The following is a 57671-nucleotide window of genomic DNA, read 5'->3' as shown; positions in this document are numbered from 1 at the left end:
GGCGTACGGAAGTCCGAGGGCCGCGGCGAGCTGCGCGCCGAACAGCGACGAGCCGAGGATGTAGAGCGGCACGTGGGTGCCCGCGCCCGGGGTCGCGCGAACGCCTTCGACACGCGACTCGTCGCCGAGGAAGGCCTGCAGCTCCAGGACGTCGTGCGGGAACCGCTCCGCGGAGGCGTGGGTGCGGCGCAGGGCCGCGAAGGTCTGCTGATCGCTGCCGGGCGCGCGCCCGAGCCCGAGGTCGATGCGCCCGGGATGGAGTTCGGCGAGGGTGCCGAACTGCTCGGCGATGGTCAGCGGGGAATGATTCGGCAGCATCACGCCGCCGGCGCCGAGACGGATGGTCGAGGTGTGCGCGGCGATGTGTGCGATGAGCACCGCCGGCGCCGACGACGCGATGGCCGACATGTTGTGGTGCTCGGCGTACCAGATCCGGCGGTAGCCCCACTTCTCCGCGTTCTGTGCGAGATCGACACTGGCGGACAGGCTTTGCGCGGCAGTCTCGTCACGACCGATCTGCGCGAGATCCAGGATCGACAAGGGGAGGTTCGAAGGGGTCACGACGATGTTCAATGCGGCCGACGCCCCGGACTATTCCCGCCGTCCGGTCTGCCGTGAGTCGAACGGGTCGACCATTCCCTCGTGGTGCAGGATGGGGGAGTGACCGAATCCGATCCCGACCTCTTGATCGATTTTCGCGACGTCGCCGTCGTTCGAGGCGGCAAGACTCTCGTCGGCCCGCTGTCGTGGCAGGTGGAACTGGACGAACGCTGGGTGATCATCGGACCCAACGGCGCGGGCAAGACGACACTGATCCGACTGGCCGGGGCGGAGATCCACCCGACGTCGGGCACCGCCTTCGTGCTCAACGAGAAGCTCGGCCGGGTCGAGATCCGCGAGCTGTCGACCCGGATCGGGGTCTCGAGCCCGTCGCTGGTCGATCGAGTGCCGCCGGAGGAGATCGTCAGCGACGTCGTCATCTCGGCGGGATATGCGGTCCTGGGGCGGTGGCGCGAGAGCTACGACGCCATGGACCGTGCGCAGGCCGTCGAATCGCTGGAATCGATGGGCGCCGAGCACCTCGCGGACCGTCGCTTCGGCACGCTGTCCGAGGGCGAGCGCAAGCGTGTCGTGATCTCGCGCGCGCTGATGACCGACCCCGAACTGCTCTTGCTCGACGAACCGGCCGCCGGGCTCGACCTGGGTGGCCGCGAAGAACTCGTCGATCGTCTCGCGCGTCTGGCCGCCGACCCCGACGCCCCGGCCATCGTGCTGATCACCCACCACGTCGAGGAGATCCCCGAAGGTTTCACACATGCGATGATCCTGTCCGAGGGTGGCGTGGTGGCCCAGGGGCTGCTCGAGGAGGTACTCACGAGTGAGAACCTCACCGCCGCCTTCCGCCAGCAGATCGTTCTGGACAAAGTCGACGGCCGGTACTTCGCGCGGCGCCGGCGCCGCGCGGGTGGCCACCGTCGAGCAGCAGGAGGTAACTGAATGACGTCGACACAGGAACAGGGCCCGGACATCGTGTCCGCACCGTTGCGGGATGCGGCGACCGTCGTACTCGTCCGCGACGCCGCGGACGGCATCGAGGTCTTCCTGCAACGCCGCGTCAAGCAGATGGCCTTCGCGGGGGGAATGACGGTGTTCCCGGGCGGCGGCGTCGACAAGCGGGACGCCGACGCCGACCTGGCGTGGACGGGTCCCGAGGCCACCTGGTGGGCCGGGCAATTCGGCAGCGACGCCGAGATCGCCCAGGCCCTGGTGTGCGCGGCCGTCCGCGAGACGTTCGAAGAGTGCGGCGTCCTGCTCGCGACCGATGCCGACGGCGCCTTCGCCGACCCGGAGGGACTGGCCGAGGATCGGCAACGCCTCGTCGAGAAGTCGTTGTCGTTCGCGCAGTTCCTCACCGCGCGCGGACTGACGCTGCGTGCCGATCTGCTGCGTCCGCTCGCGCACTGGATCACCCCGGTGAACGAGAAGCGACGCTACGACACCCGGTTCTTCCTGGCCGCGATGCCCGACGGACAGCACGCCGACGCCGAGACCACCGAAGCCGAGGTCGCCCGGTGGGTGAACGCCCGGGTCGCGATCGATTCCTGGGCCGCGGGCCAGCACTTCCTCATGCCGCCCACGTGGTCGCAGCTCAACTACGTCTCGCAGTTCTCGACCATCGACGAACTGCTCGACGCCGAGCGTGTCATCGAACCGATCCTGCCGAACGTGACACCCGGCGCCGGGCTGGCCGGCCTCGGTTTCCCCGGCTCCGACGAGTACTTCCGGACTCTCGGCGACCAACAGCCGCCCGAGATCACGCTCTGACCGGACGCGCTGTCAGGTTGAGGGCGCCAGAGCCCCGGCGGCGTTCGTCCGTCCGCCGAACAGCATGACGATGTCGCGGATCGGCGCCTCGACGACCTCACCCGTCCCGGCCGCGAAGTCGCTGTCGGTGGCCACATAGCGTCGTCCCTCGTTTCGGCGACGTGCATGGAACGGGAAACCCGTCGACCACAGGTAGTCGGCGCACGCCGTCGCGGCGTCGGTCGGCATCGGCCGGTCGAGTCCGAGCGGGACCGCGATGTCCTGCCCGTGCAGGAGCGAATCCAGCAGCGGCGCCATGGGAGTCGTCCCGATCGGATGCCGACGCGAACCGACCATGGCGCGCAACTTCGAGGCGGCATCGCCCGCCGTGGTGTCGTCGCGCAGCGCGAGTTCGCGGATCATCGTGTTGAACCGGAAACCGTATCGGCACGCGGCGATCATCGCTCGTGCCGGTGAGGTGTGGGAGTGGGTGAGGTGGACCGCGACGTCGCGCACCGTCCACGCGTCGCACAGCGACGGGGTGGCGAGTTGCTCGGGCGTGAGGGTCTCGATCAGTGCGGCGAGTTCGAGTCGTTGCTCGTCGATGCGCTGCCAGATGAGGTCGGTGTCCATCGGTCGCTCCCGCCACACGGATAGTCAGGTTTCCTGACTGATATTAGTCAGGTTTTCGTACTAAAGTCAACGACGTGTCCGACCCGCAGATCGCCGTCCTGATGTTCATCGCCCACCGCGCGACCGAGCGCCGGGTGTTGGCACGGATCGCCGAGGAAGGGGCCGACGACATCACTCCGGCGCAGTCCCGGGTGCTACAGCGGCTGGCACCCGAACCCATGCGGCTGACCGATCTCGCCGAGCAGGCGGGTGTCACCAAGCAGACCGCGGGCGGCATCGTCGACCAACTCGAGGCGGCGGGCTACCTGACCCGGGTGCCGGACCCGTCCGACCGTCGCGCCCGGCTGGTGACGCTGAGTGAGCGGGGCGTTCACCTGTGCGAGGTCGCCGCGCGAGAGGTCGAGGCGCAGCAGCAGGAGTGGCGCGAGCATCTCGGCGACGCCCAGTTCGCCGCCCTGGAAAAGGCATTGCGGTCGTTACGCGACGTCACCGATCCATATCGATGATCTCGGCGTCCTCGTCGGTGCCGATGTCGTCGCGGTCGGCCCAGTCGATGAGGGTGTCGAGTCGGTGCGCGACGTCGTCGATCTCCGCGTGCAGGTCTCCGAGTTCGGCGAACCGGGCCGGCACGGTGGCGATGGTGAAATCGTCGGGTTCGATGTCGTCGATCTCGGCCCAGGTGATCGGCGTCGACACGGTGGCCCGCTCGTTGCCGCGCACGGAGTAGGCCGACGCCATGGTGTGGTCGCGGGTGTTCTGGTTGTAGTCGACGAAGACCGCCGCCGGGTCGCGGTCCTTGCGCCACCAGGTCGTCGTCACGTCGTCGGGCGCCCGACGTTCGACCTCCCGAGCGAACGCGAGAGCCGCACGCCGGACCTGTGGGAAGCCCCACTCCGGCGCGATGCGGACGTAGATGTGCAGCCCGCGACCGCCCGAGGTCTTGGGGAACCCGCGCATACCCAGTTCGTCGAGAACCTCTTCGACGACGTGCGCCACCCGCCGGATCCGGGGGAACGTGCAGTCGGGCATCGGGTCGAGGTCGATACGCCACTCGTCGGGCGACTCGGGGTCGTCGCGCCGTGAGTTCCAGGGGTGGAACTCGACGGTCGACATCTGCACCGCCCAGATCACCGATGCCAGTTCGGTGACACACAGTTCGTCGGCGGTGCGGCCGTACCGCGGGAAGTAGATCTCGGTGGTCTCCAGCCAGTCCGGCGCGCCGGCGGGGACGCGCTTCTGGTGGACCTTGTTGCCGCTGACGCCCTTGGGGAACCGGTGCAGCATGCACGGACGGTCGCGCAGCGCACGGACGATCCCGTCGCCGACGGACAGGTAGTACTCGGCGAGATGGAGCTTGGTCTCACCGCGCTCGGGAAAGTAGACGCGGTCGGGACTCGACAGCCGGACGGTGCGGTCGCCGACCTCGAGTTCGATGGGATCACCTGCGGAACCCGACGTTTTCGCCATGACCGCCACTGTATGGCTCCGATGCCGGCGAGCGGCGGACTCCGGGCCGCGTCGTGCGTGCCGGGTCGTCGGCCTGGGTCGCCGGGCTGGGGCACCGACCGGACTTACCTACCGGTAGCCTTCGACCATGCCTGAGTTCGTGACCCTCGAGTGCTCCGACGCTCATCCGGGGGTCGGCACCATCCTGCTGCACCGGCCTCCGATGAACGCGTTGAGCCGGCAGGTGCAGGCCGAACTGGCCGCCGCGGCCGAGGAGGCCACGGTGCGCGCCGACATCAAGGCCGTCGTCGTCTACGGCGGCCCGAAGATCCTGGCGGCCGGCGCGGACGTCAAGGAGATGCGGGACGTCGGCTACGCCGAGATGAGCCGGGTGGCGGGTCGCCTGCAGAGCGATCTCGGCGCGATCGCCGCCATCCCGAAGCCGACCGTCGCGGCCATCACCGGGTACGCGCTCGGCGGTGGCCTCGAAGTCGCGTTGGGTGCCGACCGACGGATCGCGGGCGACAACGCGAAGCTCGGGCTGCCCGAGGTCCTGCTCGGTCTCATCCCCGGCGGCGGCGGCACGCAGCGGCTGGCACGCCTCATCGGGCCGTCGAAGGCCAAGGACCTGATGTTCACCGGCCGCTTCGTCGACGCCGCGGAGGCGCTGGCGATCGGACTCGTCGACGAGGTCGTCGCGCCGGACGAGGTCTACAACGCCGCGCTCGCCTGGGCCGGACAGTTCGACGGCGCCGCCTCGGTGGCGCTCGCCGCGATCAAGAAGGCCGTCGACCAGGGCCTCGGCGTCGACCTCGACACCGGGCTCAAGATCGAGGAGCAGCTGTTCGCCCCGCTGTTCGCGACCGAGGACCGCGCCATCGGTCTGACTTCGTTCCTCGAGAACGGCCCCGGGAAGGCGGAATTCGTCGGCCGCTGAGCCGTCGTCGCCGCGTACCCCTCGACCACAGCACCCCATCACCACGCACACAGGAAGCGATCATGACCACCGACGCCACACCGGGCACCGATCCCGCTCCCAATCCGCACGCCACCGAGGAACAGGTCAAGGCTGCCCTCATTGACACCAAACTCGCCCAGGTGCTCTACCACGACTGGGAGGCCGAGACCTACGACGAGAAGTGGTCGATCAGCTTCGACGAACGCTGCATCGACTACGCGCGTGGCCGTTTCGACGCCGCGGCCACCGAGGAGCCCCTGCCGTACGGCCGCGCGATGGAACTCGGTTGTGGCACCGGGTTCTTCCTGCTGAACCTGATGCAGTCGGGTGTTGCGTCGAAGGGGTCGGTCACCGACCTCTCGCCGGGCATGGTCAAGGTCGCCCTGCGCAACGCGGAGAACCTCGGTCTCGATGTCGACGGCCGGGTCGCCGACGCGGAGAAGATCCCGTACGACGACGACACCTTCGACCTCGTCGTCGGACATGCTGTGCTGCACCACATTCCCGATGTCGAGCAGGCGCTGCGCGAGGTGCTGCGGGTACTCAAGCCGGGCGGACGCTTCATCTTCGCGGGTGAGCCGTCGACGATCGGTGACTTCTACGCGCGCTGGATGAGTCGGGCGACGTGGTTCGCCACGACCAATGTCACGAAGCTCGGTCCGCTGCAGGGATGGCGGCGCCCGCAGGAGGAACTCGACGAGTCCTCGCGTGCGGCCGCGCTCGAGGCCGTCGTCGACATCCACACGTTCGATCCCGACGAGCTCGCCGGGATCGCCCGCGCTGCCGGCGCGCAGAAGGTGTCCACCGCCACCGAGGAACTGGCCGCCGCGATGCTCGGCTGGCCGGTCCGCACCTTCGAGGCCGCGGTCCCGCCGGAGAAGCTGGGGTGGGGCTGGGCCCGCTTTGCCTTCGGCGGATGGAAGCGCCTCACCTGGCTCGACGAGAACGTGCTGCGGAAGGTCGTGCCGCCGAAGTTCTTCTACAACGTCGTGGTGACGGGGACGAAGCCGCAGTAGGCGGTTCCGCCGTCAGGCCATGGGCTACTCCTTCGATCTCGACGACGTCGCGTTCCTGCGGTCGCGGCACGGCGAGAAGGCGCTCGACACGGTGTCCCGCCTCGAGTTCACCCCGTCGACGATGCTGGCCGACATCACCGAGGTACGCAGCCGATACGCGCCCCACGACGCCGCGCTGATCGAGACGGTGCAGTGTCGTAGGCGCGCCCGCCCGAAGCTGCGCGATGCCGAGGCGCTCCTGCTCACCGACGACGCCCTGCAGCAGGCGACCGCGTCGGTGGTCGCCGCGCACCGTGCGGCCGAAATCGCGGCGCGGTTTCCGGAATCGGTGGTGCACGACCTGACCTGTTCGATCGGGGCGGAGCTACGGGAGCTGGTGCGCGCCAACGGTATCTCGGGTGTCATCGGCAGCGACATCGACCGGGTCCGGCTCGCGATGGCGCGTTCCAACGTGCCGGAGGCGACGCTGCTGGTCGCGGACGCGCTCACCCCGACCTCGACCGCAGACGTGCTCCTCGCCGATCCCGCGCGGCGATCGGATGCGGGCCGCATCTTCCGGCTCGATCAGCTGACCCCACCGCTCTTCGAGCTGCTGACGACCTATCCCGGTCGCACGCTCATCGTGAAATGCGCTCCCGGACTGGACCATCAGATGCTGCGAAACCGCTATGGCTTCGACGGCGAGGTTCAGGTCACCTCACTCGACGGCGGCGTGCGCGAGGCGTGCCTGTGGACGGGCCCAGGTGTGGAGCCCGGCCGGCGGGCCACCGTGCTCCGCACCCGCGCCGACGGAACCATCGCCGAGGTCGAGGTCACCGACCGCGAAGACGACGACGTGCCGGCCGGTGAGGCGGGGGAGTGGATCGTCGACCCGGACGGGGCGATCGTGCGCGCCGCGCTGGTCAAGCACTACGCCCACCGGTCCGGGCTCTGGCAACTCGATCCGCAGATCGCCTATCTCACGGGTGATTCCGTCCCCGACGGCGCCCGCGGATTCCGGGTGATCGAGCGGACGGGGGTGACCGAGAAGGCGCTCCGGAAGGCGCTCTCGGCGCTCGACTGCGGCCCCCTCGAGATCCTCGTCCGCGGACTCGACGTCGACCCCGACCGGCTGCGGAAGAAGCTCAAGCTCAAGGGCTCCCGGCCGTTGTCGGTGGTGCTGACCCGGATCGGGCGCAAGGGTGTCGCGTTCATCTGTGAGCCGGGTGTCCGGTTCTGAAACGAACCCGACCACGCAGAGTGCGGGATCTGTATCGGTTTCCAGTACGAATCCCGCACTCTCCGAACACCTACTCGAGATCGGCCTTGCTGTCGAAGAAGTACACCTCGCCGAGATTGGTCGCGGTCGCGATCTGTCCGGCGTAGGACACCGAGACGCCGGTCGCGAAACCGCGCGAATTCGGCAGCGGCAGAGTCCGTTTCGTCGCGCCGTCGGTCGTGGACACCTCGACCAGGGACAGGGAGTCCTTGCCGGGATCGCGGGCGACCGTCCACGCGGTCTGCTGCTGGGTCAGCGTGGACAGGCTCACCGTCGCCAGATCGGTGCGCTGCCAGACCTGTTCGGCGCGATCGCCCCGATCACGCAGCAGGGTCAGCGGGGCGCCGAGCGAACCGGTCGGGATGATCAGACCGTCCGGGGAGACGGTCATCGTCGCGAATCCGTGGCCGCCGATGTCGTAGGTCCACCGCGTCGATCCGTCCTCGGCGTTCAGGGCGACGATCTTGCCGTCGCGCGAGAACGCATAGACGGTCGCGCCGTCGGCCGAGAGCGTCGGGGTCCCGATGACGCCGCTGGGGACGTCGGCCTGCCACGCGGTCCGGACTTCGCGGTTCCCGGCAACGGCGCCGTACTTCATCGCGCGGATCTGCGACGTCGCTGCGCCCTGGGGAAAGAAGTTGAGGAAGAAGCGTTCTCGTTCGGTGTCGACGGCAGCGGGGGCGGGGATCGCGCACTGCGGCCCGTTGCTCACGCAGTCGCCGAAGCCGCGGAGCGGTTGCGCGGGGTCGGCGTCGTCGCGCAGTCTCACCTCAGGCGCGAGGAGTTCGTTGCGCTGGGTGTCGATCAGCAGGATCTGACCCTGTGTGGTGGCGACCAGCACCTCGTTCGGGGCCGCGAACTTCGCCGACAGCGGTACCCCGATCACGCCGGCCCGCCAGCGGATGGCGCCGCCGGCATTGAAGGCGAGGAAGGTCGTCTCCTCGCCGAGATAGGGCTGGTCGTACTGATCGACGAGCATCGCGTTGATCTCGACACCGGCCCGCATGTCCTTGCAGAAGTTCTTGCGTCCGGAGCGGCTGTCGAGCACGAGCACGTTGCATCCCTGCGCCGCATTCGACGTCACGCCCACGTTCCCCTTGCCGGAGATCGTCACCGGCGCGGTGACCGGGCCGCCGGTCGGCCGTGTCCAGCTCAGCGTGAGGTCCTCCGGCACATCGGCATACGCGAAGTTGGCGTTGCCCGGGACACCCCCGTAGCTGGGCCATCCGACGCTCGGTACGGAGCGGACGTCGATGTGACCGTCCGAGCAGGCGGCGAGCGCCATCGAGCACACGGCCGTCAGCGCGACGAGCAGGCGGGTCAGCGCGGATCGGCGGCGTCGAGACACCTGCGGTCGTGCCAAAGCCATCCTGCTCCTCGTCGTCGTGCCCTGTTCTGCGTCGTGTGCAGGCGCCGGGCATGCCATCGAACGGCACCCTCCGCGCCAGCAGTGAGCCTATCGTGCGCGAAAATCGCGTCGATTAGGGTTTCTGGTCATGACCACCATGTGGAATGCGTCGTACCGGTCCCGCCGGCGCGCGGGCCGACGCCGCGACCCCGACCAGGCGCGTTTTCTCACGCTGGACTCGCTGCGATGGATCAGACGCAACCGGGCGTACACACCGTGGTACCTCGTGCGCTACTACCGCCTGGCGCGGTTCCGCCTGGCCAATCCGCACATCGTGCTGCGGGGCATGGTGTTCCTCGGGCGCAACGTCGAGATCCACGCGACGCCGGAACTCGCGCGCATGGAGATCGGTCGCTGGGTCCACATCGGCGACGGCAACTCCATCCGCTGCCACGAGGGCAGCCTCCGCATCGGCGACAAGACCGTCTTCGGCTGCAACAACGTGGTGAACTCCTACCTCGACCTCGAGATCGGCGGTTCCACCCTCATCGCCGACTGGTGCTACATCTGCGACTTCGACCACAAGATGGACGACATCACGCTGCCGATCAAAGACCAGGGCATCGTGAAGGGCCCGGTGCGCATCGGGCCGGACACGTGGGTCGCGGCCAAGGTGTCGGTGCTGCGCAACACCATCGTCGGGCGAGGATGCGTGCTGGGCTCGCACGCGGTGGTCAAGGGCGTCATCCCCGACTACGCCATCGCGGTCGGCGCCCCCGCCCGGGTGGTCAAGAACCGGATGGACGACTGGGCCTCGAACGCCGCCGAACGCGCCGAACTCGAACGCGCCCTCGCCGACATCGAACGGAAGAAGGCCGCGGCCGAGCGGGAGTGACCCTTCGTGACGCCCTCCGCAGGCTCCGGGCTCCTCAGGGAGCAGGGGTGGAGGCGTTCCGAAGGCTCCGGGCTCCTCAGGGAGCAGGAGGTGGAGGCGTTCCGCAGGCTCCGGGCTCCTCAGAGAGCAGGGGGTGGAGGCGTTCCGCAGGCTCCGGGCTCCTCAGGGAGCAGGGGCTATGCCTGCCCCGGGTCCCGTTCGGGCAGCGGGCGTTCCGGGATGTCGGGCCGTCCGATCGCGTGCCGGACTCGACGCTTCGCGGCGAGGTGCACGCTCGCGGTGCGCTCGGCGACCTCGGCCCAGGAGAACTCCGCGGTGAGCCGCGCCCGGGCCCGCAGTGCTCGCTGCGCGGCCGCGCCCGGATCGGACAGCGTGGCCCGGACCGCCGCGGCCAGTCCGGCGACATCCGCGGGCTCGAACGTCAGCCCGGTGCCCGGCTCGCGAACCGCCTCACCCAGACCCCCGGCCGTGGACACGATCAAGGGCACGCCGGTCGCCGCCGCCTCCAGCGCCACGATCCCGAACGGCTCGTATCGACTCGGTAGCACGATGGCGTCGCAGCGGTGCATCAGCGTCACCAGCTCGGTGTGGTCGACCGGGCCGACGAACCGCACCGCCTTGCCGACCCGATGCTTGCGCGCCTGCTCCATCAGCCAGTCCCGCTGGGTGCCGTCACCGGCGATCGTCAGCGTCGTACCCGGATGGCTGCGGCGGATCCGGGGGAGCGCCGCGAGCAGATCCTGCACGCCCTTCTCGTATTCGAGCCGACCGGCGAACAGCAGCTCGGCCGGACCGCTCGTCCGAGCGCGTTCGGCGAACGGCCACGTACGGATGTCGATGCCGTTGTGGATCACCGTGATGTCGGTGGCGTCGTAGCCGAACAGTCGGTTCACCTCGTCGCGCATCGACGCCGAACACGTGATGAGAGCGTCGGATTCGGACACCAGCCACCACTCGACCGAATGCACCTGCCGGTTCGTCCGACCGCTCACCCAGCCGCTGTGCCGCCCGGCCTCCGTCGCGTGGATCGTGGAAACCAGTGGCACATCGAAGAATTCGGCCAGCGCGATGGCCGGGTGGGCGACCAGCCAATCATGCGCGTGCACGACCTCCGGCACCCATCGCGACCCGCTCGTTCCGCTCCCGGCGCCGCCGTGCAGAATCCGAAGTCCCGCCCGCACGAACGCATGCCCCATGGCCAGCGTCCAGGCCATCATGTCCTGCCCGAACTCGAACTCCGGCGGGTCCTCGGCGACGGCCAGAACCCGGACACCTTCGACGACGGTGTCCGTCGTCGGATGAGTCACCGCATCGGTCCCCGACGGACGCCGGGTCAGCACCACCACGTCGTGTCCGGCGGCGGCCATCTCGGTGGCGAGGTGATGGACATGCCGGCCGAGTCCGCCCACCACCACCGGCGGGTACTCCCACGACACGAACAACACCTTCATCGGATTCCCCCCTCGACGCCGACCCGGTCGGCGGTCAGAGCCGTGTGCAGCCGGCGCGCATCGAGTGCGGGAAAGAGATTGTCGGCACGCGCCCAGGCGGCGGCGAGCGTCTCGGCTGCGTCGTCGCGGCCCCGCATCGCCGCGTCGCTGATCTCGCGGGTGGCATGCGCATGCGTGTGAGCTCGCGACACAGCGTACTGCGCCGCGGTGTCCTTCGACACCATGAACGGCCAGTCCGAGGACACGGTCAGCAGCGCCTCGCGCACGATCTGATCGGCGACCCGGCTGCGTGCACTCCCGTGTTGCCGCAGCTTGGCGACCGCGTCGAGCGCCGTCTCGGTGACCTCGGCGTTCAGGTCGACCAGGTGCTGCACGGCCGGGCCGTTCCACACCCGCCAGTCCTTACCCGACCCCCACGACGACCTGGGGAGGTCGATGGGAGCGCCGACGAGCCCGGCCTGCGTTGCGCCCGCGAGTGTCCCGACGGTGACCCCGACCTCGGGCAGACGTCGCAGCACCCGTTCCAGCCAGACCGGGCCCTCATGCCACCAGTGCCCGAACAATTCGGTGTCGAACGCGGCGACCACCAGCGCAGGCCGGCCGATCCGCGCGGACTCGTCGACCAGACGCTGCCGCACATGCGCGACGAAGTCCTCGACGTGCCGGTCGACAACCGCGTCGACGCGAGCCGGGTCGTAGGGCTTCTTGTCCTGCCCGGACACGGTCCGGCCGGTGACCCGGAATCGCTTGAGCCCGGTCTCGTGGTCGTAGGTGTGGAAATCCCGATAGGCGCCATGACCCGGATAGCCCGACTTCGGCGACCAGACGCGATAGCTCACCGTCAGGTCACGTCCGTAGGCGACGACGGCGCTGTCGCCGACGGGGCGTCCCAGCGCGGTGTCGCCGTGCAAGGCGGGCCCGTCGACCATGAAGTGGCGCACGCCCGCGCGGTCGTACTCCGTTTCCATCCCCGGCGCGAAGGCGCACTCGGGTGCCCAGATCCCGGTCGGGTCGACACCCCACCGGGCATGGGCGTCCGCGAGCCCCTCGGTCAGCGAGAACCGGCGCAGTCGCGGGTCGAGCAGCGGTGCGAACGGGTGGGCCAGGGGGCCGCCCAGGATCTCGACGACACCGCTCGAGGCCAGTCCGCGGATCAGTGGCGACGCGCCGTGACGCCATCGGGAGGCAAAGGTGTCCAGCGCGCGCTGGGCGTCGAGGTACTCACGGCGGCCCGCCGCGGCTCGGTCGGCGTCGCGGGACATCGCCGCTTGCGTGGCCCGGAGCTGCCAGTCGGCGAGCCACTCGTACATCGACGACGTACAGTGCGGATCGTCGAGCTGCGCGGCCAGCACCGGCGTGATCCCGAGGGAGAGCTGGTCGGTGAAACCGTCGGCGGCCAGCCGCTCGAGCATGTCGAACAGCGGCAGGTACGACGCGGCCCACGACTGATACAGCCATTCCTCGCCGACCGGCCAACGTCCGTGATTGGCCAGCCACGGCAGATGCGAGTGCAGGACCAGCGTGAACTGGCCCGCGACGGGTTCGGTGCGGGTGGTCACCCTCAGCCCCGCAACGCGACGGCGAACAGGTCGAGCGAGGCATCGATGTCGTACACGCCGGAATCGACGACGTCGAAATCTGCGGCGACCACGCCGGCGACATCCGCGGCCAGCTCGTCCGGCCAGGGCACGCCGGCGAGCGCACGCTCGATCTGGGCGTCGATGAGCGAACCGCCCCATCTGGTGTCCAGGGCGCGAAGTCGCGGTCCGTGCACGACTCCCCACATCGCGTCGATCACGAAGCCGCCGTCGAGAAGCAGTTCGGTGAGTTCGGCCGCGTCGAGCTCACGGGTGTGGAACGGGTTGAGCGGTGTGTCGCGACCGGGGGAGAAGGTGATGCGGTTGGGCGTCGACATGACCAGGACCCCGCCCGGACGCAGCACGCGGTGGCATTCGGCGACGAATCGCGGCTGATCCCAGAGGTGTTCGATGACCTGGAAGTTGACCACGATGTCGACCGAGGCGTCGGCGAGGGGGAGGTCGACGAGGTTGCCCTGGTGGACGACGAGCTGGGGATAGCGGCGTCGGGTGTGTTCGACCGCGGCGGCGTCGTAGTCGACGCAGACCACCGACGACGCCCCGGCGTCGGCGATCATCGCGGCGCCGTACCCCTCACCGGAGCCGGCTTCGAGGACGTCGTGGCCCGCGCACCGGTCGGCGATGTGGCGGTAGGCGATCTCGTGGCGCCGGAACCAGTAGTTCTCGGCGGGAATCCCCGGGACCGTCCGCTCGCCGGTCAGCGCCAATTGCTGGTCGGTGTCGAGCGCCTCGAGACCAGTGGTTGCCGTCCCGCGCGACGATCCGAGGTCTGCGTCAGTCATCTGACAGAGAGTAGGGCATGCCCCGGGGACCGCCGGGGCCGTCGTACCGAGCGAGCGAACGGTAGCGTGCATTGTGTGAGGTAGTCGATGTTTAGTGGAAACATAGGAGACGCTAAAGTGGTGGGGACCCATGGCCTTACCCGCCGGTAAGTTGCCGAACCCGATGCAGGAGGTCGACGTAGACCCATGACAAACATTGTCGTACTGATCAAGCAGGTTCCCGACACATGGTCCGAGCGCAAGTTGTCCGACGACGACTACACCCTGGACCGTGAGGCCGCCGACGCCGTCCTGGACGAGATCAACGAGCGCGCCGTCGAGGAAGCGCTGAAGATCAAGGAGGCCGACGGCGGTGAGGTCACCATCCTGACGGCGGGTCCCGAGCGCGCCACCGACGCCATCCGCAAGGCCCTGTCCATGGGCGCCGACAAGGCGATCCACATCAAGGACGACCTCATGCACGGCTCAGACGCGGTCCAGACCGCCTACGTGCTGGCCCGGGCGCTCGGCACGGTCGAGGGTGTCGAGCTGGTCATCGCCGGCAACGAGGCCACCGACGGTCGCGTCGGCGCCATCCCGGCCATGATCGCCGAGTACCTCGAGCTCCCGCACCTGACCCACCTGCGCAAGCTGACCCTGGAGGGCGAGACCCTCAAGGGCGAGCGGGAGACCGACGACGGCATCTTCCACGTCGAGGCCAGCCTGCCGGCCATCGTCAGCGTGAACGAGAAGATCAACGAACCGCGCTTCCCCTCCTTCAAGGGCATCATGGCCGCCAAGAAGAAGGAGGTCACCGTCCTGACCCTCGCCGAGATCGACGTCGAGGCAAGCGATGTGGGCCTGGAGAACGCCGGCTCGGTCGTGACGGCGAACACCCCGAAGCCGCCGAAGACCGCGGGCGAGCGCGTCACCGACGAAGGCGACGGCGGCACCAAGGTCGCCGAGTACCTGGTCGGCCAGAAGATCATCTGACCTTCTCCACGCAGACCACCGGCGAACCCCCAGACATTCAGGAGAAAACCACCATGGCAGAAGTACTCGTTCTCGTGGAACAGGACGCCGAAGGCGCCCTGAAGAAGGTCACCAGCGAGCTCATCACCGCCGCCCGCGCACTCGGCACCCCGTCGGCGGTCGTCGTCGGCAAGCCCGGCTCGGCCGACGGCATCCTCGACGGACTCAAGGAGGCCGGCGCGGAGAAGATCTACGTCGCCGAGTCCGACGATGCGGGTAGCTACCTCATCACCCCGCAGGTCGACGTGCTGGCCTCGATCGCCGAGACCGCCTCGCCGGCCGGCATCCTCGTCGCGGCCACCGCCGACGGCAAGGAGATCGCCGGCCGCTTGGCCGTGCGCCTCGGCTCGGGCGTCCTCGCCGACATCGTCGACGTCAAGGAAGGCGGCGTGGGCATCCACTCCATCTTCGGTGGCGCCTACACCGTCGACGCCCAGGCCAAGGGTGAGGTCCCGGTCTTCTCGATCCGCCCCGGTGGCGTCGAGGCCGCTCCGCAGGCCGGCGCCGGCGAGCGTGTCGACGTCGAGGTCCCGGCTCAGGACGAGGGCGCGGTCAAGATCACCAAGGTCGAGCCGAACGTCGGCGGCGATCGTCCCGAACTGACCGAGGCGTCGATCGTCGTCTCGGGTGGTCGCGGTGTCGGCAGCGCCGAGAAGTTCTCCGTCGTCGAAGAACTCGCCGACGTGCTCGGTGCCGCCGTGGGCGCTTCGCGCGCGGCCGTCGACTCCGGTTACTACCCCGGTCAGTTCCAGGTCGGTCAGACCGGTAAGACCGTGTCGCCGCAGCTGTACGTCGCACTGGGCATCTCGGGCGCCATCCAGCACCGCGCCGGCATGCAGACCTCGAAGACGATCGTGGCCGTCAACAAGGACGAAGAGGCCCCGATCTTCGAGATCGCCGACTACGGCGTCGTCGGCGATCTGTTCAACGTCGCGCCGCAGCTGACCGAAGAGGTCAAGAAGCGCAAGTGATCATGAGCTGATCAACTGCAGAACCCGGTGACCCCCGACTCCCCGTCGGGGGTCACCGTGCGTTCGGGGGTCGTTCACCCGCAGGTGGCCGTGGCGAGGCCTGTTCATCCGGTGGCGGCCCGAGTTCATCGAACCCGCACCGACACGACACGCTGCGGTGGTCCTGCCGATGCCCGGTCTCGTTTCCATTCGAGTCATGAACGCCATGCAGTCGCCAGTCCGCACCAGCCATGTCGCGCGCGCTCGGTTCTCGCGGGCCGTGCCGACGACCCTGCTCACCGCGGGGCCCATCCGGGTCCTCGTGTCCGACGATCCCGCCGACATCGTCGCCGCCCAGGAACTGCGGTATCGCGTCTTCGCCGACGAACCCGGCTTCTCCAACCGCATCGGTGACGCGGTCACCGGACGGGATGCCGACCGGTTCGACGCCTTCTGCGAGCACCTCATCGTCCGCCACGCCGACGACGGGGTCGTCGGGTGTGCGCGCCTGCTCTCCCCGGCGCGGGCGATCGCCGCCGGCGGCTGGTACTCGGCCACCGAGTTCGACCTCCGCGAGATGAACGACATCGTCTCCGCCACCGTCGAATTGGGTCGAGCGTGTGTCCACTCCGAGTACCGCGACGGGTCGGTGACCGCGCTGATGTGGGCGGCGCTGCTGCAGTACATGGACGACGCCGACCTGCGATACCTGATGGGTTGTGTGTCGGTGCCCCTGCACACGCCGGGTGAATGGCTGCCGGGTTCGTCGCTGCGCGCCCTGCGCGATCGTCTGCGCGACGACCACCAGGACCCCGAGCGCCGCGCCCACCCGCTGGCGCCGGCCCGCATCGGCGGACGCCTGCTCGACGACATCGTGCCGTCCGACACGGTCGCGATGCCGGCACTGATGCGTGGATACCTCCGCCTCGGCGCCCGCATCTGTGGCGAGCCGGCGGTCGACGACGTCTTCGACGTCGCGGACTTCCTGACCCTGCTCGACCGCGAAGGTGCCAACAAGCGATACCTCGACCGGCTGCGATCGAGTGCCCGACGGCTGGGTTCGGCCCGCACGGATGCCACGCCGGAGCCCGGGGGCGCGGCACGATGACCGCCCTGCTGGTCGGTCCGGTCGGACCTCGCTCCGAGCGTTTCCGACGCGAACACGCCGCCTGTCCGCCTGCCCGCCCGGCCGGCGCGCTCGCGCACCCGTGGTTCCCGATCAGCACCTGTGGTGACGGTTGCATCGGTGCACCGCGGGCCGGGCGGTTCGACGCGGTCACCGGCGCGACGATCGTCGCGTGGCGTCTGTGCCGACTCGTGGTGGTCGTGGTGTGGATCTTCTGGGCGGCGCTGACCACCGGGGCGGTGGCGCGGCTGCGTCGTCGTCCGCCGCGTCCCCTGCGTCGATCCGCGTCGGGTGCACTGCTGGCGGCCCTGGGTATCGCCGTCCGCGTCGAGGACCGGCGCTGTGGCCCGACCCGCGCCGGACTCGTGGTCGCCAATCACATCTCGTTCCTCGACGTCTTGGCGCTCGCGCTGATCAGCCCTGCTGACGTGGTGGCCAAATCCGATGTCGTCGGGATGCCGGTGGTGTCGTCCCTCGCGCGCCGGTTCGGCGTCATCGCCGTCGACCGCGGCACACTCCGCGGTCTGCCGGGGACGGTCGGCGACGTGGCCGGGCGGCTGCACTGCGACTCGTCGGTGATCGTGTTCCCCGAGGGCACCACGTACTGCGGCCGCTCGGCCGGTGCATTCCGACCTGCGTTCTTCCAGGCCGCGATCGATGCGGACGTGCCGGTCGTGCCGGTGAGGTTGCGTTTCGTCGGCAGCGACGGGACCACGGCGACGGCACCGAGTTTCATCGGCGCCGACACCCCGGCCGACACGCTGCGGCGGGTCATGCGGGCGCGTGGTCTCGTCGTGACGATGGTCATCCACCCGCCCGAGGAACCCGGCGCAGATCGTCGCGAGCTGGCGCGTCGGTGTGAGCGCGTCGTGGCGGGGCGGTTCCCGGCCGCGGAAAGTGACATCAACCGTTCCCTGATATAGGTTTTTCCGGTAGCCGTCCGCAGCTCTGCGGACGATCAACCGCGTACCTCCAGGAGGCCGACGATGACGTCCACTCAGACCCGAGAAGCCGCGCGCGCCAAGTTCTTCGAACTCCGGGACGTCGACGGCCGGGTCGACGACGCCGACCTCGACACCGTGTGGGCGGGACTGTCGCCGCTGCGGCCCGAGGAGATGCTCGGCGCATGGAAGGGCGGCGAGTTCACCACCGGGCACGCCATCAACGGCGCGCTCGCCAAGGCCAACTGGTTCGGCAAGACGTTCACCTCACGCAGCGACGTCCAACCGCTGGTGTGCCGCGACGAGAACGGCAACCTCTACTCCAACACCAAGCTCGGCAAGGGCGAGGCCAGCCTGTGGGCGATCGAGTTCCGCGGCGAGATCACCGCGTCGATGGTCTACGACGGTCAGCCGGTCATCGACCACTTCAAGCGCGTCGACGACACCACGGTGATGGGGATCATGAACGGCAAAGGCGGAGTCATCGACGGCCGTCACTTGTACTTCTACCTCGAGCGGGTCTGAGGCGGGCTGTCGTTCCGCGTCCGATCGCGGAATTTGTCGGCGACCTACGCGCGTTTATCCTTGCTAGCGATGCCCGTGCCAAGCCGACCGCCCGTGAAGGCGCCTGTCTACCTCGACCACGCCGCTTCGACGCAGATGCTGCCCGAAGCCGTCGAGGCGATGACGGCCGTCTTCGCGCAGCCGGGTAACGCCTCGTCGCTGCACGGATCCGGTCGCACCGCACGTCGTCGGCTCGAGGAGGCGCGCGAGGCCATCGCCGCGGCGGTCGGCGCCCGGCCCTCCGAGGTCGTCTTCACCGGCGGCGGCACCGAGGCCGACAACCTGGCGGTCAAGGGGATCTACTGGGCACAGCAGAACGCCGACCCCCGCCGTCGCCGGATCATCACCTCGGCGATCGAACATCACGCCGTCCTCGACCCCGCGCAGTGGCTGGCCGAGCAGGCCGGCGCCGAGCTCGTCCTGCTCCCGGTCGACGCCGACGGTGTCGTCTCGCCCGCCGACCTGCGCGCGGAGCTCGAGGAGCACGCTGCCGAGACCGCTCTCATCTCGCTGATGTGGGCCAACAACGAGGTCGGCACGATCCAGCCGATCGCCGAGCTCGCCGCGGTCGGGTCCGAATTCGGCGTCCCGGTGCATTCCGACGCGATCCAGGCCGTCGGCCATCTGCCGGTCGATTTCGCCGCGAGCGGCCTCTCGGCGCTCAGCCTGACCGCCCACAAGTTCGGCGGCCCGCAGGGCGTCGGGGCCCTGCTGCTCGGTCGGGACGTCGGATGCGTGCCGCTGCTGCACGGCGGCGGCCACGAACGCGACGTGCGCTCGGGAACGCAGGACGTCGCCGGTGCGGCCGGGATGGCCGCGGCACTGTCGTGGTGCGTCGAGCACCTCGACGAGAACACCGCGCACGTCCGCGCCCTGCAGACCCGGCTGACCGACGTCCTCCTCGGCGTCGACGGAACGGTGCGCAACGGTGCCGACGGCGATCGTCGCCTCCCGGGGAACGTGCACGTGTCGTTCGCCGGTTGCGAGGGTGACTCGCTGCTCATGCTTCTCGACGCCAAGGGCGTCGAGTGTTCCACCGGATCGGCCTGCACCGCCGGGGTCGCCCAGGCCAGCCATGTCCTCCTGGCGATGGGTCTGGACATGGCCGACGCGCGGTCGTCGCTGCGGTTCTCCCTCGGCCACACCACCACCGAGGCCGACATCGACGCGGTCGCCGCGGTCATCGACGAGGTCGTCGACCGGGCGCGGGCGGCCGGCCTGGTCTCGGTCCCCGGCGGAAGGATCTCCTGATGCGCGTACTGGCAGCGATGAGCGGCGGCGTCGACTCGGCGGTCGCCGCGGCCCGGGCGGTCGAGGCCGGTCACGAGGTGGTCGGAGTTCATCTGGCATTGTCGACGGCTCCGGGTGCGCTGCGCACCGGCTCGCGTGGATGCTGCTCGCGCGAGGACGCCTCCGACGCCCGCCGGGCCGCCGATGTCCTCGGAATCCCGTTCTACGTCTGGGATTTCGCCGACCGGTTCAAGGACGATGTGATCGACGAGTTCGTCGAGGCCTACGCGGCCGGACGCACCCCGAACCCGTGCCTTACATGCAACGAGAAGATCAAGTTCGCGGCCCTCGCCGACAAGGCGATGGCGCTCGGCTTCGACGCGCTGGCCACCGGTCACTACGCGCAGCTGACCGACGGCGAGTTACGACGAGCGGTCGACGCCGACAAGGACCAGTCGTATGTGCTGGCCGTGCTGACGCGTGATCAGTTGTCGCGGGCGATGTTCCCGATCGGTGACACCCCGAAGTCCGAGATCCGGGCCGAGGCGGCCCGGCGCGGCCTGGCCGTCGCGGACAAGCCGGACTCCCACGACATCTGCTTCATCCCGAGCGGAGACACCCGCGCGTTCCTCGGAGCCCGCATCGGTGTCCGGCCGGGCGCGATCGTGGACGCGACGTCGGGCGAGCGCCTCGCCGAGCACGACGGGGTCCACGGCTTCACCATCGGGCAGCGCAAGGGCCTGGGGGTCGAGGCGCCGGCCGCCGACGGCAAGCCCCGCTATGTCACCGAGATCGACCCGGATTCGGGAACGGTGACGGTCGGGACGGCAGCCGATCTGCAGGTCTGGGGCATCACCGCGACGCGTGCGGTGTGGACCTCCGGGGTCACTCCGGACGAGCCCTTCGACGCGATGGTGCAGGTCCGAGCCCACGGCGGGCTCGCGCCGGTGCGCGCGACCGCCACCACGATCGACGGTGAACCCGGTATCGACATCGCGCTGCAGGAGCCGCTCACCGGCGTCGCCCGCGGTCAGGCCGCGGTGCTGTACCTGCCCGATGCCCGACGCGGCGACCAGGTCGTCGGGTGCGGACGCATCGCCACCACCTCGTCGCAGCCGACCGTCGTCGCGTCTCGGTGACCGGAGCGGCACTGCCCACCGGAGTGGGCACCGGCGTGGGGTCGATGCCCGGCACCGACGCACGTGCCGCCGCCGCGGTGGTGAACGGCGAACTCGATCTCGCCCACCTCGTCGAACTGCCCGCGCGAGGTATCGGTGCGGATCTGATCGGCCGGATGGCGGCGATCCTCGTCGACCTGCCGATGGACACCGCGACATGGGGTTACCGGCTGGCGCAACGCCACTCCCGTCTGGCCCGACGCGCCGCGGACCTGCTTGCCGAGGACCTCGACGTCGTCGAGGAGCTGTGGGAGACAGCGGGTTTCATCGGTACCGGCCGCGCCTTCAAGGTGCAGGTGGCCGGTCCGTTCACCACCTCGGCATCTGTCGAGCTGACGAACGGGCAACGAGTCCTGAAAGACCACGGTGCCGTCCGCGACATCGTCGAGTCGACGGCGGAGGGTGTGCGCGAGCACGTCGCCGAGGTGGAACGCCGGCTCGGTGCGCGCGTGGTGGTCCAGCTCGACGAGCCGATGGTCGGCCAGGTCATCGACGGCACGGTGAAGCCGCTGACCCGCTTCGACCCCATCCGGGCGATACCGGCGGTCGAGGTGGCTCGCGCACTCACCGAACTCGTCGACCACGTCGGCGTCCCGGTGGTCTTGCACGATTGCGGCACACCGCGGTGGGATCTCCTCGAACATCTTCCCGGGGTTGCGTATTCGATCGACATCACCACACCGTCGGCGACCGATCTCGACGGGATCGGGATGCTCGTCGACCGCGGCGGCGTCCTGCTCGCGGGTCGTGTGCCGTCGACCGCACCCGATCGTCCGCTGGCCGCCGAACACGTGGCGACCGAACTCGCCGCGTTGACCGACCGCATCGGACTGGACCGCAAAGTGTTGTCGGACAACGTGATCGTGACGCCGACCTGTGGTCTGGCCGGCGCGTCGGCGAAGTGGGCCAAGACGGCCTTGGCGATCACCGCGGAGGCCGGTCAGCTGCTCGGCAGCGATCCCTCCGCGCTCTGAAAACCCCTGCGGGTCCGACGTCGTAGACCTATTCTCGTCGGTATGCCGCACCCGATCATGTTCGACGACGCGGATCCCTATCTGGGCCGCATACGGGAGATCGCGCTCGCGCTGCCCGACGCAACCGAGGTCGTCGCGCACGGTCGCCCGACCTTTCGCTGCGGCAAGATGTTCGGCAACTACGGCGGTGGCGTCAAGGGCAGCAAGGTGCGCCATGATCAATCGATCCTGGTCCTCGCCGACGACTCCGAACGGCCCGCGCTGCTGGACGATCCGCGGTTCTTCCTGCCCGCCTACCTCGGCCCGGCCGGCTGGGTGGGGCTGATCCTCGACGACGAGACCGACTGGGACGAGGTCGCCGAACTCCTCGACACGAGTTACCGCCAGATCGCACCGAAGCGGTCGGTGGCCAAGCTCGGTCCGTTGTGATCGTCGACGCGGAAACTCCCGCGGCCCCGTCTCCGTCCCGCTGATCGGATCCGATCAGCGGGAGGGAAGCAGTACCGCGCGAACGAGGCATCGGTTGACGAGCTGGGTCTGTCCCACCACTCCGATACCCTCGGAACGTGGCAGATACAACGGAGTCGGGTCAGCCGGTCACCGAGCAGTCGGGGCCGGAGGCGGACCTGCGTGAGGAGTGGACCGCTCTCGCCGAGGAGATCCGCGAGCACCAGTTCCGCTACTACGTGAAGGACGCGCCGGTCATCACCGACGGCGAGTTCGATCTGCTCCTCCGACGCCTGCAGGCGCTCGAGGGCGCGCATCCCGAACTCGCGGCCGCCGACTCACCCACCAAGCTCGTCGGGGGCGGCTTCTCCACGGCGTTCTCCGCAGTGGACCACCTCGAGCGAATGATGTCGCTGGACAACGTCTTCGACCACGACGAGATGCGCGCCTGGGTCGACCGCGTGGTCGCCGACGCCGGCGCCCGGGCCGACTTCCTCTGCGAGCTCAAGATCGACGGCGTGGCCCTGGCGCTGGTCTACCGGAACGGGGTTCTCGAGCGAGGTGTCACCCGTGGCGACGGACGCACCGGGGAGGACGTCTCACTGAACGCGCGCACCATCGATGACATCCCGATGCGCCTGACCGAGTCCGCGGAGTACCCGATTCCCGAGGTCCTCGAGGTGCGTGGCGAGGTCTTCTTCCGGGTGGAGGACTTCGAGGCGCTCAACGCCTCGCTCGTGGCGGAGGGCAAGCCGCCGTTCGCGAATCCGCGCAACTCGGCCGCCGGCTCGCTGCGGCAGAAGAATCCGCAGGTCACGGCCCGTCGCAAGCTGCGGATGATCTGTCACGGGATCGGGCACACGGAGGGCTGGCGACCGGAGTCGTTGCACGACGCCTACCTGGCGCTCGGGGCCTGGGGTCTGCCGGTGTCGACCCACACCACCAAGGTGTCCGGCGCCGACGAGATCATCGACAAGATCGCCTACTGGGGCGAGCACCGTCACGACGTCGAGCACGAGATCGACGGCATCGTGGTCAAGGTCGACGACGTCACCGTGCAGCGCCGCCTCGGTTCCACCTCGCGGGCGCCGCGGTGGGCGATCGCCTACAAGTACCCGCCCGAGGAGGCCACCACCAAGCTCTCCGACATCCAGGTCAACGTCGGACGCACGGGCCGGGTCACACCCTTCGCAGTTCTCGAACCCGTGCTCGTCGCCGGGTCCACGGTCTCGCGTGCGACCCTGCACAACGGTTCGGAGGTCAAGCGCAAGGGTGTGCTGATCGGTGACACCGTCACGATCCGCAAGGCGGGGGACGTGATCCCCGAAGTCCTCGGGCCGGTCGTCGATCTCCGCGACGGCACCGAGGTGGAGTTCGAGATGCCCGAACTGTGCCCGGCCTGCGAGACGCCGCTGCGGCCGGAGAAGGAGAGCGACGCCGACCTCCGCTGTCCGAACCAGGAGAGTTGTCCGGCTCAGTTGCGCGAGCGGCTCTTCCACCTGGCCGGACGGGGTTCTTTCGACATCGAGGCGCTCGGCTACGAGGCCGCGTCGGCCCTGCTGTCGGCGGGGGTGCTCACCAACGAGGGTGACCTCTTCTCGCTGACGGCCGAGGACCTGGTCCGCACGGATCTGTTCACCACCAAGGCGGGGGCGCTCTCGGCCAACGGCAAGCGGTTGCTGGCGAACCTCGACAAAGCCAAGGACGTGGCGCTGTGGCGCGTGCTGGTCGGGCTGTCGATCCGCCATGTCGGGCCCACCGCCGCCCGCGCCCTCGCCACCGAATTCGGTTCCCTCGAGGCCATCGAGGCCGCCGACATCGACCAGCTCGCCGGCGTCGAGGGGTTGGGAATGACCCTCGCCCAGTCGATCCACGACTGGTTCACCGTCGACTGGCATCGAGACATCGTCGAGAAGTGGCGCGCCGCAGGCGTTTCCATGGAAGACGAGCGCGACGAGTCGATCCCGCGGACCCTCGAGGGCAAGACGATCGTCGTGACGGGTTCGCTGGTGGACTTCTCCCGTGACGGGGCCAAGGAGGCGATCCTGCAACGCGGCGGCAAGGCGTCGGGTTCGGTGTCGAAGAAGACCGACTACGTGGTGGTGGGGGATTCGCCGGGCACCAAGGCCGACAAGGCCGAACAGCTCGGCGTGCCGGTGCTCGACGAGGACGCGTTCAAGAAGTTGCTGGAGACCGGCAGCCCCGAGTGACCGTCGATCAGTCCAGAGCGGACTCGAACGCGCGGAAGGCACGCTGGTCGAAAAGGACGAAACGGACCTCCTCGATCGAGGTCTCCGGCAGCGTGGCACGCACCGTGTCGACCGCCTTGCGGGCGCCGTCGTCCATCGGCCAGCCGTAGACGCCGGTCGAGATCGCCGGGAAGGCGATGGTGGTGGCACCGAGTTCGGTTGCGACGCGCAGTGACTCGCGGTAGCAGGAGACGAGCAGGGATGAGCGGTCCTCGTCGTAGGAGTGCACCGGTCCGACCGTGTGGATGACCCAACGTGCGTCGAGGTCTCCCGCCGTGGTGGCCACGGCCTCGCCGACAGGTAGTCCACGTTCGTAGGTGCCCGCCCGCAGCTCCTTGCACTCGGCGAGGATCGCCGGGCCGCCCCGCCGGTGGATCGCGCCGTCGACACCGCCGCCGCCCAGCAGTGTGGAGTTCGCGGCATTCACGATCGCGTCGACCGACTGTGTCGTGATGTCGCCCTGTATCAACGTGATGGACGTCATCAGACCATGATGCCTCCGGATCGACCGGCTGTGGCTAACTCTCGGCGCGCAGCACGGTACTGACGATCCCGGCGAGATAACCGAGTCGGGCGACCTCCGACGGCCGGAAGTCCGGTCCGCCGATGCGTCCGAGCAGGATCGCCCTCGACTCCGATCCCAGGGGAGCCGCCGCGAGACGGGTGTCCATGTCCTGCCAGGCACCGGGCACCCAGTCGCCGTCGGCGTCCAGCTCGACGGCTCTCTCGAGCGGTAGCCAGTCCGCCCTGGTCAGCGGGGTCTCCGGGGCGCCGGACGAGCCGAAGAGCTGCAGCACGCCGCCGCTGGCCGGTGTGACCACCATCGCCCAGGAGACGCGCAGGACGCGGGGCGCGTTGTCCACCAGGATCTGCAACCGGTCACGTCCGGCAGTGGCCACCTGATCGACCAACTCGAGTTCACGATGGGTGTCCAGCACGCCCGAGTAGGGGCGGATCGAGTCGACACGGACGCCGTTGACCTTCTCGGCCGCGGTGATCAGGCTGTCGGGCAGCGCCCCGGGCGCCACCTCGACGACGAGGTCGTCCACGGCGTAACCGTTGCCGCGCTCGACGACCTCGAGGGACAGGATGTCTGCGCCGACCGAGCCGAGCTGCACGGCGAGCACGCCGAGGCTGCCCGGCCGGTCTTCGAGATAGACCCGCAACAGGTAGGACACGTGCGACATTCTCGCACCCACGCGCGGGCGGCGCGCAGTGCACGGCTGCCAACCGGTGGCTGGGGGAAGCGGTCGTCGCGGGTTCCCATAGTCTGGAGACGTCGCCCAGACGCCGACACGACATCGGTCGACGACACGGCGGGGACGACGAGACCCGAACGAACAGTGATGGAAGGAAGGACGCTGCGGTGGCTGGCGAACCGAAGTCCATATCGCGCAACGAAGTCGCGCATCTGGCGCGTCTGTCGCGCCTGGCGTTGAGCGAGGACGAACTCGATGTCTACGCCGAGCAGCTGGACTCGATCCTGACCCACGTCGCGTCGGTGTCGGAAGTGGCCGCCGACGACGTGCCCGGCACGGCCCACCCGGCCGAACTGGCGAATGTGCTGCGCCCCGATGTCGTCGTCCCGGGTCTGACGACCGAAGCCGCGCTGTCCGGTGCACCGGCCGTCGAGCAGGACCGTTTCGCGGTTCCGCAGATCCTGGGAGAAGAGCAGTGAGTCCCGATTCCAGCGCCCCCGGATCCCATGTCGCCGCGCCGCGTCCCGACGGTGATCTGACCGGATTGTCCGCCGCCGAACTCGCCACCCGGATCGGTGCCCGCGAGGTCAGCTCGGTGGAGGTCACCCAGGCCCACCTCGACCGCATCGCCGAGATCGACGACCAACTCGGCGCGTTCCTCCACGTCAGTGGCGCCGAAGCGCTGGTCGCCGCGAAGGCCGCCGACGACGCGATCGCCGCCGGGGACGCCCCGTCGGCCCTCGCGGGTGTACCGATCGCCCTCAAGGACGTCTTCACCACCACCGACGCACCCACCACGTGCGGCTCCAAGATTCTCGAGGGTTGGGTTCCGCCCTACGACGCCACGGTCACCGCACGCCTGCGCGCCGCGGGCATCCCGATCCTGGGCAAGACCAACATGGACGAGTTCGCGATGGGCAGCTCGACCGAGAACTCCGCCTACCAGCTCACCCGGAACCCGTGGGATCCCAGCAAGATCCCGGGTGGTTCGGGGGGTGGCAGCGCCGCCGCGCTGGCCTCGTACCAGGCCCCGCTGGCGATCGGTACCGACACCGGGGGCTCGATCCGGCAGCCGGCCGCGGTCACCGCGACGGTCGGCGTCAAGCCCACGTACGGCACGGTCTCGCGCTACGGGCTCGTGGCGTGCGCCTCGTCGCTCGACCAGGGCGGCCCGTGTGGCCGTACCGTCCTCGACACCGCGATGCTGCACGAGATCATCGCCGGGCACGACCCGCGGGACTCGACCTCGATCGATGTGCCGGTGCCCGACGTCGTCTCGGCCGCCCGCGAAGGGGCCGAGCGGGATCTCGCCGGCGTCCGGATCGGTGTCGTCACCGAACTGCAGGGCGAGGGCTACCAGTCCGGCGTGCTCGACTCTTTCCACCAGGCCGTCAAGCTCCTCGAGGAGCGCGGCGCCGAGGTGGTCGAGGTCAGCTGTCCGCACTTCACCTACGCGCTGGGCGCCTACTACCTCATCCTCCCGTCGGAGGTGTCGTCGAACCTCGCGCGGTTCGACGCGATGCGCTACGGACTGCGGGTCGGCGACGACGGCTCGCATTCGGCCGATGAGGTCATGGCTCTGTCCCGGGAGCAGGGATTCGGTCCAGAGGTCAAGCGCCGCATCATGATCGGGACCTACGCGTTGTCCTCGGGCTACTACGACGCCTACTACGGTCAGGCGCAGAAGGTGCGCACCCTGATCGCGCGTGACTTCGCCACCGCCTTCGAGAAGGTCGACGTGCTCATCTCGCCGACCACGCCGACCACCGCGTTCCCGATCGGGGAGAAGGTCGACGACCCACTCGCGATGTACCTGTTCGACCTGTGCACGCTGCCGGTGAACCTCGCCGGCATCGGGTCGATGTCGGTGCCGTCGGGGCTGTCGGTCGACGACGGCATGCCCGTCGGGCTGCAGATCATGGCGCCCGCCCTGGCCGACGACCGGCTGTACCGCGTGGGAGCGTCGTACGAAGCGGCTCGGGGGCCGATCGTCTGACGACCGGGGCGGCGTGCCGTCCTCGGTGCACGCCGTCGCGGGGCTGTCAATTCCGCATCGGCTGCGGCGGTCCGGACTGTTCGGACCCGTACCGGTGGCCGACCCCGGCCGCACCGTCGAGTGCGCCGAGAAGGTCGATGCTTGTCTGTACGAAACTGACCACGGGTAGCCACGGCGCCGACGGGACCCGCGGACCGCGGATGTGGGTGTCCTCGGTCGCGCGGTGCGGCCTCCACAGTCCGGCGGGTGACCAGCGCACGACGGGGTCGCTGGAATTGGCGAGAACCGTTCGCGAGGTGCGGGAATCCGGGGCGACGGTGCCCGCCGGCGGCGCGACCAGCACGGTCTCGTCGAGCAGAGCGGGGCGCTCGTTCTCCAGCCATACCCGGGCGGCGTCGGCGCCCACGGCACCGAGACTCTGCCCGTAGAGGATCACCCGCGGACGTTCGCGGTCGGGAACACCGTCGAGGACGGCCGCCAGTGCTGACACCACCGCGATCGCCGAGTCCGCCGATCGGGAGCGGTCGGACACGAAGGCCTGCCACGACGGCACGTCGTCGTAGGGGAGTGCGAGAACCCGGACGTCGCCGGCGAACCGGCTCTCGAAACCGTCGACAGCTGCCGGGTCGATCCATCCCGATCCGGTCGGCACCGCGACCACGACCGCCCGTGTCGACAGTCCGCCCGAACGCGTCCACGTCCGCACGAGTTGTGCAGCGGCGCGGTCGAATCCATCGGTGTTCAGCTCCCCGCGGGCCAGGACGTCCGAATGCGTCGCCACCGTCGTCGACGACGCCGGCACCGGCTGTTCGTCGGCGCCGGCGTCGGCGGGTGCCAGCAGTCCCGCCGTGAGGGCGACTGCGCCGGCCGCGAGCAGAGCGCAGCTACGCGGGACGGCGACGATCGCCAGGACGAGGACGGCGGGCGGGATCGTGGCCGCCGCCACCCATCCGGGCCCGAGGGGTGCGACGTCGACCGCCGCACGGATGAGGTTCTGCCACCAGACCGCCACGCCGACCGCGCATCCGAGGATCACCAGGCAGGAGCCGAACACGACGCGCCGTGCCTGGTCGTCCGGCTGTCGCCGACTGCGCCGGGCGGCGATCATCCCGATGATCGCACCCAGCGCGCTCAATGCCGCGGTCACGATCGCGGTCGTCGTCGCGTCCCGGGGCAGGGTGCCCGGATAGACCGCGATGAGGTAACCGAGGGTCACCGCGACACTGATCGCGGGATGCGGCCACGATCGGAACGGGCCGTCACGCAGGCAACGGGCGTCTCGGTGCTTCGTCATCGCCGCACCTCGCGCTCGTCGGGATCGACCAGGGCACGCTCGACGGTCGTGTGGACCAAGGCCGACAACGACTCGCCCCGGGCCGGGGGGCCGCCGTACTGGCGCCACGTGTTCCACGCCAACCCGATTCGAGCGCCGTGCGTGGCAGTCGTGCAGGCAGCTGTCCGGCAGGAGGCGTACATCCGGTCGATCAGCATGCGGTCCAGCGCGATCCGGGCCCAGGCGCCGAGCGGTTTGCCGTTTCGCTGCGCCGCCCGCAACAGGTCGTAGCCGAGATCGTGGGTGCGGCACAGCGGGGTGAAGTGCGGTGGCAACGGAACCGGCGACGAGCAGTCCCCATCCGGGTCGATCGGGTATCCGTCGACGATCCGCGGGGAGTACCCCTGCGCCACGACGAAGGACCGCGGAAGGGACGCCAGTGCGGTGGCCGGGTGCGGTCCCACGAGGGCGACGACCACGGCCGCGTAGGGATTGGTCGCATCGGCCGCCGGCGCCGTCACCGCCGGGCTCGATGCTGCGAGGAGCGGGCCTGCGACGGCGTGTGCGGTCGAGATCCACTGGCCGGTGACGAGTACGGCCAGGGTGAGCATCGCCGCCCACCACCGCGACCGTCGTCGGCGAGTGGTTGCGGAGAGATCGCGGTGCTGGTGTAAGACGTTGTCCGACGGAAGCTTTCGGATGTTCTCTGATCCGGTCATGAGCATCGACGCTATGAGTCCGGATCCGGCCGGCACATCGCTCCGCGGGACCGGCCGCGGTCGTCCCCAGGCCGGTTCGTCGGCGCCGAAACGCTACGACGGTATCGGGTCGTCTCCCTCGGAAGTATGAGGTCTTCGAGCGGTCGCCGAGCCTAGGGTGAGGGCATGTTCGGATACCGCAAGAAGCTCCGCGCGGTGGGGGCGTCCTCACTCGAATGGGCCTCGACCGCCCCGGTGGCCCAGGACCCCGCGGTGCGCCACTACTTCTCGTCGCGCCTCAACTGGTTCTTCCTGTTCGTGGCGCTGGTCATGTACTCGGTTGCGTGGCCGACGCTCCCGATCACCCACTCGATGCCGGTGTTCGTGCTACCCGTGGTCGCTGCCTTCGCGGCCCTGCCGATCGCCCTCGCGTGGTCGGCCCCGTTGCTGGGGTGGGCGATCTCGGTGGTCTCCGCCCAACTCATCGGCATCGTCGTCCCGACCCGGGGCGGGTGGGAGCTGACGATCCAGGTCACCCACCTGATCGAACTGCTGGTCCTCACGTTCATGGCCTTCCTCAAGTGCCCGCTGCGATGGATTCCGGTGGTCTGGGTCTCGACGTCGATCGTCATCGCCTTCGCCGTGCAACCGACCGCGCGCGTCGGGTGGGTCTTCGGGATCTCGGTGCTCGCGGTCGTGGTCGCGTTGCTGCGCGGACTGATGGCTTCGCGCCGGCAGTTGGCGGTGCGCACCGAGCAGACCGAGGCCGCCGAAGCCGAGGCAGCCGTACTCCAGGAGCGGGCGCGAATCGCCCGGGACCTGCACGATGTGGTCGCTCACCGGATGTCGATGGTGGTGGTGATGTCACAGACCGCCAGATATCGCCTGCCGGATGTGAGCCCCTCTGCCGCAGCGGAATTCGACGCCATCGCCGAGGCGGCACGTACGTCCCTCGACGAGGTCCGACAGTTGCTCGGGGTCCTGCGCGTCGAGGGTGCGGATGCTTCGGCGGCACCCAATCCCGGCCTGGCCGAACTCGATTCGCTGGTCACCGAGACACGCCGCGCGGGTGCCGAGGTCGTGCTGAACCTGGCCATCGACGCCGACGACGTCGGTGAATCGGCCGCCCTGGTGATCTATCGGATCGTGCAGGAGTCGCTGGCCAATGCCACCCGGCATGCCCCCGGCGGGCGCGTGGACGTCGAGGTGAGGCGCGGGGACGATGATCTCGTCGACGTCGCCGTGGTCAACACGGCCGCGACCGCTGAACCATTGCAGATCGGCGGGAGCGGAGTGGGTATCCCCGGGATGATCGATCGCGCTCAGGCGGTGGGTGGTTCGCTGGTCGCCGCCCCCACATCGACCGGCGGGTTCGCGGTACGCGCTCGCATCCCGGCGACGCCGCGCCGGGACGTCGTCGTGCCCGAGCCGATCGTGACCTCCACGGGTTCCGGTGAGCCGTCGTCACGACGACGGTAGCGTGACGGCGTGCCGATCACCGTAGTCATCGCAGATGACCAGGCCATGGTGCGTCAGGGCTTTTCGGCGCTGCTCGCCGCGCAACCCGACCTCTCGGTCCTCGGCGATGCCGCCGACGGGGTCGAGGCCGTCGAGGTGTGTCGTCGGGTGCGTCCCGACGTCGTGCTGATGGATGTGCGGATGCCGCGCAAGGACGGACTGTGGGCCGCGGAGCAGATCCTCGCGTCGTCTGCCGAACCGCCCACGCGCGTGTTGATGCTGACGACCTTCGACATCGACGACTACGTGTACGAGGCGCTGCGCATAGGGGCATCGGGATTCTTGCTGAAGGATGCGCCCGCCGAAGAGCTGGTGCGAGCGGTCCGCGTCGTGGCCGCGGGTGAGGCGTTGCTGGCACCGTCGATCACACGGCGGCTGATCACCGAGGTCACCGCCAGGCGCCGGCGGCCGGCGCGGGATCAGAAGCTCGACACGCTCACCCCGCGGGAGCGCGAGGTGCTCGACCTGGTGGCCGACGGCAAGTCCAACGCGGAGATCGGCGCGGACCTGTTCGTGACCGAGCAGACGGTGAAGACCCATGTGAGCAGTCTCCTGAACAAACTCCGGCTCCGGGATCGGGCGCAGGCCGTCGTGTTCGCCTACGAGAACGGCATCAAGTGATTTCGCGACCAGCGCCGGGCTCGTCGGGGCACTAGATTGGGGTTGCTCGGGCAGGTTGACCGATGACGACAGGGAGGGTGGTCTCACCAGTGGCCAAGAGGTTCGGCATTCTGACGTCCGGGGGAGACTGCCCCGGACTGAACGCGGTCATCCGCGGCGCAGTGCTCAAGGGTGAGACCGTGTACGGCCACGAGTTCGTCGGCTTCCGGGACGGCTGGGCCGGACTGGTCTACGGCGACATCGTCGAATTGAACCGGTCGACGGTCCGCGGCCTGTCGAACCAGGGCGGCACCATTCTCGGCACGAGCCGGTTCGGTCCCTACTCCGAACCCGACGGCGGTCCCGAGAACATCAAGAAGGTGTTGAAGAACCTCGAGATCGACGGCGTGATCGCGATCGGCGGCGAGGGCACGGCGGCGGCGTCGAAGCGGCTGTTCGACGACGGCATCAACATCGTCGGGGTTCCCAAGACCATCGACAACGACATCGCCGCCACCGACTACACCTTCGGGTTCAACACCGCGGTGGAGATCGCGACCGAGGCGATCGACCGCCTCCGCACCACCGGCAACTCGCACAAACGGTGCATGGTTCTCGAGGTCATGGGTCGCCACGCGGGCTGGATCGCCCTGCACTCCGGGATCGCGGGCGGCGCCCACGTCATCCTGATCCCGGAGAACCCCGAGAGTCTCGACCAGATCTGTGCCTGGGTCACCAGCGTCAAGTCGCGCGGGCGTTCGCCGATGGTCGTCGTCGCCGAGGGGTTCAAGCTCCCGGAGATGAAGGAGGCGTACTCCACCAAAGGCCTCGACGGTTTCAACCGCCCCCGACTCGGTGGTGTGGCCGAGGTGCTCGCCCCGCTCATCGAGGAGCGGACCGGGATCGAGACCCGGGCCACCATCCTCGGCCACATCCAGCGCGGCGGCGTGCCGTCGGCCTACGACCGGGTGCTCGCGACCCGCATGGGGATGGCGACCGCCGACCTCGTCGCCGAGAAGGGCTGGGGGCAGATGGTCGCGCTTCACGGCACCGACATCGCCCGGATCACCTTCGACGAGGCACTCGGTGAACTGAAGACGGTGCCGTTGGATCAGTACAAGGAGATCCGGGTCATCTTCGGCTGAGCGACTCCGGGCCGTCAGGCCACCGGGGTGACCGTCGCGGCCGGCTCGCGCGGGATGATGATCCAGAGCGCCAGGTAGATCAGGACCTGGGGTCCGGGCAGCAGCATCGACAGGATGAACAGCACGCGGATGAGCGTCGGATCCCAGCCCCAACGTTGCGCGATACCACCGCAGACACCGCCCAGCCACGAGTTGCTGCGCGAACGCATCAGGCGGGGGCCGCTGTAGGCGGGTTGCGGGGTGGTCATCTCGTCCTCCTGTGTGGATTGTGGTCCGGCGTCGTTCGCCGGTGACATCCACGCTACGAGCGGGTCCGGCTCCCGGCATCGGTGATCACCCTGAACGTGCCCCTGGGATATCGCCGCATAAACTGGCCGCTATGACTTCCGCAGCCGTCGACCTGTTGGACTACGACGAGGTGCTTGCCGCATTCGATCCGGTGATGGGTCTCGAGGTGCACGTCGAGCTGGGCACCGCGACCAAGATGTTCTGCGGGTGCCCCACCGAGTTCGGCGCCGACCCGAACACCCAGGTGTGCCCGGTGTGTATCGGACTGCCGGGTTCGCTCCCGGTCGCCAACGCCAAGGCCATCGAGTCCGCGATCCGCATCGGCCTCGCGCTGAACTGCTCCATCCGGCCGTCGAGCGTCTTCGCGCGAAAGAACTACTTCTACCCGGATCAGCCGAAGAACTACCAGATCTCGCAGTACGACGAGCCGATCGCCTACGACGGTTTCCTCGACGTCGTGCTCGGCGACGGCACCACCTGGCGGGTCGAGATCGAGCGCGCCCACATGGAGGAGGACACCGGCAAGTCGCTGCACATCGGCGGCTCGACGGGTCGAATCCACGGCGCGAGTCATTCGCTGCTCGACTACAACCGCGCCGGTGTGCCGCTCGTCGAGATCGTGACGCGGCCCATCGAGGGCGCGGGGGAACGCGCGCCCGAGGTCGCCCGGGCCTACGTGTCGGCGCTGCGCGACCTGCTCAAGTCGCTGGACGTGTCGGACGTGCGTATGGACCAGGGGTCGATGCGCTGCGATGTGAACCTGTCGCTGAAGACGAAGGACGCCACCGAATTCGGTACGCGCACCGAGACCAAGAACGTCAACTCGCTCAAGAGCGTCGAGGTGGCGGTTCGCTACGAGATGCGCCGTCAGGCCGCCATCCTGGAGGCCGGCGGCGAGATCGTCCAGGAGACGCGGCACTTCCACGAGACCGACGGCACCACGTCGGCCGGGCGCCGCAAGGAGACCGCCGAGGACTACCGCTACTTCCCGGAGCCGGATCTGCCTCCGGTGCAGCCGGATTCGGCGTGGATCGAGGAGTTGCGGGCGGACCTGCCCGAGCTGCCGTGGCTACGTCGCGCCCGCATCCAGGAGGACTGGGGAGTCTCCGACGAGGTCATGCGTGACCTCGTAAACGTCGGCGCGGTCGATCTCATCATCGCCACCGTCGACGCCGGGGCAGCACCCGAGGCGGCCCGTGGCTGGTGGGTGTCCTTCCTTGCGCAGCAGGCCAATTCTCGCGGAGTCGAACTCGCCGACCTGTCCATCACGCCGGCGCAGGTCGCCGAGATCATCGGACTGGTCGACGAGGGCAAACTCACGACCAAGCTGGCGCAGCAGGTCGCGACCGCCGTCCTCGACGGTGAGGGTGAGCCCGCTCAGATCGTCGCCGACCGCGGCCTCGAGGTGGTTCGGGACGATTCCGCGCTCCAGAAGGCCGTCGACGACGCGCTCGCCGCCAACCCCGACATCGCCGACAAGATCCGCGGCGGGAAGGTCCAGGCCGCCGGCAAGATCGTCGGAGACGTCATGAAAGCGACTCGCGGACAAGCTGACCCGGCCCGCGTCAAGGAACTCGTCATCGCGGCCTGTTCCTGAGGGCGCAGCCCCTCTGCTCCCTGATCCGAAAGACGACATAACCATTGCTCCCTGAGGTGCGAGGAGCGCCAGCGACGAGCCACGAAGGGCCTGGTGAGACAGGTTGCGGAGCCCTTCGTGGCTCGCTTCGCTCGCACCTCAGGGAGCAGAGATGTGGACGCTCAAGAGTGTTCTTTCACGATCCACGACGGCCGCCCGGCCGCAGTTACTGAGGTGCGGGGAGCGCACGCCGCCGGGCCGAGCAAGCGACGAAGGAGCGCGTCGAGGTCGACGAGCCTTGAAGGGCGCGTCCCGGTCACGTCCGGTCGTTGCCACCGCCGGAGGGCAGGAAGCGGAACACGCGATCGTCGGTGGGCTTCGCTGAACCCACCTCCTTGTTGACGGTCGCCACCTGCAGCAGCCCGTTGGGGAGCGCGGCCATCCGGCCGAGGGCGCCGTACCGCCGGTCGAGCACGACGGCCGGGGCGGTGATCGTCGGCTCCTCGCGAGTGGGCTCGTTGATGGCCTCGATGCGTTGGGTGCGCGTCGTCGAGACGAAGATGCTGCCCCCGGCGACCCCGCAACCCGCGATCTGTGGTCGGTCCGGCCACGTCCACAGCACCTTGGGTCCGCCTTCTTCGAGCACCTGCACGCGATCCTCGGTGGCCGTCTGGTCGGCGACGTAGACCGTCCCGGTGGAAGCGTTGGGACACAACGCCACCGACGACCCGAAGCCGGATGCGAGGATCGCCGGCCGCGGGCCGTCGCCAGAGGTGAACGAGGTCACCAGCAGCACCTTGCCGGCGAGGGACGACGGATCGTCGGCGGCCGCGGGATTCCCGGCATTGCCGGTGGCGACGACGAGTTCGGTCGGGGACCGGAAGTACATCGCGCCCATGTTCCCGGTGGCGCCCTTGGGGATGCCGGTCAGGATCGGCTTGGGCACGTCTCCCGGTGCCAGGCGGACGATGCGGTTGTCCGACGGGGTCGTGATGTAGGCGTAGATCAACCGGTCCTGAGAATAGGTGGGGGAGTAGGCGAAATCGATCAGACCGCCGTCACCGGACGCATCGACCGGCGTCTCTCCCAGCGTTCGGGCAGGACCGTAGCGTTTGGTTGTGATGATCTTGCCGGTCGTGCGTTCGGCGACGACGGTGACCTCGCCCTGCTCGTCGCCGGGCATCACACCGCCGGTGGACGCGAGACACGTCGCGATCACCGCGGGGTCGGGGTCGACGCACGGGCCGGTCGGCGGCGGTTGCGTCTCGCGCGGGGTCTCCGGCGGTGGCGTCGGCTCGGGCTGGCCGCTCGGCCGGTTGTTCGGGCTGAACGCACCCGCCTCGCGTTGATTGTCCTGGGCGCTGAAGTCCGCGCAGCCGCCGACCAGCACCACGACCGCCGTCAGCACCGTCACCAGCACTCGCCACCGGGCCCACACCCGGCGGTCCGCCGTCGCGGCTGAACTCGTCCGGGCATCGTCGCGCGTGCCCGTCGGGCGCCCCTTCCACATGGCGTCCACAGTAATGGTGCTCCGGGTGACGGTGCCCCGAGCGTGGTGCCCCGACTCACCCCGTCGGGGTCCGGTGGCCGCAGTCCGCGAGCCTCTAGAGTCGGGCGTGTGAGCGAACGCGACACGTCGGGCACCAGCGAGCGCGACACACCGGCGACGAGCCCCTACGACGAACCGACCGGACAGATCCCGGTCCCGGGCGGCGCAGCCGGCGCACCCGGCGCACCCGGCACGGGACCCGGGGCGGGCAGTTCGCGTCCCGACGCCGGCCCGCCGACGCCACCCGCGGTGACCGACCGCGACGACTTCTACAACCGGCACGCCCGGCGGTCGCCGGCCCCCTACTCCCGGGTGGACGATCTCGACGACCTCGATCCCGGCGACGTCGAGACCCGTTCGGTCGCCGCTGGTCCGCCCGCGGCTCCTCGGTCCGGTCCGGCGTCGACGCGACCGGCCGCGACGACCGCGGGGCCCGGCGCCGGAACGGGTGCATCGTCCGATGACGACTTCGAGACCGTGCAGTTCGCCAAACAGCCCGGCCCCGTGCGCGTGCAGACCGCCGACGACGCGGTCACCACCCCGGAGCCCGCCCTGCCGCCGGTCGGCACCGCGCGCTATGACTTCGTCGATGACGACGACGATCTGATCTCCCGCGCCCGAGCGCACGACGCCGCGTCCGACACCGAAGTACTTGACGACGAGCCGCGCGGTCGACGTCGGTTCGGGCGGCGCCGAACCGACGACGACACCGATGATCGTCGCGGTGCCGGGGCCGACGACGACCTCGAGGACGCGCTCGCGAAATCGCGGCGCGGCACCATCGACCTGGGTTTGCTGCTGTTGCGTGTTGCACTCGGCGGCCTGGTCGGTGCGCACGGCCTGCAGAAGCTCTTCGGGTTGTGGAACGGTCCGCGGTTGAGCGGCTTCGAGTCCATGCTCGTCGACGCCGGCTTCACCGCCGACTACGCCCAGATCCTCGCCATCGTCGGTGCGCTGTCGGAGACGATCGGTGGACTGATGGTGATCCTCGGGCTGCTGACCCCGATCGGGGCGTCGGCGATCCTCGGCACCATGCTCGTCGCCGCGGCCTACAAGATGTCGATGGCCGATGGCTTCTCGTTCTTCGCCGCCGCCGGCGGGGTCGAGTTCGAGCTCTTCCTCGCGGTGGCCGCGGCGGTCGTCATCCTGACCGGCCCGGGTCTGTACTCACTCGACTATCCACGGGGTTGGGCGCGACGGCCGTTCGTCGGCTCGTTCCTCTGGCTCATCGTCGGCGTGGCGGCAGCTGTCGCCGTCTGGGTCCTGGCCAACGGGAGCAACCCGCTCATCTGAGTCGGCACCGACACAGAACGCGGGGACGTATCGGAATCCGATACGTCCCCGCACTCTGTGCTGAGTAGTCAGTCGACCTGACGCACCGCGCCGCGGTCGGCAGACGTCGCGAGCTTGGCGTACGCGCGCAGTGCGGTGGTCACCGTGCGCTGACGATCCTTCGGCTGCCATGGCCGTTCGGAGGCCTCCATCTTGGCGCGCCGCTCGGCGAGCACCTCGTCGTCGACCAGGACCTCGAGGCGGCGGGTCTTGACGTCGATGACGATCGGGTCGCCGTCCTCGACGAGTCCGATGGCACCACCCGACGCGGCTTCGGGGGACATGTGACCGACCGACAGGCCCGACGATCCGCCGGAGAACCGGCCGTCGGTGATGAGGGCGCACTTCTTGCCCATCCCGGTGCCCTTCATGAAGGCCGTCGGATGCAGCATCTCCTGCATGCCGGGGCCGCCCGCGGGACCCTCGTACCGCACGACGAGGACCTCGCCGGCCTGGATGGTCTTGGAGAGGATGACCTGGACGGCGTCTTCCTGGCTCTCGACGACACGGGCCGGACCCTCGAAGTGCCACAGGTCCTCGTCGATGCCCGCGGTCTTCAGGACAGCGCCGTCGGGGGCGAGGTTGCCGCGCAGCACGCACAGACCGCCCTCGACGGTGTAGGCGTGCTCGAGGTCGCGGATGCAACCGCCCGCGGCATCGGTGTCGAGCGAACTCCACCGGTTCGACGTCGAGAACGGAGTGGTGGTGCGGACGCCGCCCGGTGCGGCGTGGAAGAGTTCGACGGCCTCGTCGATCGCCTTGCCGCCGCGGATGTCCCAGTCGTCGAGCGCCTGGGCCATTGTCGGGGTGTGCACGGTCGACGCGGTGGCGTCGAGCAGGCCCGCGCGGCGCAGTTCCCCGAGGATCGCCGGGATTCCGCCGGCCCGGTGGACGTCCTCCATGTGGTAGTCCGAATTCGGCGAGACCTTCGACAGACACGGCACGTTGCGGCTGATCTCGTCGATGACCCCGAGGTCGAAATCGGCGACCTCTCCCTCCTGCGCGGCGGCGAGGATGTGCAGGACGGTGTTGGTCGAACCGCCCATCGCGACGTCGAGGGCCATCGCGTTGCGAAACGCGGTCGGCGTGGCGATGTTCCGCGGCAGCACCGATGCGTCGTCGTCGCGATACCAACGTGTCGCCGCATCGACGACGACCGTGCCCGCGCGCGCGAACAGGGCGCGGCGGGCCTCGTGGGTGGCCAGCGTCGAGCCGTTGCCGGGCAGCGCGAGTCCCAGCGCCTCGGTCAGACAGTTCATCGAGTTGGCCGTGAACATGCCCGAGCACGAACCGCACGTGGGGCACGCCGACCGCTCGACCTCGTCGAGTCCGGCGTCGTCGACAGCACTGTTCGCCGACGCCGAGATCGTGGTGATCAGGTCCGACGACGGATGTGCGACATCGCCGACGACGACTGCCTTGCCGGCTTCCATCGGCCCGCCGGAGACGAACACCGTCGGGATGTTCAGGCGCATCGCGGCGTTGAGCATCCCGGGAGTGATCTTGTCGCAGTTGGAGATACACACCAGCGCGTCCGCGGTGTGGGCGTTGACCATGTATTCGACCGAGTCGGCGATGATCTCGCGACTGGGCAGCGAGTAGAGCATGCCGCCGTGACCCATCGCGATGCCGTCGTCGACGGCGATGGTGTGGAACTCCCGCGGCACGCCACCGGCGGCCCGCACGGCCTCGGCCACGATGTCGCCGACGTCCTTCAGGTGCACATGCCCCGGCACGAACTGGGTGTAGGAGTTGGCGATGGCCACGATCGGCTTGCCGAAGTCGTCGTCGGTCATCCCGGTGGCGCGCCACAGGGAGCGGGCGCCGGCGGCTTCGCGGCCGACGGTGGTGGTACGTGACCTCAGAGCAGGCATGGGTTCCTCGAATCGATCGTGTGGCTCAGGCGGGCCCGGCGCGATCGGACGTGCGGTGACGGACCGGCGCCGGACTCTTCGGCTCAACACCGCGACCCCGGGTGTGTTCCCACGGGCTGTGGCCGGGGCGAACTGTGTTGACGGGCGCCGCCTCGCTGAGGGTGGGCGTGAGGGAGCACCGAGAAGCAGGCTACTCCGCTGCGACGATGGGTAACAAAACCATTCGGGCGTGCGGGCCGGGCCGCGCCGGTGCAGTCCTCGGTCGGGGTCAGATCCCCAGCACCGTCTTGGCGATCGAGAAGTAGAGGAGAAGGCCGGTGGCGTCGCAGAACGTCGAGATGAACGGCGTGGAGAACACCGCGGGGTCGACGCGGATCGACTTCGCGATCAGCGGCATCACGCCGCCCACGGTCGCGGCCAGGGTGCACACCGACAGGATCGTCAGGCCGATCACCACACCGATCTCGAGGCCGTAGACGAGTGCGGCGACGGTGAACCCGGCGAGTCCGAGTAGCGCGCCCATGGTCAGTCCGACGCGGACCTCCTTGGCGGCGACGCGGGCGACGTCGCGCGGGGCGACCTCGTCGGTGGCGAGTGCGCGGGTCACGGTCGTCGCCGCCTGCGAACCGGTGTTCCCGCCGATCCCGGTGAGCAGCGGGATGAACAGTGCCAGCGCGACCCGCTGCTCGAGGGTGCCCTCGAAGATCTCCAGCACGTTGACGGTGAGGATCGCCGACACCGCGAGCACGAACAGCCACACGATCCGGGCGCGCGTGATCGACAGGATGGACGAGAACAGGTACGGGTCGCGGAGGGGTTCACGCGCGCCCGCACGGGCCTCGTCGGTGTCCCGGGCCTGCTCGACGACGTCGACGGCATCGTCGATGGTCAGGACGCCGACCAGGCGGCTGTCGCTGTCGACGACGGGCATGGCGAGGATTCCCCGGTCCACACACCTCTGCGCGGTGGCCTCGGCGTCATCCTCGGCTTGAGCGAACATCGGCTTGTTCATCAGGTCGTGGACGGGTTGGGCCGGGTCGGCCAGGAGGAGGTCGCGCAGGCTGACCACACCGCACAGCGAGCGAGCGCCGTCGAGGACGGGCACCGTGTAGATCGTCTCCGCGGCGTGTCCGCGTTCTCGCACGCGGGCCAACGCGTCGCCGGCCGGTTCGTCCTCTCGGGCGTGGACGAACTCGGGACTCATCCGACGCCCCACCGAACCGCGCGGGTAGCCGAGAACCACCGCGGTCATGTCGCGTTCGGCCGGGGTGAGCTGCTGGATCAGCGACTTGGCGACTCCCGCGGGCAACTCGTCCAGCAACTCGGCGCGATCGTCGGGGTCGAGGTGGTCGAAGGCGGCGGCCACGTCCGCGGTGCCCAGATCGTCGATGAGGCGGCGCTGCGAGCCGGCCGACAGATCGTCGAACACCTCCACCGCGAGGTCCTTGGCCAGCAGACGGAACGCGACGCCACGGGACTTGTGGGGGAGCCGGTCGAGCAGGGCGGCGATGTCGCCCGCGGGCATCCCGGACAGCGTCGTCCCGACGTCTGCGAGGCGACCTGCCGAGATCAGTTCGTCGAGTTCACCGGCGTCGAATGTTCGGGTGTGCGCCACGGCCGCACTCTATCGCCGGGACGCGAGGCGAGGGGTCACCAGACGGGTGCCGTCCGGGCGCGACGCCTATTCGGCGGACCGGGCCGCCTCGAAGGGGTCCGGAATGCGACCACCACTGACGAGCGACAACGCGGGAAGATCACGGAAACCGATGGCGGGCAGACGAACTCGATTGCCATCTGTGAGGACCGCACGCACCGAACTCCACTTCGGGAACTGCAGTCCGGCGATGTCGGACCAGGCGATCTCGGTGGTCGAGAACATCCGCACCGAGGTGAGTCCGTTCTCGGTGACCACCGTCCGCAACCGGCGAATCCACAGCCAGACCAGGACCGGGACGATCAGGGCGAAGGCGAACCACGGGGAGGCGCCGACCAGGAGCACGACCACCAGAGCGGCCATCGGGACCGTGAAGTAGGCGGTCCGATTGATACGGAACGTCACCGGATAGTCGAATGCGACGTCATCGTCGGCAGGGGTCGCGCTGGTCTTCGGGTCTGCGGGGTCGGTGGAATCAGTCGGCACCGTTCCATTGTGCCAACCGGCCCCGAGGTCCCTCGCCGACGGGTTCGTCGCGCCGCACCGAAAATCGAGGTGCGCAGACAACCGACTCGACCAGTGCTTTCCCAGATGGTGAGACGGCGTGGTCCGGAGTTTGACTCGGAACCGAACACAGTCCTACCGTGAACGCGTGATGCAGAACGGGATCCTCGTAGTAATCGGCTGGCGCGTCTTCGCCTGACCGGTCACCTCGCAGACCCCCAACCGGCATCGACGCGCCACCCTCGAACAGCGGAAGCTGTCGGGGGTTTTTTCATGCCAGGTACTTCCATCACGGATATCGGATTCCACAACCAAGATGAGGATCGTGCAGTGAGCGCACCAACAGCACGCACCGACGCCGGCCGCAACGAGCCGACGCGCAACGCAGGACTGCGGCAGCAGTCTCCGGCGGCGGGCAACCTCCGTGCGGTAACCCAGCACACCGTTGCTCCCGAGCGTGTCAGCGGCGCCCAGTCTGTGGTTCGTTCCCTCGAGGAGCTCGGTGTCGAGGTCGTCTTCGGCATTCCGGGTGGCGCGGTCCTGCCGGTCTACGACCCGCTGCTGGACTCGCAGAAGGTCCGCCACGTCCTCGTCCGTCACGAGCAGGGCGCAGGTCACGCCGCGACCGGGTACGCCCAGGTCGCCGGACGCGCCGGCGTCATGATGGCCACCTCCGGTCCCGGTGCCACCAACCTGGTGACCCCGCTGGCCGACGCCCAGATGGACTCGGTGCCGGTCGTCGCGATCACCGGCCAGGTCGGTCGCGCGCTCATCGGCACCGATGCGTTCCAGGAAGCCGACATCTCGGGTATCACGATGCCCGTCACCAAGCACAACTTCCTGGTCAGCCGGGCGATCGACATCCCGAAGACCATCGCCGAGGCGTTCCACATCGCCGAGAGCGGTCGTCCCGGCGCGGTCCTGGTCGACATCCCCAAAGACATCTTGCAGGCGCAGACCACGTTCTCCTGGCCGCCGCAGATCGACCTCCCCGGTTACCGCCCGGTGACCAAGCCCCACGGCAAGCAGGTTCGCGAGGCGGCCCGCATGATCAACGCCGCGAAGTCGCCGGTGCTCTACGTCGGCGGCGGTGTCATCAAGGCGAACGCGTCGGCCGAGCTGCTGGAACTGGCCGAGCTGACCGGCATCCCGGTGGTCACCACGCTGATGGCACGCGGCGCGTTCCCCGACAGCCACCAGCTGCACCTGGGCATGCCCGGCATGCACGGCACGGTGGCGGCGGTCGCGGGCCTGCAGCGCAGCGATCTGCTGATCACCCTCGGAGCACGCTTCGACGACCGGGTCACCGGACAGTTGTCGTCGTTCGCGCCGAACGCCAAGGTCATCCATGCCGACATCGACCCCGCCGAGATCGGCAAGAACCGGCCCGTCGACGTGCCGATCGTCGGTGACTGCAAGGCGGTCATCGCCGAGCTCACCGAGGCGCTGCGCGAGGAGCGGGCGACCAGCGGCTCGACTCCCGACATCTCGCAGTGGTGGTCCTACCTCGACAACCTGCGTCGGACCTATCCGCTGAGCTACGACCGTCAGACCGACGGCTCGATGTCGCCGGAGTTCGTCATCCAGGCCCTCGGCAAGGCCGCCGGTCCGGACGCGGTGTACTGCGCAGGTGTCGGCCAGCACCAGATGTGGGCCGCACAGTTCATCTCCTACGAGAAGCCGCGCACCTGGCTCAACTCCGGTGGTCTGGGCACGATGGGCTACGCGGTGCCCGCCGCCATGGGCGCCAAGGCCGCCGACCCCGACGCCGAGGTCTGGGCGATCGACGGTGACGGCTGTTTCCAGATGACCAACCAGGAACTCGCCACCTGCGCGATCGAGGGCATCCCGATCAAGGTGGCTCTGATCAACAACGGCAACCTGGGCATGGTCCGTCAGTGGCAGACGCTGTTCTACGAAGAGCGTTACTCGAACACCGATCTGTCGACGCACTCGCGGATGATCCCGGACTTCGTCAAGCTCTCGGAGGCGCTGGGCTGCGTGGCTTTCCGCGTCGAGCGCGAGGAAGACGTCGACGAGGTGATCGCGAAGGCGCGGGAGATCAACGACCGCCCGGTGGTCATCGACTTCATCGTCGGCAAGGACGCCCAGGTGTGGCCGATGGTCGCCGCCGGTACCGGCAACGACGAGATCATGGCCGCCCGCGACATCCGGCCGCTGTTCGACGACGACGAGTCGGCGTCGGGTCCGGTGGAGATCCACCAGGCGATGGATGGCCATCAAACGGTCGACAACGCGCCGGCCGATCGCGCAAACCAGAAGGACGAGCAGTGAGCACCACCCATACCCTCAGTGTCCTGGTCGAAGACCGACCCGGCGTCCTCGCGCGGATCTCGGCGCTGTTCTCGCGGCGCGGATTCAACATCGAGTCACTCGCCGTGGGCCCCACCGAGCTCAAGGGCATCTCGCGGATGACCATCATGGTCTCGGTGGAGGACTTCCCCCTCGAGCAGGTCACCAAGCAGCTCAACAAGTTGATCAACGTGATCAAGATCGTCGAGCAGGACCCGGCGAGCTCGGTCTCGCGCGAGCTGATGATGGTCAAGGTGCGGTCGGATTCGACGGTGCGCACCGAGGTCATCGAGGTGGTGAACCTGTTCCGCGCCAAGGTGATCGACGTCTCGCCCGAGTCGCTGACGATCGAGGCCACCGGCACGTCGGAAAAACTCGAAGCACTTCTGCGGATGCTCGATCCGTATGGAATCCGGGAGATCGCGCAATCGGGCGCGGTGACCCTCGGTCGGGGACCGAAGAGCATGTCGGCCAACCGCTGACAGAGAATCCCGCTGTCGTCGCGCTCATCTGAGCATCGGCGAGGAGCGACAAGGGAATTACGAATCCCGACGGATTCTCGAGAATCCGCCAGGGACACCACATATCGAAGGGAAACATAGTGGCCATCGAACTGTTCTACGACGACGACGCGGATCTGTCGATCATCCAGGGTCGCAAGGTCGCGGTGATCGGCTACGGCAGCCAGGGCCATGCGCATTCGCTGTCGCTGCGCGATTCCGGCGTCGACGTTGTGATCGGTCTGCGTGAGGGCTCCAAGTCGAAGGCCAAGGCCGAGGAGCAGGGCCTCAAGGTGCTCACCGCATCCGAGGCCGCCGCCTGGGCCGACGTCATCATGGTGCTGGCGCCCGACACCTCGCAGGCGAAGATCTTCACCGAGGACATCGAGCCGAACCTGCAGGACGGCAACGCGCTGTTCTTCGGCCACGGTCTCAACATCCACTTCGGTCTGATCAAGGCGCCGGAGAACGTGACCGTCGCGATGGTCGCCCCGAAGGGCCCCGGCCACCTCGTGCGCCGCCAGTTCGTCGACGGCAAGGGCGTTCCCGCGCTCATCGCCGTCCACCAGGACCCCAAGGGCGAGGGCCAGGCGCTCGCACTGAGCTACGCCAGCGCCATCGGCGGTGGTCGTGCCGGAATCATCAAGACCACGTTCAAGGAAGAGACCGAGACCGACCTCTTCGGCGAGCAGGCGGTGCTGTGCGGCGGCACCGAGGAACTGGTCAAGACCGGCTTCGAGGTGATGGTCGAGGCGGGTTACGCCCCCGAGATGGCCTACTTCGAGGTGCTGCACGAGCTCAAGCTGATCGTCGACCTCATGTACGAGGGCGGCATCGCGCGCATGAACTACTCGGTCTCGGACACCGCCGAGTTCGGCGGTTACGTGTCGGGCCCGCGGGTCATCGACGCCGACACCAAGGAGCGCATGCGCGGCATCCTCACCGACATCCAGGACGGCACCTTCGTGAAGCGCCTCGTCGCCAACGTCGAGGGCGGCAACAAGGAGCTCGAGGGCCTGCGCAAGGAGAACGCCGAGCACCCGATCGAGGTCACCGGCAAGAAGCTGCGCGACCTGATGAGCTGGGTTGATCGTCCGATCACCGAGACCGCCTGAGTCGCAGCGGTTTGCGCTGAACGCAGCGCCGACAGCGGGTCCGCACCGATGTGGTGCGGACCCGCTTGCGTCTCCGCACACCCACCCCTTTTCGGTAAACCCACCGGGGTCGCGGGGTGAGGAAATACCGAAAAAGGGTGGGTTCGGCTCGACGGGTTTAGTGTCGACCTGGTGGACAGCCAAGGGATCGTTCTGCCGCCGCCGGTCTATGTCGACGTCGACGGGGAGCGTGTTGCGACATATGTTCTCGAGCCGGCGGGGCACACCGACATCGATGTGGTGATGTGCCACGGGACCCCGTGGTCGGCGTACGTGTGGGCCGGCGTGGCGCAACAGATCGGCCTCGGTCGCCGGGTCTTCCTGTGGGACATGCCCGGATACGGGCAGTCGATGGTCAGGGACGCACCGGTGGATCTGGCGACCCAGATGTCGAGATTCGCTGTGCTGCAGTCACAGTGGGGTCTGACGCGGCCGCACGTGATCGCACACGACATCGGGGGCGCGGTGGCACTGGGTGCGCATCTGCTCCACGGTCGCGAGTACGCGTCGTTGTTCCTCTGGGACATCGTGACTCTGGATCCGTGGGGGTCACCCTTCTTTCGACTGGTCGCCGACAACACCGAGGTCTTCGAGCAACTTCCCGACCCCTTGCACGCGGCGTTGGTGCGCGAGTACATCGCCGGTGCCGCGCGGCATCGGCCGACCGACGATGACCTCGACGCGCTGACTCGTCCGTGGCTCGGCGGGGCCGGCAAAGGTGGGTTCTATCGTCAGATCGCGGCATTGCGGCCGGAGCACACCAGACCCGTCGCGGAACGCCTGGCGCAGGTCCGGTGCCCGACACGGATCGGCTGGGGCGCCGACGATCCGTGGATTCCCGTCGAGCAGGCCACGCAGCTACGAGACCTCCTGCCCGACCGCCGCGACCCCGTGATCCTCGACGGTGTCGGACATCTCGCACCGCTGGAGGCGAGGGCAGCGGTCACCCGGGCGATCGAGGACTGGCTCGGGGCGGTGACGTGACCGCGGTGACCTCACCGACGACGCCGCGGCTGCCGGAGGTTCTCCGGTAGCCGCGGCGGTGATCGTGATTGTCACATGGCGTGTGCAGACAGACCCCGTTCCCGTACGTGGGCAGTCTCGAGTCCGGACCGCCGGGAGACGATGTCGACGAGTTCGTCGTAGGTGCGACACACCACCGCGGAACCGGTGGGGGCGCTGACCACCCATCCCGAGGGGATGGCCCGAACATGGTCGCGGCGCAGCAGCTCCGACATCCGCCGGGCCACGTCCGCACGCCGGCGAGGCCCGGACACGAACTCCGCGGCCCAATCCGGCGGTGCGCCTGCGCAACCTCCGCACATCAGGGCATCACGTCGCCGGAATTGGGGCCGAGTACTTGCCCGACGAACAGGTTGCCACCCGGATCGGAGGCGAGGAGCACGGCTGCCGGTGCGATCTCCTCGGGCCGGCCGAACCGTCCGAGGGGGAGTTCGGCGCGCTTGTCTCGCTTCCACTCGTCGTCGATGCCCTCGACCATGGGGGTGTCGATCGGACCGGGTGCGATGGCGTTCACGAGCACGCCACGTCCCGCGGTCTCGAGCGAGATCGACTTCGTCATCGCGATCACGCCAGCCTTCGCCGCGGCGTAATGCGCCAGCGAGACACCGCCTTTGATACCCAGCTGCGAGGCCACGTTGATGATGCGCCCGGCGCCCTGGGCCAACATCGGCCGCAGCGCCGCCCGGTTGCACAAGAAGACGCTGGTGAGATCGATGTCGATGGTCTCGCGCCACATCTCGGTGGACATGTCCACGGTCGGCGACTGGGTGAGGATGCCGTGTGAGCAGACGAGGATGTCGAGTCCACCGTCCTCGTCGACCATCCGCGCGACCAGCGCATCGACCTCGGGCTCGGATGTCGCATCCAGAACGACCCCGCGCCGGGCGCCGACCTCGTCGGCGACTGCGGTCACCCGATGATCGCGATCCGCAAGCGTCACAGTGGCGCCCTCGGCGAGATAGGCCGACGCGATCGCACGCCCGATTCCCGACGCCGCGCCGGTGACCAGAGCGCGCCGGTCCCGGAGAATTCCGGTCATGTCAGATCCTCTCTTTCAGCCCGTTGTTCAGTCGCGCATAGCGGTGGTCAGTGCGCCGTCGACGACGATCGCCTGACCGCTGACATAGGAGGCCTGCGGACTCGAGAGGAAGGCGATCACCTCGGCTACCTCCCGTGGATGGCCGACCCGACCCCAGGGGATGTAACCCCCTGCCCGGTCCAAGCCCTCGGGGCCGAGCGAATTGACGGCGTCACTCGACTGCGGAGTTCGGATGAGGCCGGGGATGATGGCGTTCGCGCGGATGCCCCGGGGCCCGTATTCGACGGCGAGACTTCGAGCCAGACCGATGATCCCGGCTTTGGCCGTCGCGTAGTGGGCGTGGTTCTGCCAGCCGTAGACACCGCCGGCGATCGACGAGATCACGGTCACCGATCCGCCTTCGGTCATGTGGCGCAGTCCGGCGCGAGCCGTCCGCATGACGCCATGCAGGTCGACGGCCATCATGTCGTGCCATTGTTCGTCGGTGATGGAATCGAACGAGGCCTCGCGGAGGATTCCCGCGTTTGCGACCGCGATGTCGAGCCGTCCCCACGCCGACACGAGGTCCGCGGCGAAGGCGTCCACCGACTCGGTCGAGCGCACGTCGACCTCGACGATCCGCCCCTGTCCACCGGCGTCGCTGACGTCCCGCAGCGTCGTCTCCGGATCGTGCGGGTCGCCCGGGAATGTCCCGATCCCCACGCGCACGCCTCGTTCGGCCAGGCAGACCGCGGTGGCGGCGCCGATGCCCGAAGCGGCGCCGGTGATCATGGCGACGGCCGGGTCGGTCATGCCTGTGCTCCTGCCGTCGTCGTGGGGCCCGCGGGCACACCGGCCTGCGGCGGCGTGTCGGCGACCTTGCGTGCGCCGAGCACGATCACCGCCGACGCGATGGCGCCGAGCGCACCGACCCAGAGCGCGGCGGTCGAGTAACCGACCGATGCCGCGGTGAGACCGGTCAGGATGAAGCCCGAGATGATCGCTCCGGGTTGCGACATCGCGCCGATGAAGGCACTTCCCGTTGCGCGACAATCGGTGTCGAAGCACTCCGCCTGGAAGAACATGATGGCGGCATACGGGCCGAGGAGGAAGAACAGGCCCATCATGTAGGTCACGAGCACGAAGATCTGACTCGACGGTCCGAGCAGCATCGCGCCGAAGAACAGACCCGAGAGCAACCAGCCGACGGCAATGGTGTTGCGCCGCCCGAATCGGTCGCCGGCCCAGCCGTGCGCGAGGTAACCCGCGACCGCGACCAGATTCGACAGCACCACGAGGATGAGGGTGCTCGAGGCGTCGATCCCCTTACCCTTCTCCAGCACCGTGGTACCCAGGACCGAGAAGGTCTGGATCGCGAACCAGTTGAGCAGCCAGGCCAGGGACAACACGACGGTGTTGCGCAGGTGCTTGCCGGTGAAGATCCGTTTGAAGGGTGCCGAGGTCTGCTCGACCGTGGCGGTCGCGGCCGCGAGGGCCTCCGCCTCGTCGTGCTTTCCGGCCTTGCGGAGTTGCTTGACCGCGTGCTGCGCCTCGAATTGCGGGCTCTCCTTGAGGGTGCGGCACACGAGGGCGACGATGACCGCGGGAATGGTGGCCAGCAGGAACGCGATCCGCCAGGAGTCCGCGCCGAAGATGGCCGTCACGATGGCGACGAATCCGGCCGCGAGCAATGCGCCGGCCGGCCAACCGGTCTGGACCATCGAGTAGACGAACCCACGACGCTTCTTGATCTTCTCGTCCTCGGTCAGCTCGTAGAGCTCGTTGAGATACGTGGCGTTGACCGACTGCTCGGCGAGGCCGAGGCCACTGATCGCGCGGACACCGATCAGCGAGGTCGCGCCGAACGTCGCCGCCGTGGCCGCCGACGACGCCGCGGTACCGCCGACCGAGATGATCATGCCCTTGCGACGTCCGAGCTTGTCGACCATGGGACCCACGAGGAGGACCACGATCGCGGTGCCGACGCTCACCAGGGTGGAGACCAGGAGTGCGTGACTGGTCGACCAGCCGAACGACTCCTCGATCCGCGGGAGCAACGTGCCGAACAGGATGAAGTCGTACACCGCGATCGTCCAGGCGAAGAACGCGATTCCGGACGCGCGTCGGGTCTCCTTGCCGGTGACACGACGCAGCCCCGGGGGTGGGGTGGTGGATTGAGACATGGTTGTGCTCTCTTGCTCAGTGGGATGTGCGAAGCCGGCGCGTCATCGGGTCGGCATAGGGGAATGGGCGGTGCGGCAGTCGGCGGCCCGGAAGTCAGCGGCGCGGCGAGCGCTTCTTGAAGTCTTCGGCGATGGTGTCGAAATCCGCCCAACGGATACCGTCGTGCGAATTGATGTGCTCGATCAGGCGCTCGAGCATGAGCAACACCTGCGGCCGGCCGGAGACGTCCGGGTGGATGGTGAATGTGAAGACGGCGTAGTCGCTTTCGCGATAGACCCAGTCGAACTGGTCACGCCACATCTCCTCGATGTGTCGCGGATTGACGAATCCGTGGCTGTTCGGGCTGCCCTTGATGAACATCATCGGGGGGAGATCGTCGAGGTACCAGCTCGCCGGGATCTCGACCAGGTCGGTCTCCTCACCGCGGACGAGCGGTTTCATCCATTCCGCGGCCGGCTTGTCGTAATCGATCGGGGTCCATGAGTCACCCACCCGGACGTAGTACGGCTCGAAGTCACGATGCATCAGCGAGTGGTCGTAGGTGATCCCGCGCTCGACGAGCAACTCGTTGGTGACCTTGCTGAACTCCCACCATGGCGCGACGTATCCGGTGGGCCGCTTGCCGGTCCGAGTGCTGATCAGATCGATGCAGTGATCGAGGATCTCCGATTCCTGCTCACGTGTCATCGCGATCGGGTTCTCGTGACTGTATCCGTGCAAACCGATCTCGTGTCCCGCGGCGACGACCTGATCGAACTGTTCGGGGAATGTCTCGACGGAGTGCCCCGGCCAGAACCAGGTTGCCGGGAGATCGTATTTCGCGAGCAGGTTGTTGAGGCGGGGGACGCCGACCTCACCCGCGAACACTCCGCGAGAAATGTCCCCGGGAGAGTTCTCGCCGCCGTATGAGCCGAGCCAGCCGCCGACCGCGTCGACGTCGATGCCGAAAGCTACGAAGATTTCCTTGGCCATTGTTTCAGTCCTCCTTGGTGTTCGGGAGCTCGTTGTCGTGGATGAGGGTCGTGTGGATGTCGGTGGAAACGTCGGAATTCGATGCCCGGTTCGGCGACACATCTGCATATGTCTCGATCAAGTGGGCGAGGGGCTGGTCGCGCGTCCGGCCGGTGGACAGCAACAGCGCCAACAGAATCCGTGCCTGCGTCGCAGGCAGGCCGGAGACGGGTGGGACGCCGGCGCCGACCAGATCCGCACCGCCGCCGTTGCCGTAGACGCCGCGGACGGGTCCGGCCGGTACACGGGTGGACAGGACGAGCGCCAGGCCGTCATCGACGAGGTCGGCCGCGGCTTCGACGATCGCCGGGTTGCCGTTGCCGATACCGGTTCCCGCCAGCACGATTCCGGCGGCGCCGCAGGCCGCAGCCGCGCGCAGCAGCGCGTCGTCCGCACCGGGATAGACGTCGACGAGATCGACACGCGTGTCGTCGAATCCAGCATCTGGGCGTGGCAACGGGTCGGGTCGCGGCGCCGTGGGCCCGAAGCAGACCTGCCCATTCGTCACCTTCCCCGACGAGGCAGAGACGACGGAGCGGAATGCATCGAGTGCGGTCGTGTGGATCTTTCGTGCCCCCCGGGCGGGGATGATCTGTCCGGCGAAGACGATCATGACGCCACGGTCGCGGGCGGTCGGCGTCGCGGCGACGCGGACGGCGTCGGTGAGGTTGCCCGGACCGTCACCGTCGGCGTTGTCGCCGGCCCGTTGGGCACCCGTCAGGACGACGGGACGGGGATCGTCGTGGACGAGGTCGAGGAGGATCGCAGTTTCCTCCATGGTGTCGGTTCCGTGCGTGATCACCACGCCGTCGACCCGTTCCGTGGACCGGGTGAGAAGTGCGCCGACCGCGTCACTGATCTGCCGCAGATGTCCGAGTGTCAGCCGGTAGGAGCCCACCGTCATCAGATCGACCGTCTCGATCTCGATGTCGTCGAGGCCCGCCCGTTCGACTAGTTGCGCGGCGGTCTTGGTCGCCACGACCCCGGCGTCGGTGGCCTCGGAGGCAATGGTGCCGCCCGTGGCGACGATGGCGATCCGCGTCATCGGTTGCGGCTCGAAGGTGTGGTGAGGCCCCCGATGGCGGGAGCGATTCGGATGACTGTGACGTGCATGACGTGAAGTGAAGCACAACCCAAACGTTTGACGCAATCGTTTGTGTAACTTCCGCCAAACGTTTGTGTAAATCGCGACGTAACAGAAGTCGTTGGGTACGCTGTGGGCCATCGACGAGAGAGGGCCGGGTTGAGAAAGCCAGTACAGGGGACGGCGAGGGGGCCGCTGACACTCCGCATGATCGCCACCGAACTGGGGGTCAGCCCGTCAACCGTGTCCCGGGTGCTCAACACGCCCGGCGACGCCGCGCTCCGCTGGGGGTCCTCCGACACTGTCGCCCGGATACGCGCCTTCGCCTCTGAACACGGCTATTCGCCGAACCCCCAGGCATCGAGCCTGCGGACCCGTCGCTCCGGACTGATAGGCGTACTCGTACCCCGGCTACAGGACTACGTACTCGCCACCATCTACGAGGGAGTCGAGGAGGCGGCCTACGAGTCGGGACTCTCGACCTTCGTCACCAACTCACTGGACAAGCCCGATAATCAACGCTCGCGGACCCGCATGATGATCGACCGCCGTGTCGATGGCCTGATCTATGGGGACGCTCATCTCGATCACCACTTCCTCGACGAGATCTATTCGGAGGGAGTCAAATTCGCGCTCGTGTCACGAACGGCGGGGGACTATCCCTCGGCGACGGTCGACGACGTCAAGGGCGGACGGCTGGTCGGTGGGCATCTGTACGACACCGGGCGGCGAGATGTCGCGGTCCTCGCCGGCTGGGAGTTCGCGTCCACCGCACGTGACCGCACCAACGGCATCGTGACCGCGTTCGCCGAACAGGGCGTCGAGATCCCGGACGACCGTATCGTCTATTCGGGTTTCGACCCGGCCGGCGGTCGTGCCGCGGTCGAGCAGCTGCTGGAGACCGGGTCGGTGCCGGATGCCATCTTCGCGACGAACGACTTCGCTGCCATCGGAGCCTTCGGGGCCCTGCGCGATCGCGGGATTCGGGTACCCGATGACGTTGCACTCGTCGGTTACAACGACACGCCCATCGCAGCGGGCGGGGCCGTCCCACTGACCACGATCCGGTCGCCCATGCACGAGATGGGCAGACGAGCGGTTGGCTTGCTGCTCGAGGTCATCGGCGGCCGGGCGCCCGAGTCGGTCGTGCTCGAGCCCGAGCTGATCATCCGATCGAGCAGCACCTCCGTGAGCGAGCAGGCGGGCGACCCGTCATCCGTCGAGGCCTGACGGGCGAACACCACATGCAGCGGCGTCGCGTACGTCACCCCGGACACGACGACGCCCCGGAGGGAAACCATCCGGGGCGTCGGTGGGGGTGGGACCCAGAGTCGTCAGGCGACCCGGAATCCCTTGTACGCGTCGAGCGAAGCGATCCGCTTCAGGATCGGCTGGATGTTGGTGCCGGTCTCGGGGCCGAGGCAACCGAGGAAGTAGTAGGCGTTCACCATGCCCACCAGCCGGTCGCCGACGACCACGGGGCTACCGGAGTCACCTTCGATGACGCACATCTGGCTGACGTGCACGTCGCCGTCGGAGAACCAGGCGATGCCGCAGGTGTTGCCGGTGGTCCGGCCTTCTTTGCAGGCGATGGTCGGGAAGGCGAGCGGCGCCTGGTCGACCGAGCGGATCGTCACGCCGCGGACCGTGCGCAGCGGCACGACTCGCGAGGCGTCGAGTTCGATGATCGCCATGTCGAGATCCGGCGCAGTGTAGGTGATGGTGCCTGCCTGGCCGCGGTCCTGGAACGTCTCGGAGTAGACCTTCTGGCCGGGAGTGCCACAGTGTCCCGCGGTGACGCCGATGAGCTTGTTGGTCTTCGAGCGGCCGATGGTGGTCAGGGTGCAGGCCGCGGCCGAGTTGCCGCCCTTGAGCACCAGGATCCCGGACCCGCCTCCCATGAAGATCTTCGCCGGTGCGGCGACCGCGACGCCCCCTCCCCAGCCGGCCAGCACCGTCGCAGCCAAAACCGCCAACAGTACTGTCAGCTTCTTCGTCATCCGCACTCCACTTCTCGGGTCAACCAGTTCTCGATCACGGGCATTGCCGCCCGTCGGGAACTTCGCGATGGGCGGCAAGCACACCGTACCGGGCGCCCCACGCGCGCACGGCGGCGTGGGATCGAGCCGCGGTCGGTTTGCAACAGTTCTGTGATGCGCCGCGCGAGTTTGCCGTAATGCGCGTCACACTCTACTCGTGCCGGGGGACAGGGCTCTCGTTTCGGGGTAGACCGCATGCTCGACGGCACCTACCACACCTTTAAGCTGTCGTACGGAGTCGTCACCGACACTCCATACCGACGTTCGTGAAACCGCACTCCCCGAACCTGGAGAAATGACTGTGAGCTCTGCTGGCCGCCCGGTTGTACTCATCGCCGACAAGCTGGCGCCGTCCACCGTGGAAGCACTCGGTGACGGTGTCGAGGTGCGATGGGTCGACGGCCCGGATCGTCCCAAGCTGCTCGAGGCGGTCGTCGACGCCGACGCCATCCTGGTCCGCTCCGCGACGACCGTGGACGCCGAGGTCCTCGACGCGGGCAAGAAGCTGAAGATCATCGCCCGGGCGGGTGTCGGTCTGGACAACGTCGACGTGCCTGCCGCGACCGAGCGCGGCGTCATGGTCGTCAACGCCCCGACCTCGAACATCCACACCGCGGCCGAACACGCCGTCGCGCTGCTGATGGCCGCGTCGCGCCAGATCCCGGCCGCGGACGCCACCTTGCGCGAGAAGACCTGGAAGCGTTCGTCGTTCAACGGCGTCGAGATCTTCGACAAGACGGTCGGTGTCGTCGGACTCGGCCGCATCGGCCAGCTGGTGGCCGCGCGGCTGGCCGCTTTCGAAACCCACATCATCGCCTACGACCCCTACGTGTCGCCGGCTCGTGCGGCCCAGCTCGGGATCGAGCTCGTCAGCCTCGACGAACTCCTCGAGCGCGCCGACTTCATCACCGTCCACCTGCCGAAGACCCCGGAGACCCTGGGCCTCATCGGCGCCGAGCAGCTCGCCCGGACCAAGAAGGGCGTCGTCATCGTCAACGCCGCCCGCGGTGGTCTCATCGACGAGCAGGCACTGGCCGACGCGATCAACTCCGGTCAGGTCCGCGCGGCCGGCCTGGACGTCTTCGCCACCGAGCCCTGCACCGACTCGCCGCTCTTCGAGCTGCCGCAGGTCGTCGTGACGCCCCACCTCGGCGCATCGACCAGCGAGGCGCAGGATCGCGCGGGCACCGACGTCGCCAAGAGCGTCCGGCTGGCGCTGGCCGGTCACTTCGTCCCCGACGCCGTCAACATCACCGGGGGCGCCGTCGACGAAGAGGTCGCACCGTGGCTCGAGGTCGCTCGCAAGGCGGGCGTGCTCGTCGGGGCCATCAGCAAGGAGCCGCCGACCTCCATCGTCGTCGACGTACGGGGTGAACTCGCCGCGAACAACGTCGACGTGCTCGGCCTGTCCGCGCTGCGCGGCCTGTTCTCCGCAGTGCTCGACGAGCCGGTCACCTTCGTCAACGCCCCCGCGGTCGCCGAGGGACGCGGCGTGACCAGCGAGGTCACCACCGCGCCGGAGAGTCCCAACCACCGCAGCGTGGTCGACGTGAAGGCCGTGTTCGCCGACGGCTCGACCCACAATGTCTCGGGCACCCTGTCGGGTCCGCGCCTGGTGGAGAAGATCGTCAACATCAACGGCCGCAACTTCGACCTGCGTGCCGAAGGGCACAACCTCATCGTCAGCTACGCCGACCAGCCGGGTTCCCTCGGCAAGATCGGAACGCTGCTCGGGAACGCCGGCATCGACATCCTGGCGGCCGGTTTGTCGCAGGACGCCGAGGGTGGCGGCGCGACCATGATGCTGCGCGTCAGCAGCGTCCTCGACGACGAGGTCGTCGCCGCGATCGGTGACGCGGTCAGCGCAACCCTCATCGAACAGGTCGACCTCGCATGAAACTCGCAGTCATCGCCGGCGACGGCATCGGTCCCGAGGTCATCGGCGAGGCGCTGGGCGTCCTCGACTCGGTCGTACCGTCGGTCAGCACCACCGAGTTCGACCTCGGCGCACGCCGCTACCACCGCAACGGCGAGCTGCTCACCGAGGACGACCTCGAGTCGCTTCGTCGTCACGACGCGATCCTGTTGGGCGCCATCGGCGATCCGTCCGTGCCTTCGGGCGTGCTGGAGCGCGGTCTGCTCCTGACGATGCGATTCGCACTCGACCACCACGTCAACCTGCGGCCGTCGCGCCGCTTCCCCGGTGTCTCCTCGCCCCTCGCGGGCGACCCCGACATCGACTTCGTGGTCGTGCGGGAGGGGACCGAGGGGCCCTACACCGGCAACGGTGGCGCCATCCGTGTCGGAACCCCGAACGAGGTCGCCACCGAGGTCAGCGTCAACACCCGATTCGGTGTGGAACGCGTCGTGCGCAACGCATTTCAGCGTGCCCAGCAGCGTCGCAAGAAGCTGACGCTGGTCCACAAGACCAACGTGTTGACCTTCGCCGGGTCGATGTGGAGTCGCGCGGTCGAGGAGGTGGGTGCCGAGTTCCCCGACGTCACCACCGACTACTGCCACGTGGACGCGGCGACCATCTACCTGGTCACCGACCCCGGCCGCTTCGACGTGATCGTCACCGACAACCTGTTCGGCGACATCATCACCGACATCGCCGCCGCGGTGAGCGGTGGTATCGGGCTGGCTGCGTCGGGCAACATCGACGCCACCGGCGTGAACCCGTCGATGTTCGAGCCGGTGCACGGCTCGGCACCCGACATCGCCGGGCAGGGCAAGGCCGATCCGACGGCCGCGATCCTGTCGGTCGCGCTCCTGCTCCAGCATCTCGGCGACGACGACGCCGCGGCCCGGATCGAGAAGGCCGTCGCCGACGACCTCGCCGAGCGCAGCGGTACGTTCAGCACCTCAGAGATCGGTGCGCGTATCCGCGAACGGCTGTAGTTCGCAGGCATATTCACCAGCAAGGGACGAACCCGCCACCAATTCGGTGGCGGGTTCGTCCGTTGGTGGTGGGTTCAGGCGTCGACCAGCTCATCGGGTTCTCGCATCCGGTCGCGCGGGACCAGGGGCGTCGAGACGAGCGGTGCCAGGGCGGTCGCGGCGAAGGCGATCGGGAAACCGACGGTCGCGATGAGTGCTCCGAGAAGCGGTGTGGTCGCCGCGGTCACCAGATACTGTCCGGTGTTCTGTACGGCGAGTCCGCGGCCGCTCCATTCCGGTCCGACGTACTCGGCGATGGCGGTGAACGCCAAGCCGTTGTCGGCCACCGAGATGACGCTCGCCACCGCCATGAGTGCGGGCGCGAGTGGGCTGTCGAACCAGTCGGCGATCGCGAGCGCGGACATGGCGGCGACACCGGCCACCGCGATCACGCGGACCGGTCGCATCCGCGACATCCAGGCGTCCGACCACCGTCCGGCGACGATCCGGCCCAGTGCACCGATGATCTGGGTCACGGTGATCAGGGTTCCGGCGCCGGCCGGTGACCACCCGTGCGCGACGATCAGCCAGGTCGGTACGAAGGTCCACAGCATGGACTGGGGGATGACCAGCAGCATGCTGACGATGTGGATGCGTGCGAGGAAAGAGTTGTCGCGGTAGGGATTCGTGCGCGGGGGAGGGTTGCCGACCGTCGACGCGGGAGCCGGCCGACGCGGCGGATCGGTGATGCCGACGACCACCGCGACGAGTCCTGCAGCAGTCACCACGGCTGGGATCGCCAGTGCCGCAGCGGGTCCCGAACTTGCCGCGACAACCGGCATGGTGAGAGCGCAGACGCCGATCCCCAGCGGTTGTGCCATCTGCCGGATGCCCATCGCA

Annotated in this window: 55 protein-coding genes (2 of these 55 cut by a window edge); 31 read left to right on the top strand and 24 right to left on the bottom strand. The window is 68.6% G+C overall.

What is annotated here, in order from left to right; all coding sequences use genetic code 11:
• Positions 1-561, bottom strand: the 5' portion of a protein-coding gene (locus AS181_RS14055) for an LLM class flavin-dependent oxidoreductase (protein WP_058252200.1). It extends 441 nt beyond the left edge of the window; the window shows 561 of its 1002 coding nt (coding positions 1-561); its start codon is at positions 559-561; its stop codon lies off the left edge, out of view.
• 99 nt (positions 562-660) lie between these two features.
• Between AS181_RS14055 and AS181_RS14050 the strand changes: the two genes are divergently transcribed.
• Positions 661-1497, top strand: coding sequence for an ABC transporter ATP-binding protein (locus tag AS181_RS14050; protein WP_058252176.1), 837 nt, complete (start codon positions 661-663; stop codon positions 1495-1497).
• Positions 1498-2325, top strand: a complete 828-nt coding sequence (locus AS181_RS14045) for an NUDIX hydrolase (protein WP_058252175.1) — start codon at positions 1498-1500, stop codon at positions 2323-2325. It abuts the gene before it with no gap.
• A 12-nt stretch (positions 2326-2337) separates the two neighbouring features.
• On the opposite strand, the gene AS181_RS14040 is transcribed toward AS181_RS14045, so the two are convergent.
• Complete coding sequence (locus AS181_RS14040) at positions 2338-2937, bottom strand: maleylpyruvate isomerase family mycothiol-dependent enzyme (protein WP_058252174.1); 600 nt, start codon at positions 2935-2937, stop codon at positions 2338-2340.
• A gap of 101 nt (positions 2938-3038) precedes the next feature.
• Between AS181_RS14040 and AS181_RS14035 the strand changes: the two genes are divergently transcribed.
• Complete coding sequence (locus tag AS181_RS14035; RefSeq protein ID WP_058252199.1) at positions 3039-3443, top strand: MarR family winged helix-turn-helix transcriptional regulator; 405 nt, start codon at positions 3039-3041, stop codon at positions 3441-3443.
• Here AS181_RS14035 and ligD read toward each other — a convergent pair.
• Entirely contained in the window at positions 3424-4404 is a 981-nt protein-coding gene (gene ligD, locus AS181_RS14030; RefSeq protein WP_058252173.1) for a non-homologous end-joining DNA ligase, read from the bottom strand. The two genes, AS181_RS14035 and ligD, sit on opposite strands and share 20 nt — an antisense overlap.
• A gap of 127 nt (positions 4405-4531) precedes the next feature.
• Here ligD and AS181_RS14025 point away from each other — a divergent pair, with 127 nt between their 5' ends.
• The 3 genes from AS181_RS14025 (at position 4532) to AS181_RS14015 (ending at position 7576) form a co-directional block, all read left to right on the top strand.
• On the top strand, positions 4532-5320 hold the full coding sequence (locus AS181_RS14025) for an enoyl-CoA hydratase/isomerase family protein (RefSeq protein ID WP_058252172.1): 789 nt from the start codon (positions 4532-4534) through the stop codon (positions 5318-5320).
• Between the two features lie 62 nt (positions 5321-5382).
• Positions 5383-6357, top strand: coding sequence for a class I SAM-dependent methyltransferase (locus tag AS181_RS14020; protein ID WP_058252171.1), 975 nt, complete (start codon positions 5383-5385; stop codon positions 6355-6357).
• Positions 6358-6376: 19 nt separating this feature from the next.
• Positions 6377-7576 carry a class I SAM-dependent methyltransferase gene (locus tag AS181_RS14015; protein ID WP_058252170.1) on the top strand — a complete coding sequence of 400 codons (1200 nt, stop codon included), beginning with the start codon at positions 6377-6379 and terminating at the stop codon, positions 7574-7576.
• Between the two features lie 70 nt (positions 7577-7646).
• On the opposite strand, the gene AS181_RS14010 is transcribed toward AS181_RS14015, so the two are convergent.
• On the bottom strand, positions 7647-8984 hold the full coding sequence (locus AS181_RS14010) for an outer membrane protein assembly factor BamB family protein (protein ID WP_058252169.1): 1338 nt from the start codon (positions 8982-8984) through the stop codon (positions 7647-7649).
• A gap of 127 nt (positions 8985-9111) precedes the next feature.
• On the opposite strand from AS181_RS14010, the gene AS181_RS14005 reads away from it, so the two are divergent.
• Complete coding sequence (locus AS181_RS14005; protein ID WP_058252168.1) at positions 9112-9858, top strand: acyltransferase; 747 nt, start codon at positions 9112-9114, stop codon at positions 9856-9858.
• Between the two features lie 176 nt (positions 9859-10034).
• On the opposite strand, the gene AS181_RS14000 is transcribed toward AS181_RS14005, so the two are convergent.
• From AS181_RS14000 to AS181_RS13990, 3 genes are read right to left on the bottom strand one after another with little or no spacing between them, the layout of a single operon-like run.
• Positions 10035-11309 carry a glycosyltransferase family 4 protein gene (locus tag AS181_RS14000; protein ID WP_058252167.1) on the bottom strand — a complete coding sequence of 425 codons (1275 nt, stop codon included), beginning with the start codon at positions 11307-11309 and terminating at the stop codon, positions 10035-10037.
• Complete coding sequence (locus AS181_RS13995) at positions 11306-12868, bottom strand: 1,4-alpha-glucan branching protein domain-containing protein (protein WP_058252166.1); 1563 nt, start codon at positions 12866-12868, stop codon at positions 11306-11308. The genes AS181_RS14000 and AS181_RS13995 overlap by 4 nt, the downstream gene beginning before the upstream one ends.
• 2 nt (positions 12869-12870) lie before the next feature.
• Positions 12871-13689: a class I SAM-dependent methyltransferase gene (locus AS181_RS13990; RefSeq protein WP_058252165.1), complete on the bottom strand. Its 819-nt coding sequence runs from the start codon at positions 13687-13689 to the stop codon at positions 12871-12873.
• 186 nt (positions 13690-13875) lie between these two features.
• On the opposite strand from AS181_RS13990, the gene AS181_RS13985 reads away from it, so the two are divergent.
• The 10 genes from AS181_RS13985 (at position 13876) to ligA (ending at position 24320) form a co-directional block, all read left to right on the top strand.
• On the top strand, positions 13876-14661 hold the full coding sequence (locus AS181_RS13985) for an electron transfer flavoprotein subunit beta/FixA family protein (protein ID WP_004019278.1): 786 nt from the start codon (positions 13876-13878) through the stop codon (positions 14659-14661).
• Between the two features lie 53 nt (positions 14662-14714).
• Positions 14715-15671 (top strand): electron transfer flavoprotein subunit alpha/FixB family protein, encoded by a 957-nt coding sequence (locus tag AS181_RS13980; RefSeq protein ID WP_058252164.1) that lies wholly within the window; start codon positions 14715-14717, stop codon positions 15669-15671.
• 100 nt (positions 15672-15771) lie between these two features.
• Positions 15772-16758, top strand: coding sequence for a GNAT family N-acetyltransferase (locus AS181_RS13975; RefSeq protein WP_058252163.1), 987 nt, complete (start codon positions 15772-15774; stop codon positions 16756-16758).
• On the top strand, positions 16755-17699 hold the full coding sequence (locus tag AS181_RS13970; protein ID WP_058252162.1) for a lysophospholipid acyltransferase family protein: 945 nt from the start codon (positions 16755-16757) through the stop codon (positions 17697-17699). The genes AS181_RS13975 and AS181_RS13970 overlap by 4 nt, the downstream gene beginning before the upstream one ends.
• A 63-nt stretch (positions 17700-17762) precedes the next feature.
• Positions 17763-18242, top strand: coding sequence for a DUF4334 domain-containing protein (locus tag AS181_RS13965; protein ID WP_058252161.1), 480 nt, complete (start codon positions 17763-17765; stop codon positions 18240-18242).
• A 69-nt stretch (positions 18243-18311) separates the two neighbouring features.
• Positions 18312-19532: a cysteine desulfurase family protein gene (locus AS181_RS13960; RefSeq protein WP_175404333.1), complete on the top strand. Its 1221-nt coding sequence runs from the start codon at positions 18312-18314 to the stop codon at positions 19530-19532.
• Positions 19532-20650 carry a tRNA 2-thiouridine(34) synthase MnmA gene (gene mnmA / locus AS181_RS13955; RefSeq protein ID WP_058252159.1) on the top strand — a complete coding sequence of 373 codons (1119 nt, stop codon included), beginning with the start codon at positions 19532-19534 and terminating at the stop codon, positions 20648-20650. Before AS181_RS13960 ends, mnmA begins: the two co-directional genes overlap by 1 nt.
• A complete protein-coding gene (locus AS181_RS13950) occupies positions 20647-21663 on the top strand; it encodes a vitamin-B12 independent methionine synthase (protein WP_058252198.1) in 1017 nt (338 codons plus the stop codon). The genes mnmA and AS181_RS13950 overlap by 4 nt, the downstream gene beginning before the upstream one ends.
• A 42-nt stretch (positions 21664-21705) precedes the next feature.
• The gene (locus AS181_RS13945; RefSeq protein WP_058252158.1) at positions 21706-22092 is read left to right on the top strand and encodes an MmcQ/YjbR family DNA-binding protein; all 387 of its coding nucleotides are present in this window, start codon (positions 21706-21708) and stop codon (positions 22090-22092) included.
• 137 nt (positions 22093-22229) lie between these two features.
• On the top strand, positions 22230-24320 hold the full coding sequence (gene ligA, locus AS181_RS13940) for an NAD-dependent DNA ligase LigA (protein ID WP_058252157.1): 2091 nt from the start codon (positions 22230-22232) through the stop codon (positions 24318-24320).
• Between the two features lie 7 nt (positions 24321-24327).
• On the opposite strand, the gene AS181_RS13935 is transcribed toward ligA, so the two are convergent.
• Together AS181_RS13935 and AS181_RS13930 are read right to left on the bottom strand one after the other, a co-directional pair.
• Positions 24328-24843 (bottom strand): O-acetyl-ADP-ribose deacetylase, encoded by a 516-nt coding sequence (locus AS181_RS13935; RefSeq protein WP_058252156.1) that lies wholly within the window; start codon positions 24841-24843, stop codon positions 24328-24330.
• A gap of 34 nt (positions 24844-24877) precedes the next feature.
• Entirely contained in the window at positions 24878-25546 is a 669-nt protein-coding gene (locus tag AS181_RS13930) for a hypothetical protein (RefSeq protein WP_058252155.1), read from the bottom strand.
• Positions 25547-25725: 179 nt separating this feature from the next.
• On the opposite strand from AS181_RS13930, the gene gatC reads away from it, so the two are divergent.
• Positions 25726-26037, top strand: coding sequence for an Asp-tRNA(Asn)/Glu-tRNA(Gln) amidotransferase subunit GatC (gene gatC, locus AS181_RS13925; RefSeq protein ID WP_058252154.1), 312 nt, complete (start codon positions 25726-25728; stop codon positions 26035-26037).
• Positions 26034-27554, top strand: a complete 1521-nt coding sequence (gene gatA, locus AS181_RS13920; RefSeq protein WP_058252153.1) for an Asp-tRNA(Asn)/Glu-tRNA(Gln) amidotransferase subunit GatA — start codon at positions 26034-26036, stop codon at positions 27552-27554. Before gatC ends, gatA begins: the two co-directional genes overlap by 4 nt.
• A 46-nt stretch (positions 27555-27600) precedes the next feature.
• On the opposite strand, the gene AS181_RS13915 is transcribed toward gatA, so the two are convergent.
• Positions 27601-28848, bottom strand: a complete 1248-nt coding sequence (locus AS181_RS13915) for an alpha/beta-hydrolase family protein (protein WP_058252152.1) — start codon at positions 28846-28848, stop codon at positions 27601-27603.
• Entirely contained in the window at positions 28845-29546 is a 702-nt protein-coding gene (locus AS181_RS13910; RefSeq protein ID WP_231742435.1) for a hypothetical protein, read from the bottom strand. The genes AS181_RS13915 and AS181_RS13910 overlap by 4 nt, the downstream gene beginning before the upstream one ends.
• Before the next feature lie 165 nt (positions 29547-29711).
• On the opposite strand from AS181_RS13910, the gene AS181_RS13905 reads away from it, so the two are divergent.
• From AS181_RS13905 to AS181_RS13895, 3 genes are all read left to right on the top strand, one after another.
• Positions 29712-31004 carry a sensor histidine kinase gene (locus AS181_RS13905; protein WP_058252150.1) on the top strand — a complete coding sequence of 431 codons (1293 nt, stop codon included), beginning with the start codon at positions 29712-29714 and terminating at the stop codon, positions 31002-31004.
• Positions 31005-31013: 9 nt separating this feature from the next.
• Positions 31014-31664, top strand: a complete 651-nt coding sequence (locus AS181_RS13900; protein ID WP_058252149.1) for a response regulator — start codon at positions 31014-31016, stop codon at positions 31662-31664.
• An 89-nt stretch (positions 31665-31753) separates the two neighbouring features.
• Positions 31754-32788 (top strand): 6-phosphofructokinase, encoded by a 1035-nt coding sequence (locus AS181_RS13895; RefSeq protein ID WP_058252148.1) that lies wholly within the window; start codon positions 31754-31756, stop codon positions 32786-32788.
• Positions 32789-32802: 14 nt separating this feature from the next.
• Here AS181_RS13895 and AS181_RS13890 read toward each other — a convergent pair whose 3' ends face one another.
• Positions 32803-33036: a PspC domain-containing protein gene (locus AS181_RS13890; RefSeq protein WP_058252197.1), complete on the bottom strand. Its 234-nt coding sequence runs from the start codon at positions 33034-33036 to the stop codon at positions 32803-32805.
• 131 nt (positions 33037-33167) lie between these two features.
• Between AS181_RS13890 and gatB the strand changes: the two genes are divergently transcribed.
• On the top strand, positions 33168-34673 hold the full coding sequence (gene gatB / locus AS181_RS13885) for an Asp-tRNA(Asn)/Glu-tRNA(Gln) amidotransferase subunit GatB (protein WP_058252147.1): 1506 nt from the start codon (positions 33168-33170) through the stop codon (positions 34671-34673).
• Positions 34674-34968: 295 nt separating this feature from the next.
• Here the strand turns inward: gatB and AS181_RS13880 are convergent, their stop codons facing one another.
• Positions 34969-36162 (bottom strand): PQQ-dependent sugar dehydrogenase, encoded by a 1194-nt coding sequence (locus AS181_RS13880; protein ID WP_396266565.1) that lies wholly within the window; start codon positions 36160-36162, stop codon positions 34969-34971.
• A 108-nt stretch (positions 36163-36270) separates the two neighbouring features.
• On the opposite strand from AS181_RS13880, the gene AS181_RS13875 reads away from it, so the two are divergent.
• Positions 36271-37494, top strand: coding sequence for a DoxX family protein (locus AS181_RS13875; RefSeq protein ID WP_058252146.1), 1224 nt, complete (start codon positions 36271-36273; stop codon positions 37492-37494).
• A gap of 68 nt (positions 37495-37562) precedes the next feature.
• On the opposite strand, the gene ilvD is transcribed toward AS181_RS13875, so the two are convergent.
• The 3 genes from ilvD to AS181_RS13860 form a co-directional block, all read right to left on the bottom strand.
• On the bottom strand, positions 37563-39407 hold the full coding sequence (ilvD, locus tag AS181_RS13870; protein WP_058252145.1) for a dihydroxy-acid dehydratase: 1845 nt from the start codon (positions 39405-39407) through the stop codon (positions 37563-37565).
• A 268-nt stretch (positions 39408-39675) separates the two neighbouring features.
• Positions 39676-41022, bottom strand: a complete 1347-nt coding sequence (gene mgtE, locus AS181_RS13865) for a magnesium transporter (RefSeq protein ID WP_058252144.1) — start codon at positions 41020-41022, stop codon at positions 39676-39678.
• A 66-nt stretch (positions 41023-41088) separates the two neighbouring features.
• The gene (locus AS181_RS13860; protein ID WP_058252143.1) at positions 41089-41547 is read right to left on the bottom strand and encodes a PH domain-containing protein; all 459 of its coding nucleotides are present in this window, start codon (positions 41545-41547) and stop codon (positions 41089-41091) included.
• A gap of 348 nt (positions 41548-41895) precedes the next feature.
• Here AS181_RS13860 and AS181_RS13855 point away from each other — a divergent pair, with 348 nt between their 5' ends.
• From AS181_RS13855 to AS181_RS13840, 4 genes are all read left to right on the top strand, one after another.
• On the top strand, positions 41896-43860 hold the full coding sequence (locus AS181_RS13855; RefSeq protein WP_058252142.1) for an acetolactate synthase large subunit: 1965 nt from the start codon (positions 41896-41898) through the stop codon (positions 43858-43860).
• On the top strand, positions 43857-44360 hold the full coding sequence (gene ilvN / locus AS181_RS13850; RefSeq protein ID WP_058252141.1) for an acetolactate synthase small subunit: 504 nt from the start codon (positions 43857-43859) through the stop codon (positions 44358-44360). The genes AS181_RS13855 and ilvN overlap by 4 nt, the downstream gene beginning before the upstream one ends.
• A 119-nt stretch (positions 44361-44479) precedes the next feature.
• Complete coding sequence (ilvC, locus tag AS181_RS13845; RefSeq protein ID WP_058252140.1) at positions 44480-45493, top strand: ketol-acid reductoisomerase; 1014 nt, start codon at positions 44480-44482, stop codon at positions 45491-45493.
• Between the two features lie 171 nt (positions 45494-45664).
• On the top strand, positions 45665-46516 hold the full coding sequence (locus AS181_RS13840) for an alpha/beta fold hydrolase (RefSeq protein WP_058252139.1): 852 nt from the start codon (positions 45665-45667) through the stop codon (positions 46514-46516).
• A 71-nt stretch (positions 46517-46587) separates the two neighbouring features.
• Here AS181_RS13840 and AS181_RS13835 read toward each other — a convergent pair whose 3' ends face one another.
• From AS181_RS13835 to AS181_RS13810, 6 genes are all read right to left on the bottom strand, one after another.
• Complete coding sequence (locus AS181_RS13835; protein WP_058252195.1) at positions 46588-46770, bottom strand: hypothetical protein; 183 nt, start codon at positions 46768-46770, stop codon at positions 46588-46590.
• Between the two features lie 86 nt (positions 46771-46856).
• A complete protein-coding gene (locus AS181_RS13830; protein ID WP_058252138.1) occupies positions 46857-47594 on the bottom strand; it encodes an SDR family NAD(P)-dependent oxidoreductase in 738 nt (245 codons plus the stop codon).
• Between the two features lie 27 nt (positions 47595-47621).
• Positions 47622-48386: an SDR family NAD(P)-dependent oxidoreductase gene (locus AS181_RS13825; protein ID WP_058252137.1), complete on the bottom strand. Its 765-nt coding sequence runs from the start codon at positions 48384-48386 to the stop codon at positions 47622-47624.
• The gene (locus AS181_RS13820) at positions 48383-49756 is read right to left on the bottom strand and encodes an MFS transporter (RefSeq protein ID WP_058252136.1); all 1374 of its coding nucleotides are present in this window, start codon (positions 49754-49756) and stop codon (positions 48383-48385) included. The genes AS181_RS13825 and AS181_RS13820 overlap by 4 nt, the downstream gene beginning before the upstream one ends.
• Positions 49757-49850: 94 nt before the next feature.
• Entirely contained in the window at positions 49851-50729 is an 879-nt protein-coding gene (locus AS181_RS13815) for a polysaccharide deacetylase family protein (RefSeq protein WP_058252135.1), read from the bottom strand.
• 4 nt (positions 50730-50733) lie between these two features.
• On the bottom strand, positions 50734-51813 hold the full coding sequence (locus AS181_RS13810; RefSeq protein ID WP_058252134.1) for an asparaginase: 1080 nt from the start codon (positions 51811-51813) through the stop codon (positions 50734-50736).
• A gap of 198 nt (positions 51814-52011) precedes the next feature.
• Between AS181_RS13810 and AS181_RS13805 the strand changes: the two genes are divergently transcribed.
• Entirely contained in the window at positions 52012-53082 is a 1071-nt protein-coding gene (locus tag AS181_RS13805) for a LacI family DNA-binding transcriptional regulator (RefSeq protein WP_331456755.1), read from the top strand.
• Between the two features lie 104 nt (positions 53083-53186).
• Here AS181_RS13805 and AS181_RS13800 read toward each other — a convergent pair whose 3' ends face one another.
• Complete coding sequence (locus tag AS181_RS13800) at positions 53187-53852, bottom strand: trypsin-like peptidase domain-containing protein (protein WP_058252132.1); 666 nt, start codon at positions 53850-53852, stop codon at positions 53187-53189.
• 340 nt (positions 53853-54192) lie between these two features.
• Here AS181_RS13800 and serA point away from each other — a divergent pair, with 340 nt between their 5' ends.
• On the top strand, positions 54193-55788 hold the full coding sequence (serA, locus tag AS181_RS13795) for a phosphoglycerate dehydrogenase (RefSeq protein WP_058252194.1): 1596 nt from the start codon (positions 54193-54195) through the stop codon (positions 55786-55788).
• A complete protein-coding gene (locus AS181_RS13790) occupies positions 55785-56792 on the top strand; it encodes a 3-isopropylmalate dehydrogenase (RefSeq protein ID WP_058252131.1) in 1008 nt (335 codons plus the stop codon). The genes serA and AS181_RS13790 overlap by 4 nt, the downstream gene beginning before the upstream one ends.
• Positions 56793-56866: 74 nt before the next feature.
• On the opposite strand, the gene AS181_RS13785 is transcribed toward AS181_RS13790, so the two are convergent.
• Positions 56867-57671, bottom strand: the 3' portion of a protein-coding gene (locus tag AS181_RS13785; RefSeq protein WP_058252130.1) for an MFS transporter. 425 nt of this gene lie beyond the right edge of the window; the window shows 805 of its 1230 coding nt (coding positions 426-1230); the start codon falls outside the window, past its right edge — the gene reads right to left on this strand; it ends in the stop codon at positions 56867-56869.

It is taken from the genome of Gordonia sp. SGD-V-85, from assembly GCF_001456905.1.
Lineage (GTDB): Bacteria > Actinomycetota > Actinomycetes > Mycobacteriales > Mycobacteriaceae > Gordonia > Gordonia hongkongensis.
Note: the sequence above shows the minus strand (reverse complement) of the source record. Positions and strands in the feature narration are given on the sequence as shown.

Coding starts and splice junctions, on each gene's coding strand:
- AS181_RS13935 (WP_058252156.1), bottom strand. CDS start 24,843: ATGACGTCCATCACGTTGATACAGGGCGACATCACGACACAGTCGGTC.
- AS181_RS14025 (WP_058252172.1), top strand. CDS start 4,532: ATGCCTGAGTTCGTGACCCTCGAGTGCTCCGACGCTCATCCGGGGGTC.
- AS181_RS13965 (WP_058252161.1), top strand. CDS start 17,763: ATGACGTCCACTCAGACCCGAGAAGCCGCGCGCGCCAAGTTCTTCGAA.
- mnmA (WP_058252159.1), top strand. CDS start 19,532: ATGCGCGTACTGGCAGCGATGAGCGGCGGCGTCGACTCGGCGGTCGCC.
- ilvD (WP_058252145.1), bottom strand. CDS start 39,407: ATGCCTGCTCTGAGGTCACGTACCACCACCGTCGGCCGCGAAGCCGCC.
- AS181_RS14040 (WP_058252174.1), bottom strand. CDS start 2,937: ATGGACACCGACCTCATCTGGCAGCGCATCGACGAGCAACGACTCGAA.
- AS181_RS13800 (WP_058252132.1), bottom strand. CDS start 53,852: ATGACGAAGAAGCTGACAGTACTGTTGGCGGTTTTGGCTGCGACGGTG.
- AS181_RS13930 (WP_058252155.1), bottom strand. CDS start 25,546: ATGTCGCACGTGTCCTACCTGTTGCGGGTCTATCTCGAAGACCGGCCG.
- AS181_RS14045 (WP_058252175.1), top strand. CDS start 1,498: ATGACGTCGACACAGGAACAGGGCCCGGACATCGTGTCCGCACCGTTG.
- AS181_RS13820 (WP_058252136.1), bottom strand. CDS start 49,756: ATGTCTCAATCCACCACCCCACCCCCGGGGCTGCGTCGTGTCACCGGC.
- AS181_RS14035 (WP_058252199.1), top strand. CDS start 3,039: ATGTTCATCGCCCACCGCGCGACCGAGCGCCGGGTGTTGGCACGGATC.
- AS181_RS13990 (WP_058252165.1), bottom strand. CDS start 13,689: ATGACTGACGCAGACCTCGGATCGTCGCGCGGGACGGCAACCACTGGT.
- AS181_RS14010 (WP_058252169.1), bottom strand. CDS start 8,984: ATGGCTTTGGCACGACCGCAGGTGTCTCGACGCCGCCGATCCGCGCTG.
- AS181_RS13835 (WP_058252195.1), bottom strand. CDS start 46,770: ATGTCGGAGCTGCTGCGCCGCGACCATGTTCGGGCCATCCCCTCGGGA.
- AS181_RS13910 (WP_231742435.1), bottom strand. CDS start 29,546: ATGACCGGATCAGAGAACATCCGAAAGCTTCCGTCGGACAACGTCTTA.
- AS181_RS13980 (WP_058252164.1), top strand. CDS start 14,715: ATGGCAGAAGTACTCGTTCTCGTGGAACAGGACGCCGAAGGCGCCCTG.
- AS181_RS13985 (WP_004019278.1), top strand. CDS start 13,876: ATGACAAACATTGTCGTACTGATCAAGCAGGTTCCCGACACATGGTCC.
- AS181_RS13890 (WP_058252197.1), bottom strand. CDS start 33,036: ATGACCACCCCGCAACCCGCCTACAGCGGCCCCCGCCTGATGCGTTCG.
- AS181_RS13880 (WP_396266565.1), bottom strand. CDS start 36,162: ATGTGGAAGGGGCGCCCGACGGGCACGCGCGACGATGCCCGGACGAGT.
- AS181_RS13830 (WP_058252138.1), bottom strand. CDS start 47,594: ATGACCGGAATTCTCCGGGACCGGCGCGCTCTGGTCACCGGCGCGGCG.
- AS181_RS13815 (WP_058252135.1), bottom strand. CDS start 50,729: ATGGCCAAGGAAATCTTCGTAGCTTTCGGCATCGACGTCGACGCGGTC.
- AS181_RS14015 (WP_058252170.1), top strand. CDS start 6,377: ATGGGCTACTCCTTCGATCTCGACGACGTCGCGTTCCTGCGGTCGCGG.
- AS181_RS14000 (WP_058252167.1), bottom strand. CDS start 11,309: ATGAAGGTGTTGTTCGTGTCGTGGGAGTACCCGCCGGTGGTGGTGGGC.
- AS181_RS14020 (WP_058252171.1), top strand. CDS start 5,383: ATGACCACCGACGCCACACCGGGCACCGATCCCGCTCCCAATCCGCAC.
- AS181_RS13905 (WP_058252150.1), top strand. CDS start 29,712: ATGTTCGGATACCGCAAGAAGCTCCGCGCGGTGGGGGCGTCCTCACTC.
- AS181_RS13960 (WP_175404333.1), top strand. CDS start 18,312: ATGCCCGTGCCAAGCCGACCGCCCGTGAAGGCGCCTGTCTACCTCGAC.
- AS181_RS13790 (WP_058252131.1), top strand. CDS start 55,785: ATGAAACTCGCAGTCATCGCCGGCGACGGCATCGGTCCCGAGGTCATC.
- AS181_RS13810 (WP_058252134.1), bottom strand. CDS start 51,813: ATGACGCGGATCGCCATCGTCGCCACGGGCGGCACCATTGCCTCCGAG.
- AS181_RS14005 (WP_058252168.1), top strand. CDS start 9,112: ATGACCACCATGTGGAATGCGTCGTACCGGTCCCGCCGGCGCGCGGGC.
- gatB (WP_058252147.1), top strand. CDS start 33,168: ATGACTTCCGCAGCCGTCGACCTGTTGGACTACGACGAGGTGCTTGCC.
- AS181_RS13970 (WP_058252162.1), top strand. CDS start 16,755: ATGACCGCCCTGCTGGTCGGTCCGGTCGGACCTCGCTCCGAGCGTTTC.
- AS181_RS13915 (WP_058252152.1), bottom strand. CDS start 28,848: ATGACGAAGCACCGAGACGCCCGTTGCCTGCGTGACGGCCCGTTCCGA.
- AS181_RS13825 (WP_058252137.1), bottom strand. CDS start 48,386: ATGACCGACCCGGCCGTCGCCATGATCACCGGCGCCGCTTCGGGCATC.
- ligD (WP_058252173.1), bottom strand. CDS start 4,404: ATGGCGAAAACGTCGGGTTCCGCAGGTGATCCCATCGAACTCGAGGTC.
- AS181_RS13945 (WP_058252158.1), top strand. CDS start 21,706: ATGCCGCACCCGATCATGTTCGACGACGCGGATCCCTATCTGGGCCGC.